This window comes from Amycolatopsis sp. NPDC004368, assembly GCF_053602515.1.
On sequence record NZ_JBSGDT010000018.1, the window covers coordinates 1 to 56396 of the forward strand.

Annotated in this window: 56 protein-coding genes and 1 pseudogene (1 of these 57 running past the window's edge); 24 read left to right on the forward strand and 33 right to left on the reverse strand. The window is 71.0% G+C overall.

Annotated features, from left to right (window positions below; translation table 11 throughout):
- Window positions 1-91 precede the first annotated feature (91 nt).
- Window positions 92-574: a hypothetical protein gene (locus ACWEOE_RS23955; RefSeq protein ID WP_452012661.1), complete on the reverse strand. Its 483-nt coding sequence runs from the start codon at window positions 572-574 to the stop codon at window positions 92-94.
- A 338-nt stretch (window positions 575-912) separates the two neighbouring features.
- Between ACWEOE_RS23955 and ACWEOE_RS23960 the strand changes: the two genes are divergently transcribed.
- The 6 genes from ACWEOE_RS23960 to ACWEOE_RS23985 all read left to right on the forward strand — a co-directional run bounded on the left by ACWEOE_RS23960 (window position 913) and on the right by ACWEOE_RS23985 (window position 5957).
- Window positions 913-1839 carry a diacylglycerol/lipid kinase family protein gene (locus tag ACWEOE_RS23960; RefSeq protein ID WP_452012662.1) on the forward strand — a complete coding sequence of 309 codons (927 nt, stop codon included), beginning with the start codon at window positions 913-915 and terminating at the stop codon, window positions 1837-1839.
- A gap of 274 nt (window positions 1840-2113) precedes the next feature.
- A complete protein-coding gene (locus ACWEOE_RS23965) occupies window positions 2114-2368 on the forward strand; it encodes a WhiB family transcriptional regulator (protein WP_220247091.1) in 255 nt (84 codons plus the stop codon).
- A 497-nt stretch (window positions 2369-2865) separates the two neighbouring features.
- Complete coding sequence (locus ACWEOE_RS23970) at window positions 2866-3249, forward strand: PadR family transcriptional regulator (RefSeq protein ID WP_452012664.1); 384 nt, start codon at window positions 2866-2868, stop codon at window positions 3247-3249.
- A 361-nt stretch (window positions 3250-3610) separates the two neighbouring features.
- Window positions 3611-4570, forward strand: coding sequence for a permease prefix domain 1-containing protein (locus ACWEOE_RS23975; RefSeq protein WP_452012665.1), 960 nt, complete (start codon window positions 3611-3613; stop codon window positions 4568-4570).
- Entirely contained in the window at window positions 4567-5229 is a 663-nt protein-coding gene (locus ACWEOE_RS23980) for a VC0807 family protein (RefSeq protein ID WP_452012667.1), read from the forward strand. Before ACWEOE_RS23975 ends, ACWEOE_RS23980 begins: the two co-directional genes overlap by 4 nt.
- Entirely contained in the window at window positions 5226-5957 is a 732-nt protein-coding gene (locus ACWEOE_RS23985; protein WP_452012668.1) for an SDR family NAD(P)-dependent oxidoreductase, read from the forward strand. The genes ACWEOE_RS23980 and ACWEOE_RS23985 overlap by 4 nt, the downstream gene beginning before the upstream one ends.
- On the opposite strand, the gene ACWEOE_RS23990 is transcribed toward ACWEOE_RS23985, so the two are convergent.
- Window positions 5944-6624, reverse strand: coding sequence for a MerR family transcriptional regulator (locus tag ACWEOE_RS23990; RefSeq protein WP_452012842.1), 681 nt, complete (start codon window positions 6622-6624; stop codon window positions 5944-5946). The two genes, ACWEOE_RS23985 and ACWEOE_RS23990, sit on opposite strands and share 14 nt — an antisense overlap.
- 116 nt (window positions 6625-6740) lie before the next feature.
- On the opposite strand from ACWEOE_RS23990, the gene ACWEOE_RS23995 reads away from it, so the two are divergent.
- Both ACWEOE_RS23995 and ACWEOE_RS24000 read left to right on the forward strand, forming a co-directional pair.
- The gene (locus tag ACWEOE_RS23995) at window positions 6741-7949 is read left to right on the forward strand and encodes an erythromycin esterase family protein (protein ID WP_452012670.1); all 1209 of its coding nucleotides are present in this window, start codon (window positions 6741-6743) and stop codon (window positions 7947-7949) included.
- A 126-nt stretch (window positions 7950-8075) separates the two neighbouring features.
- A pseudogene (locus tag ACWEOE_RS24000) lies at window positions 8076-8803 on the forward strand (leucine zipper domain-containing protein).
- Here ACWEOE_RS24000 and ACWEOE_RS24005 read toward each other — a convergent pair.
- Complete coding sequence (locus tag ACWEOE_RS24005) at window positions 8800-10320, reverse strand: sensor histidine kinase (RefSeq protein WP_452012671.1); 1521 nt, start codon at window positions 10318-10320, stop codon at window positions 8800-8802. The pseudogene ACWEOE_RS24000 and the gene ACWEOE_RS24005 overlap by 4 nt on opposite strands.
- Window positions 10321-10503: 183 nt before the next feature.
- Here ACWEOE_RS24005 and ACWEOE_RS24010 point away from each other — a divergent pair, with 183 nt between their 5' ends.
- On the forward strand, window positions 10504-10578 hold the full coding sequence (locus ACWEOE_RS24010; RefSeq protein WP_098515123.1) for a 50S ribosomal protein bL37: 75 nt from the start codon (window positions 10504-10506) through the stop codon (window positions 10576-10578).
- A 72-nt stretch (window positions 10579-10650) separates the two neighbouring features.
- Here the strand turns inward: ACWEOE_RS24010 and rsrA are convergent, their stop codons facing one another.
- Both rsrA and ACWEOE_RS24020 read right to left on the reverse strand, forming a co-directional pair.
- Complete coding sequence (rsrA, locus tag ACWEOE_RS24015) at window positions 10651-10980, reverse strand: mycothiol system anti-sigma-R factor (RefSeq protein ID WP_452012672.1); 330 nt, start codon at window positions 10978-10980, stop codon at window positions 10651-10653.
- Window positions 10977-11615: a sigma-70 family RNA polymerase sigma factor gene (locus tag ACWEOE_RS24020; protein ID WP_452012843.1), complete on the reverse strand. Its 639-nt coding sequence runs from the start codon at window positions 11613-11615 to the stop codon at window positions 10977-10979. The genes rsrA and ACWEOE_RS24020 overlap by 4 nt, the downstream gene beginning before the upstream one ends.
- Window positions 11616-11804: 189 nt before the next feature.
- Here ACWEOE_RS24020 and ybaK point away from each other — a divergent pair, with 189 nt between their 5' ends.
- Entirely contained in the window at window positions 11805-12281 is a 477-nt protein-coding gene (ybaK, locus tag ACWEOE_RS24025) for a Cys-tRNA(Pro) deacylase (RefSeq protein ID WP_452012673.1), read from the forward strand.
- A 12-nt stretch (window positions 12282-12293) separates the two neighbouring features.
- Here the strand turns inward: ybaK and ACWEOE_RS24030 are convergent, their stop codons facing one another.
- Genes ACWEOE_RS24030 through ACWEOE_RS24040 form a run of 3 tightly spaced genes read right to left on the reverse strand, consistent with a single transcriptional unit; the run spans window position 12294 to window position 14437 of the window.
- Window positions 12294-13061 carry a DinB family protein gene (locus ACWEOE_RS24030; RefSeq protein WP_452012674.1) on the reverse strand — a complete coding sequence of 256 codons (768 nt, stop codon included), beginning with the start codon at window positions 13059-13061 and terminating at the stop codon, window positions 12294-12296.
- Window positions 13062-13082: 21 nt separating this feature from the next.
- Window positions 13083-13691, reverse strand: a complete 609-nt coding sequence (locus ACWEOE_RS24035; RefSeq protein ID WP_452012675.1) for an alpha/beta hydrolase family protein — start codon at window positions 13689-13691, stop codon at window positions 13083-13085.
- The gene (locus ACWEOE_RS24040; protein ID WP_452012677.1) at window positions 13691-14437 is read right to left on the reverse strand and encodes an SOS response-associated peptidase; all 747 of its coding nucleotides are present in this window, start codon (window positions 14435-14437) and stop codon (window positions 13691-13693) included. The genes ACWEOE_RS24035 and ACWEOE_RS24040 overlap by 1 nt, the downstream gene beginning before the upstream one ends.
- Before the next feature lie 112 nt (window positions 14438-14549).
- On the opposite strand from ACWEOE_RS24040, the gene rsgA reads away from it, so the two are divergent.
- The 4 genes from rsgA (at window position 14550) to ACWEOE_RS24060 (ending at window position 18832) form a co-directional block, all read left to right on the forward strand.
- Window positions 14550-15560 carry a ribosome small subunit-dependent GTPase A gene (rsgA, locus tag ACWEOE_RS24045; protein WP_452012679.1) on the forward strand — a complete coding sequence of 337 codons (1011 nt, stop codon included), beginning with the start codon at window positions 14550-14552 and terminating at the stop codon, window positions 15558-15560.
- Window positions 15561-15752: 192 nt separating this feature from the next.
- Window positions 15753-16949, forward strand: a complete 1197-nt coding sequence (locus ACWEOE_RS24050; protein WP_452012681.1) for a cytochrome P450 family protein — start codon at window positions 15753-15755, stop codon at window positions 16947-16949.
- 91 nt (window positions 16950-17040) lie between these two features.
- Entirely contained in the window at window positions 17041-17931 is an 891-nt protein-coding gene (locus tag ACWEOE_RS24055) for a hypothetical protein (protein ID WP_452012683.1), read from the forward strand.
- A gap of 148 nt (window positions 17932-18079) precedes the next feature.
- The gene (locus tag ACWEOE_RS24060; protein WP_452012684.1) at window positions 18080-18832 is read left to right on the forward strand and encodes a hypothetical protein; all 753 of its coding nucleotides are present in this window, start codon (window positions 18080-18082) and stop codon (window positions 18830-18832) included.
- 22 nt (window positions 18833-18854) lie between these two features.
- On the opposite strand, the gene ACWEOE_RS24065 is transcribed toward ACWEOE_RS24060, so the two are convergent.
- Window positions 18855-20372 (reverse strand): FAD-dependent monooxygenase, encoded by a 1518-nt coding sequence (locus tag ACWEOE_RS24065; protein ID WP_452012685.1) that lies wholly within the window; start codon window positions 20370-20372, stop codon window positions 18855-18857.
- A gap of 52 nt (window positions 20373-20424) precedes the next feature.
- Here ACWEOE_RS24065 and ACWEOE_RS24070 point away from each other — a divergent pair, with 52 nt between their 5' ends.
- A complete protein-coding gene (locus ACWEOE_RS24070) occupies window positions 20425-21138 on the forward strand; it encodes a TetR/AcrR family transcriptional regulator (protein ID WP_452012686.1) in 714 nt (237 codons plus the stop codon).
- Between the two features lie 37 nt (window positions 21139-21175).
- Here ACWEOE_RS24070 and ACWEOE_RS24075 read toward each other — a convergent pair whose 3' ends face one another.
- Both ACWEOE_RS24075 and ACWEOE_RS24080 read right to left on the reverse strand, forming a co-directional pair.
- On the reverse strand, window positions 21176-21667 hold the full coding sequence (locus ACWEOE_RS24075) for a DUF6912 family protein (RefSeq protein ID WP_452012687.1): 492 nt from the start codon (window positions 21665-21667) through the stop codon (window positions 21176-21178).
- Complete coding sequence (locus tag ACWEOE_RS24080; RefSeq protein WP_452012689.1) at window positions 21664-23070, reverse strand: WS/DGAT/MGAT family O-acyltransferase; 1407 nt, start codon at window positions 23068-23070, stop codon at window positions 21664-21666. Before ACWEOE_RS24080 ends, ACWEOE_RS24075 begins: the two co-directional genes overlap by 4 nt.
- A 34-nt stretch (window positions 23071-23104) precedes the next feature.
- On the opposite strand from ACWEOE_RS24080, the gene ACWEOE_RS24085 reads away from it, so the two are divergent.
- A complete protein-coding gene (locus ACWEOE_RS24085; RefSeq protein ID WP_452012690.1) occupies window positions 23105-23869 on the forward strand; it encodes a TrmH family RNA methyltransferase in 765 nt (254 codons plus the stop codon).
- Here ACWEOE_RS24085 and ACWEOE_RS24090 read toward each other — a convergent pair.
- On the reverse strand, window positions 23858-24241 hold the full coding sequence (locus ACWEOE_RS24090; RefSeq protein ID WP_452012691.1) for an HAD-IA family hydrolase: 384 nt from the start codon (window positions 24239-24241) through the stop codon (window positions 23858-23860). The genes ACWEOE_RS24085 and ACWEOE_RS24090 overlap by 12 nt on opposite strands.
- Window positions 24242-24393: 152 nt before the next feature.
- Here ACWEOE_RS24090 and ACWEOE_RS24095 point away from each other — a divergent pair, with 152 nt between their 5' ends.
- Complete coding sequence (locus tag ACWEOE_RS24095; protein WP_452012693.1) at window positions 24394-24900, forward strand: Rv3235 family protein; 507 nt, start codon at window positions 24394-24396, stop codon at window positions 24898-24900.
- A gap of 42 nt (window positions 24901-24942) precedes the next feature.
- Here ACWEOE_RS24095 and ACWEOE_RS24100 read toward each other — a convergent pair whose 3' ends face one another.
- The 8 genes from ACWEOE_RS24100 to ACWEOE_RS24135 form a co-directional block, all read right to left on the reverse strand.
- On the reverse strand, window positions 24943-26151 hold the full coding sequence (locus ACWEOE_RS24100) for a cytochrome P450 (protein WP_452012695.1): 1209 nt from the start codon (window positions 26149-26151) through the stop codon (window positions 24943-24945).
- Between the two features lie 109 nt (window positions 26152-26260).
- Window positions 26261-29167: a preprotein translocase subunit SecA gene (gene secA, locus ACWEOE_RS24105; protein ID WP_452012696.1), complete on the reverse strand. Its 2907-nt coding sequence runs from the start codon at window positions 29165-29167 to the stop codon at window positions 26261-26263.
- 237 nt (window positions 29168-29404) lie between these two features.
- Complete coding sequence (gene hpf, locus ACWEOE_RS24110; RefSeq protein ID WP_452012698.1) at window positions 29405-30112, reverse strand: ribosome hibernation-promoting factor, HPF/YfiA family; 708 nt, start codon at window positions 30110-30112, stop codon at window positions 29405-29407.
- Window positions 30113-30651: 539 nt separating this feature from the next.
- Window positions 30652-31215 (reverse strand): ComF family protein, encoded by a 564-nt coding sequence (locus tag ACWEOE_RS24115; protein WP_452012699.1) that lies wholly within the window; start codon window positions 31213-31215, stop codon window positions 30652-30654.
- Between the two features lie 172 nt (window positions 31216-31387).
- Window positions 31388-33136, reverse strand: a complete 1749-nt coding sequence (locus tag ACWEOE_RS24120) for an LpqB family beta-propeller domain-containing protein (RefSeq protein WP_452012700.1) — start codon at window positions 33134-33136, stop codon at window positions 31388-31390.
- The gene (gene mtrB / locus ACWEOE_RS24125) at window positions 33133-34875 is read right to left on the reverse strand and encodes an MtrAB system histidine kinase MtrB (protein WP_452012702.1); all 1743 of its coding nucleotides are present in this window, start codon (window positions 34873-34875) and stop codon (window positions 33133-33135) included. Before mtrB ends, ACWEOE_RS24120 begins: the two co-directional genes overlap by 4 nt.
- A 61-nt stretch (window positions 34876-34936) precedes the next feature.
- Window positions 34937-35614, reverse strand: a complete 678-nt coding sequence (mtrA, locus tag ACWEOE_RS24130; RefSeq protein ID WP_204093576.1) for an MtrAB system response regulator MtrA — start codon at window positions 35612-35614, stop codon at window positions 34937-34939.
- A gap of 145 nt (window positions 35615-35759) precedes the next feature.
- Complete coding sequence (locus ACWEOE_RS24135) at window positions 35760-36101, reverse strand: bifunctional 3-phenylpropionate/cinnamic acid dioxygenase ferredoxin subunit (protein ID WP_452012704.1); 342 nt, start codon at window positions 36099-36101, stop codon at window positions 35760-35762.
- Window positions 36102-36268: 167 nt separating this feature from the next.
- Between ACWEOE_RS24135 and ACWEOE_RS24140 the strand changes: the two genes are divergently transcribed.
- Window positions 36269-37063 (forward strand): IclR family transcriptional regulator, encoded by a 795-nt coding sequence (locus ACWEOE_RS24140; protein ID WP_452012706.1) that lies wholly within the window; start codon window positions 36269-36271, stop codon window positions 37061-37063.
- A 77-nt stretch (window positions 37064-37140) separates the two neighbouring features.
- A complete protein-coding gene (solA, locus tag ACWEOE_RS24145; RefSeq protein ID WP_452012708.1) occupies window positions 37141-38271 on the forward strand; it encodes an N-methyl-L-tryptophan oxidase in 1131 nt (376 codons plus the stop codon).
- Window positions 38272-38275: 4 nt separating this feature from the next.
- On the opposite strand, the gene ACWEOE_RS24150 is transcribed toward solA, so the two are convergent.
- Window positions 38276-38926 (reverse strand): dTMP kinase, encoded by a 651-nt coding sequence (locus ACWEOE_RS24150; RefSeq protein WP_452012709.1) that lies wholly within the window; start codon window positions 38924-38926, stop codon window positions 38276-38278.
- Window positions 38927-38961: 35 nt separating this feature from the next.
- Here ACWEOE_RS24150 and ACWEOE_RS24155 point away from each other — a divergent pair, with 35 nt between their 5' ends.
- A complete protein-coding gene (locus tag ACWEOE_RS24155) occupies window positions 38962-39618 on the forward strand; it encodes a TetR/AcrR family transcriptional regulator (protein WP_452012710.1) in 657 nt (218 codons plus the stop codon).
- Here ACWEOE_RS24155 and ACWEOE_RS24160 read toward each other — a convergent pair.
- Window positions 39585-39998: an LPXTG cell wall anchor domain-containing protein gene (locus tag ACWEOE_RS24160; RefSeq protein ID WP_452012711.1), complete on the reverse strand. Its 414-nt coding sequence runs from the start codon at window positions 39996-39998 to the stop codon at window positions 39585-39587. The genes ACWEOE_RS24155 and ACWEOE_RS24160 overlap by 34 nt on opposite strands.
- A 194-nt stretch (window positions 39999-40192) precedes the next feature.
- Here ACWEOE_RS24160 and ACWEOE_RS24165 point away from each other — a divergent pair, with 194 nt between their 5' ends.
- Both ACWEOE_RS24165 and ACWEOE_RS24170 read left to right on the forward strand, forming a co-directional pair.
- Complete coding sequence (locus tag ACWEOE_RS24165; protein WP_452012712.1) at window positions 40193-41185, forward strand: hypothetical protein; 993 nt, start codon at window positions 40193-40195, stop codon at window positions 41183-41185.
- Between the two features lie 94 nt (window positions 41186-41279).
- Window positions 41280-41576: a hypothetical protein gene (locus ACWEOE_RS24170; protein WP_452012714.1), complete on the forward strand. Its 297-nt coding sequence runs from the start codon at window positions 41280-41282 to the stop codon at window positions 41574-41576.
- 47 nt (window positions 41577-41623) lie between these two features.
- On the opposite strand, the gene ACWEOE_RS24175 is transcribed toward ACWEOE_RS24170, so the two are convergent.
- Together ACWEOE_RS24175 and ahcY are read right to left on the reverse strand one after the other, a co-directional pair.
- Entirely contained in the window at window positions 41624-42514 is an 891-nt protein-coding gene (locus ACWEOE_RS24175) for an acetoacetate decarboxylase family protein (RefSeq protein ID WP_452012715.1), read from the reverse strand.
- A 262-nt stretch (window positions 42515-42776) separates the two neighbouring features.
- The gene (gene ahcY, locus ACWEOE_RS24180; RefSeq protein WP_452012716.1) at window positions 42777-44249 is read right to left on the reverse strand and encodes an adenosylhomocysteinase; all 1473 of its coding nucleotides are present in this window, start codon (window positions 44247-44249) and stop codon (window positions 42777-42779) included.
- 86 nt (window positions 44250-44335) lie between these two features.
- Here ahcY and ACWEOE_RS24185 point away from each other — a divergent pair, with 86 nt between their 5' ends.
- On the forward strand, window positions 44336-46621 hold the full coding sequence (locus tag ACWEOE_RS24185; protein ID WP_452012717.1) for a hypothetical protein: 2286 nt from the start codon (window positions 44336-44338) through the stop codon (window positions 46619-46621).
- Window positions 46622-46718: 97 nt separating this feature from the next.
- Here the strand turns inward: ACWEOE_RS24185 and ACWEOE_RS24190 are convergent, their stop codons facing one another.
- The 8 genes from ACWEOE_RS24190 to ACWEOE_RS24225 all read right to left on the reverse strand — a co-directional run bounded on the left by ACWEOE_RS24190 (window position 46719) and on the right by ACWEOE_RS24225 (window position 54996).
- Window positions 46719-47426 (reverse strand): LPXTG cell wall anchor domain-containing protein, encoded by a 708-nt coding sequence (locus tag ACWEOE_RS24190; protein WP_452012719.1) that lies wholly within the window; start codon window positions 47424-47426, stop codon window positions 46719-46721.
- 333 nt (window positions 47427-47759) lie between these two features.
- Entirely contained in the window at window positions 47760-49313 is a 1554-nt protein-coding gene (locus tag ACWEOE_RS24195; protein ID WP_452012721.1) for an amino acid permease, read from the reverse strand.
- Window positions 49314-49391: 78 nt separating this feature from the next.
- Complete coding sequence (locus ACWEOE_RS24200; protein ID WP_452012723.1) at window positions 49392-50306, reverse strand: cation diffusion facilitator family transporter; 915 nt, start codon at window positions 50304-50306, stop codon at window positions 49392-49394.
- A 156-nt stretch (window positions 50307-50462) separates the two neighbouring features.
- Window positions 50463-51695, reverse strand: a complete 1233-nt coding sequence (gene manA / locus ACWEOE_RS24205) for a mannose-6-phosphate isomerase, class I (RefSeq protein WP_452012845.1) — start codon at window positions 51693-51695, stop codon at window positions 50463-50465.
- 107 nt (window positions 51696-51802) lie between these two features.
- Window positions 51803-52897, reverse strand: coding sequence for a hypothetical protein (locus tag ACWEOE_RS24210; RefSeq protein ID WP_452012725.1), 1095 nt, complete (start codon window positions 52895-52897; stop codon window positions 51803-51805).
- Window positions 52881-53126: a Trm112 family protein gene (locus ACWEOE_RS24215; protein WP_452012726.1), complete on the reverse strand. Its 246-nt coding sequence runs from the start codon at window positions 53124-53126 to the stop codon at window positions 52881-52883. The genes ACWEOE_RS24210 and ACWEOE_RS24215 overlap by 17 nt, the downstream gene beginning before the upstream one ends.
- Before the next feature lie 86 nt (window positions 53127-53212).
- Window positions 53213-54568 carry a phosphomannomutase/phosphoglucomutase gene (locus ACWEOE_RS24220; protein WP_452012728.1) on the reverse strand — a complete coding sequence of 452 codons (1356 nt, stop codon included), beginning with the start codon at window positions 54566-54568 and terminating at the stop codon, window positions 53213-53215.
- Between the two features lie 74 nt (window positions 54569-54642).
- Window positions 54643-54996 (reverse strand): DUF3499 domain-containing protein, encoded by a 354-nt coding sequence (locus ACWEOE_RS24225; RefSeq protein WP_204093559.1) that lies wholly within the window; start codon window positions 54994-54996, stop codon window positions 54643-54645.
- A gap of 115 nt (window positions 54997-55111) precedes the next feature.
- On the opposite strand from ACWEOE_RS24225, the gene ACWEOE_RS24230 reads away from it, so the two are divergent.
- Complete coding sequence (locus tag ACWEOE_RS24230; RefSeq protein ID WP_452012730.1) at window positions 55112-55540, forward strand: metallopeptidase family protein; 429 nt, start codon at window positions 55112-55114, stop codon at window positions 55538-55540.
- 24 nt (window positions 55541-55564) lie between these two features.
- Here the strand turns inward: ACWEOE_RS24230 and ACWEOE_RS24235 are convergent, their stop codons facing one another.
- Window positions 55565-56396 carry the end of a glycosyltransferase gene (locus tag ACWEOE_RS24235; RefSeq protein ID WP_452012731.1) on the reverse strand. 2519 nt of this gene lie beyond the right edge of the window, so the window shows 832 of its 3351 coding nt (coding positions 2520-3351); the start codon falls outside the window, past its right edge; it ends in the stop codon at window positions 55565-55567.

Sequence of the window (56396 nt, forward strand, 5' to 3'; positions counted from 1 at the left end):
GCGCTCCTCGTCACTCAACACCAACGGCGGCAGTTTCGGATTCGGCATCACAACACCCTAACCACTGGCCCCGAAATTATGACTCAGGACACTAGTCCTTTTCGTTCTGCTCACGCTCGGCCCGGCGCCCGGCGAGACCACCGCGTTCGGCGGCTTCTTCTTCCGTCTCGCCTTCGCGCAGGCCGAGCGCCCACGCGCGCGCCGGGCGGCGGAACAGCAGCACGAGCGCGGCCAGGCCGCACACGCCGATCGGCACGCCCCACGCGGGCTGGCCGGAGGGGCCGAGCACGTACCAGCCCACGCCCATCAGCATCAGCGCGACGACGACCCCGGGCGAGCGCGCCCACTGCCGGCCGAGCACGAGCCCGGCGGAGGCGGCCAGGAACGCGAGCGCGAGCACGGCGTAGGTGCCGAACTCGGCCCAGATGTTGTTGCCCGGCTGCGAGGGTTCCCCCAGGCCGCGCACGAGGATCACGACACCCAGAACCAGGAGCCCGAGCCCGGGCAGCGCGGTGAGGATCCCGGCGAGGCGGACCTCGAACGGGGTGGGCGGCTGGTCCTCGGGGAGCGACACGGGTGCGGCCTTCCAAGCTGCTTTGCGGGAGCACAGGGACCCGACCTGCACGGGTCACGGTGGGTGAGCTATTTCGATCGTATGCCACCCGGTCGGCCGTTTTCGCGGGGCGCCGGGCACGTGAAAATCGGGGTTGTCGTCGATGAGCGGGCGGTCGGCCCGGGTGCACTTGTCACGACGAGCGGATGTTCGCCGTACGCAAGGGAGGACCGCCCGCCACAGGGTCACCGGACGCAGTACTGGCGCACCCCCTCGGGGCCGTTGTCCGTGTTGAGCTTCGCGTCACCATGTGCCGTCGAAGGTTCTCCGCCCGGACGAACGTCACCTACGGTGGGGATGTGCGCGCCATCCTCGTCGTGAACCCGCAGGCCACCTCGACCACCGCCGGTGGCCGGGATGTGCTGGCGCACGCGCTGGCCAGCCAGGTGAAGCTCGACATCGTCGAGACGGACTACCGCGGCCACGCGATGGCCGTGGCGCGCTCGGCGGCCCGCGACGGCTTCGACCTGGTGGTGGCGCACGGCGGCGACGGCACGGTCAACGAGGTCGTCAACGGTCTGCTCGCCGATTCCACCGGCGACCCGGGTGATCTCGGCTGCCTGCCGATGCTGGGTGTGGTGCCCGGCGGCTCGGCCAACGTCTTCGCACGCGCCCTCGGCCTGCCCGTGGACCCTGTGGAGGCCACACACCAGCTCCTGAACGCGCTGGAGAACGACCGCCGGCGGCGCATCGGCCTCGGGCTCGCCGACGGGCACTGGTTCACCTTCAACGCCGGGCTCGGCTGGGACGCCGACGTGGTGGGCCGCGTCGCGAAGCGGCGGGGCAAGGAAACCAGTGCGTCGTTGTACATGCGGGCCGCGGTGCGGTCGTACTTCCGGCCGCCGCTGGGCCGGCCGGCCCTGACGGTGCGGATCCCGGGCGAGGAGCCCACCGAGGTGGTGACCGCGTTCGTGTCGAACACCGATCCGTGGACGTACCTGGGTGAACGCGCGGTGCACCTCAACTCGGGTTGCTCGTTCGAGACGGGATTGGGCCTGTTCGCGTTGAACGGTCTGCGGTTGCCCACCGTGTTCACTCATGTACGCCAAGCTTTGCTCACGAAGAGCAACCAGAAAGGGCGCCACCTGGTGCGCCACGACGATGTGCCCATGATTCGCATCGACGCAGCTGAGCCGGTGAACTTCCAGGTCGACGGCGACCTCGTCGGGCAGCGGACGCGAGTGGAGTTCCACAGCGTTGCGAACGCACTCACAGTAATCGTGTGACGGTTCGACCACTGATCGCCTGCGGCAAAGTGCATCTTGCCGCTCGTCGACCCAGAACCTCCGCTCACCGCATCGCGCTTCCGCCAGACGGTCCGTTTCAGACAGAAACCGCAGGTCAGAGGCGTAGCTCGGCCGGGTGAGCTGACTCACCGATCTTCGGGAAACCCTTGTCGAACGCGGTGCTTCGTGAAAGCATTCACAAGCACCCAAAAACACGACCGCCATGACGACTGTGGCGCGGCTCTCCCGCGCCACTGTGAAGGAGCTCACGAACATGGACTGGCGCCACGACGCGTCCTGCCGAGACGAGGACCCCGAGCTGTTCTTCCCGGTGGGAACCAGCGGTCCGGCTCTGCTGCAGGTCTCCGAGGCGAAGGCCGTGTGCCACCGCTGCACCGTCGCTTCCGACTGCCTGGCCTGGGCTCTGGCCAGCGGCCAGGACGCCGGCGTGTGGGGCGGCATGAGCGAGGACGAGCGACGCGCGCTCAAGCGCCGCCGTACGCAGATCGGCACGCGCACCATCGCCTGAGCCATCGGCTCAGAAGCACCACACACCCGAACTGGAATTCAGTTGCAGGGGACTCTTGCGTCCCCTCCGCCTGCGACTTGGGGCGACACCCATCCGGTTCGAGCGTAACAATCGAGGTGAAATCACCCGCACCCGGGTAGGCCACACCTCACCAGGACTGAACAAGTCCTCCCGCGGAACGTCATGAGGGCCGGTACCGATTCGTTCGGTACCGGCCCTTCGGCGTGTCCGGGGTTCTTTCGTTCGCGCCTCCCACGGCGGTCCGTTGTGGACTCGCACCCGCGACGGATTCCCCTGGGGCAGAAGATCTTTCGCGTTCTGCGCGCCTTGTTCGCGCTCGCGTTCGGCTCGTTCCCGGTGAGCGGCATCCCGCCGGTTGAACGTCTCCCGAACGCCACCTGAACACCGGTCCCCGGGCGCCCTCTCTCACGCAGCCTGACACGTCACACAGCTTCGTCGGTTGACGATACTGTGTCTCACACAATATCGTGGTCAACGTGAAAGACACCGACTTGCTGGACGCGCATCGGCAGGAGCTGTGGCGGGGGACGGTGGTGCTGGCGAGTCTGCTGGCGCTGCAGAAGCCCGGGTACGGCTACGGGCTGCTCGATGCCCTGGAGCGTGCGGGGGTGCCTGCGCCGGCCAACACGCTGTACCCGCTGTTGCGCCGCTTGGAGGGGCAGGGCCTGCTGACCAGCGAGTGGGACACGTCAGGCACCCGGCCGCGCAAGTTCTACCGAACCAGCCTCGACGGGGTCCGCCTCGCTCGGGAGCTGCAGAAGGAGTGGCAAGCCATCGGCACCGCTCTCGGGCGGCTGGACAGCGAAAACGACCCCGCCGCAGCGGAGACCGACGCCGCGGAAGCGGACAGCACCGACTAGGTCACCGCCGCAGCAGACACAGCACCACAGACACGACCACCGCAGGCGGAACCGACACAGTCGGCGCCGCCACCACGACCCGGACAGACCCGGCCGGAGCAATCACCGGCGCAGCCGACACCACGGATGCAACCCGTGACCGGCAAGAGAAACGACCGTCAACACAGCAAGCGCCGCCACCAGTGGGTCAGACAGACACCACCGGAGAAGCGACACGCGCGACGCAGCCGCCGCGGTCACTCGCGGCCCACACCGACTCGGCGAAGCGACCACCGCACCGGCAGGCACAGCCGGACCGCGGCTCACCAGCTCCGAACGGGTCCACCGAACCGCAAACCACCAACCGAACTGGGGAACAGCCATGACAACAACACTCACCGACCGGTACGTCGCCGCCACCGTGCGGCACGTGGCGGCCAAGCACCGGCAGGAGATCGACCGCGAGCTGCGCGCCGCGATCGCCGACGAGGTCGAGGCGCGGGTGGAGCTGGGCGAGAGCCCGGCGAAGGCCGAGTACGCCGCGCTGGTCGAGCTCGGGGATCCGGCACGGCTGGCGACGCGGTACGCCGACAAGGCGACCGTGTTGATCGGCCCGGCCACCTACCCGTCCTTCGCCAAGGCGCTGCGGTTGCTGAGCGCGACCGTGCTGCCGATCGCCTACCTCGTGAACGGGATCGGGCACTGGGTGCGCGGGGAAAACGTGGCGGCGGCGATCTTTTCGCCGCTGGGCGCCACGATCACCGTCGCCGTGTACCTGTTCGCGGGCGTGACCGTCCTTTATGTACTCGTCGATCGGTTCGGCGGTGACCACGAGACAGGCGAGCCCGACGAGGCCTGGAAACCCGACCAGCTCCCCTTCTCCGACGCCACCGCCACCACCACGTGGAACGAGGTCGGCAGCGGGATCGTGCTGGGGATCCTGCTCGTGGTGGCGCTGTTCGTGCAGCGCTCGGCCACGCTGGTGACCACGGCGTCGGGCGCGCGGGTTCCGGTCATCGACCCCGCGCTGTGGAGCTTCTGGGTGCCGTTTTTCCTGGTGGTGCTGGTGCTTTCGCTCGCGCTGGCCGTGGCGAACCTGAGGCTCGGCCGCTGGACGCTCGCGACGGCCGTCGCCGGCAGTGTGCTCATCGTGGCGGCGACGGGGCCGCTCGCGTACCTGTTCCTGGACGCGCGGTTCCTCAACCCGGCGCTCGGCGGCGCCTTCGCGGCGGCCGGCAGCTGGATCGGCTGGCTCGCGCTGGTCGTGCTGGCCGCGATCACCGTCGGGGTGCTCGCGAAGACCTGGAGCCACCGTGACCGTCAGCGGATGGTGACCCTGTGACGAGCACGCTGGAAAAGCCCGCCGCTCCCCCGGAACTGCGCCGGCAGCTGATCTTCAACCTCGCCGTCAACCTCGTGGTCCCGGTCGTGCTCTTTTACGGCCTGCGTGCGCTGGGCGTCGACCAGTGGCTGGCGCTGCTGGCGGGCGTCGTGCCGCCGGGGGTGCGCGCGGTGCAAACCCTCGTCACCAAGCGGCGGGTGGACACGCTCGCGGTGTTCACCCTGAGCATCCTGGTGCTGACCGTCGGGGCGTCGTTCCTGTCGGGCAGCCCGCGGTTCCTGCTGGCCAAGGACGGCTGGCTGACCGCGGCGGCCGGGATGTGGATCCTGGTGACGCTGCCGCGCAAACCGTTCCTCTACCAGGTGCTGCGCTCGTTCCTCGGCGAAGCGGCACGCAACCGCATCGAACGCAACTGGGTCGGTTCCCCCACCTACCGGCACGTGCTGCGTGTGACCACCGCGATGTGGGGCGTGGTGCTCATCCTCGACGCCGGCGTGCGAGTGGTACTGGCCTACACCCTGCCCGTGGATCGGGTGCCGTTGATCAGCGGACTGCAGTACGTGGCCGTGTACCTCGCGCTCGAGGTCGCGTCCCGCGTCTACGCCCGCCGCAAGAGTGTCATCGCCGCGGTGGCGGCCGAAGTCGGGGAGGAAGCATGACCGTCGTCCTGGTCACCGGAGGAGCGAGCGGGATCGGCGCCGCGGTGGTGCGGCACTTCGCCGCCGGAGGCGCGAAAGTGGTGGTGGCCGACGTCGACGAAGCGGGCCAGGAGGTGGCCGCCGAGGTCGGGGGCCGGTTCGTGCGCACCGACGTGACGCGGCCCGAGGACAACGAAGCCGCCGTGTCCACCGCCGTGGCCGAGTACGGCGGGCTCGACGTGGTCCACCTCAACGCCGGCACGGGCGGCGCGGGCGGACTCGATGACCTCGACCTCGAGCGTTACCGCCGCACTCTGGCGGTGAACGTCGACGGCACGGTGTTCGGCCTGCGCGCCGCCGTTCCCGCGCTGCGGGCGAGTGGCGGGGGCGCGATCGTGGTCACCTCCAGCCTCGCGGGCATTTCGCCGGCCACGTTCGACCCGGTGTACTCGGCGAGCAAGCACGCGATCATCGGCCTGGTGCGTTCACTGGCTCCGGCCTGCGCCGATTCGGGAATCACGCTCAACGCCGTGTGCCCGGGCTTCGTCGAGACGCGCATGATCGGCGGGCTCAAGGACACGCTCGTCGCGAACGGCCTGGCCGTGGCCTCGCCCGAGGAAATCGCCGCCGCCGTCGCGACGATCGCCGCCGGCGAGGGCACGGGTGAGGCCTGGATGCTGCAGGCCGGGCTCGCGCCCCAGCGCGTCGAGTTCCCAGCGGTCGAGCTGAGCCAGATCACGCGAGGGTGAGGTAGGCGTCGAGCTGGGCGGCGCCGGCGAGCAGGGCGCGGCTGCGCGCGGTGAGCCGGCGCTGCCAGGCGTCGAGGAACGCGCTCAGCGCCTCGGCCCCGCCCGCCTCGCGCAGGGACTCGAGGAACTGCGCGACCTGGGCGAGCCGGTAGCCGCCCCGCCGCAGCTGCCGTGCGATCTCGGCGTCGCGGACGCAGTCCGGACCGTATTCGCGATAGCCCGTCACGCGGTCGCGGCGGGGACGCAGGATGCCCTCGGTTTCCCAGGCTCGCAAGGTCGCCGGGTGCACGTCGAGCCGCCGCGCGAGCTCGCCGACGGTCAGCGGCCGGCCGGTGAACGAAGGTCCGGCGGACAGGGTGCTCAGCGCCGTCGCGACCTCGGCGCGGGTGCCGCGTTCGGCGAGCAGGGCGACGTGCGCGGCGTCGAGGAGCCGGTACGCCGCTTCGGTGTCACCGCGGTGGATCGAGCGCATGATCTCCGTGGCCGGCTGGTGCCCGTGGCCGGTGCGCAACGCGAGGAACGCCCGCAGGGCCTGCGCGTGCCGGGGCGTGTAGCGGCGGTAGCCGGCGGCGCTGCGCTCGGTGGGTGGGAGCACGCCGTCGTCGTCGTAGTTTCGGACGGCCTGGGCCGACAACCCGTGCTCGCGCGCCAGGTCGATGGGTCGCAGGGTGAACCTCCGTTTGAGGGTTTGGCGCTTGTCCCGCAGGTGAATCGCGGCGAAGTCTCACTCGATTCTTCAACGATACGGTCGAGGACAGGGTTTCGGGAGAAAAGGGGTCACCCATGTCCACCACCACTTCACTGCGCGGGATCGGCCGCGAGCTCGGCGACGCGGCCGCCCTGGGCCGCGCCGTCGACGAGCTGCCGATCGCGCCGGCACTGCTGGCCCTCGGCGAGCCGACTCACGGGATCGCGGCGTTTCCCTTGCTGCGCAACGAACTTCTCGCCGTACTGGTCGAGCGCGGCTACCGGTCGATCGCGTTGGAGACCGACGTGTTCGCCGCGTCGATCGTCGACGACTACGTGCGCGGCGGCACCGGCGACCTCGACGAGGTGCTGAAAACCGGCTTCAGCCACTGGTTCGGCAACGTGCCCGGCAACCGTGAGCTGGTGCAGTGGCTGCGCGGGCACAACGCCGGCCGTGCGCCGCAGGACCAGGTGCGGTTCCACGGCTTCGACGCCCCGACGGAGACCACCTCCGCACCGAGCCCGCGGCGCGCGCTGACCGCCGTGCTCGGCTACCTGCCCGAAGCGTCGCGGCCCGCGATCCCCGACCTCGACGCGTTGCTCGGCTCTGAGGACGACTGGACCAACGAGGCCGCTCTGTACGACGCGGCCGCCTCCGTCGGCGGCTCCGAGCGCGCCCGCGCGCTGCGGATCGTCGCGGACGACCTGGCCAGCGCCCTGTACCGGGCGGCACCCGTGCTGCAACCCGCCGACCCGGCCGGCTATCGCCTCGCCGCCGCGTGTGCACGCACGGCCGTCGGCCTGCTGCGCTACCACGCGGCCATGGCGTTCGCCGCGCCCGATCGCATCGGGACCCTGCTCAGCCTGCGCGCGGAGATGATGGCCGGGAACCTGCTCGCGATGGTCGAGCAGGAGCGCCACCGCGGGCCGAGCCTGGTGTTCGCGCACAACGTGCACCTGCAGCGGGTGCCGTCGGTGATGCGGATGGGTCCCGAGGAGGCGGCGTGGGGCAGCGCGGGGGCGCTCGTCGCGTTGACGCTGGGTGAGCGGTACGTCTTCGTGGCCACGGACGCCAATCCGCACAGCCGGCCGGGCACCCTTCAGGGCGAACTGGCCGCCGCGACCACCCGCCGGGCCCTGTTCCCGGCGGCGCGGCTCCAGGCCGCTCTGCCCGCGTCGACCGGCACGGGCGAGCCGATCCTGCCCGGTCACCTGCCGTTGACGCCGGCTCAGCTGGCCGGCGCCGACGCGGTGATCTTCGTGGCCGACACCGACGGGAAACGCGTGGAGTACTGGCGGCTCTAGATGTGATGTCCATGGAAGGTGTCCCAAGCTGAGGTGACCTGGTGACGGCCTGTCGTACAGACAGGTGAAGGCCTCCGGATGTGAAGTGGAGCTGTCTAGGAACCACGTCACCCGCCGGAGGCCTTCGTGTCCCACCCTAACGCCACCTTGACCCCACGCACCCGACTGCGACTCGCTCGCCTGATCGTTGACCAAGGCTGGACCTGCACCGCAGCCGCGAAGATGTTCATGGTCACCGCCAAAACCGCCGCGAAATGGGCTCGCCGCTACCAGCTCGAAGGTGTCGCCGGGATGGCTGATCGCAGCTCACGCCCGCAGCACAGCCCGACCCGCACCCCCGAACACCTGGTACGGGCGGTCATGCGGCTGCGGTGGCGCAAGCGACTGGGCCCGGTCCAGATCGCCGGCCGTCTCGGTCTGCCCGCCTCGACCGTGCACGCGGTCCTGGTCAGGTGCCGGATCAACCGGCTCACCCGGATCGACCGGGTCACCGGAGAACCGCTGCGCCGCTACGAACACGATCATCCCGGCTCGATGATCCATGTCGATGTCACCAAGTTCGGCAACATCCCCGACGGCGGCGGACACCGATACCCCGGCCGGCAGCAGGGGGCCCGCAACAAACGAGCTACTCCCGGCTTGCCGCGCAACACCTACCGCAACCCACGCACCGGGACCGCGTTCGTGCACACCGTCATCGACGACCACTCACGCGTCGCCTACGGTCGGAGACCCTGCGCCGGGCAGCGTTACCGGGCTGGCTGCACTTCTACAATCATCACCGACCCCACAGCTCAACCGGCGGCAAGCCGCCTGTCACCCGACTGACCAACCTCCCCGGACATCACACCTAGAGCCGGCGCGAGAGGGGAATCCGCAGCGCGGCCTCGGTCCCCGGCACGCGCGCGCCCGTGGAGTCCGTGCGCACCTTGCGCAGCGACAACGACCCGCGCAGCTCCGATTCGACCAGCGTGCGCACGATCTGCAGGCCGAGGCCGTCGCTGCGTTCCAGCGAGAAGCCCGAGGGCAGGCCGCGGCCGTTGTCTCGGATGAGCACGTCGAGCCAGCGCGCCGAGCGCTCGACGATGATCTCGACCTTGCCCGGGCGGCCCTGTGGGAAGGCGTGCTCGATGGCGTTCTGCACGAGCTCCGTGAGCACCATGACCAGCGGCGTCGCGATCTCGGCGATGACGATGCCGAACGAGCCCTTGCGCGTCAGCCCCACCTGCGACTCCGCGGTGGCGACCTCGCCGACCATCGGCAGCACGTTGTCGAGGAGCTTGTCGAGGTCCACGCGCTCGTCGACGGAGATCGAGAGGGCCTCGTGGACCATCGCGATCGACGAGACGCGCCGCACGGACTCGCCGAGCGCGAGGCGGGCCTCCTCGCTCGTCGTGCGACGCGACTGGAGCCGCAGGAGCGCGGCGACCGTCTGCAGGTTGTTCTTCACGCGGTGGTGGATCTCGCGGATCGTCGCGTCCTTCGACAGCAGCGCGCGGTCGCGGCGCTTGACCTCGGTGACGTCGCGGACCAGCACGAGCGCGCCCGCCGCCTGGCCCGAGGGCCGCAGCGGCAGCGCGCGGAACAGCACCACGGCACCCCGCCGGGAGTCGGCCTCGGTGCGGGTGGAGGGCTTGCCGTCGAGGGCCTCGATGATGCGGTGGGAGACCTCGGTGGCGTCGAACGGGTCGCGGATCAGCGAGCGCGTCAACGGCGCCAATCTCTGTCCGACCAGGTCGGACTCGTGACCCATGCGGTGGTAGGCCGAGAGCCCGTTGGGGCTCGCGAACACGACGGTGCCGCTCGGGTCGAGGCGGATGAGCCCGTCGCCGACGCGGGGGCTGGTGTGCGTGTCGGTCTGGTTGCCGCCCGGTGGCGGGAACGTGCCGTCGACGATCATCTGGCACAGGTCGCCGGCGCTGCCGAGGTACGCGATCTCCAGCGGGCTCGGCACGCGCGGCGCGGCCAGGTTCGTCTCGCGGCTCAGCACGGCGATCACCTCGCCGCCGAAGCTCACCGGCACGGCTTCGCGCCGCATCGGCAGGTCGCGGTACCAATGCGGGTCTTCCTCGCGGCCGATCTTCACCTCGCGCACGGCCTTGGCCAGCTCGGGGTGCTCGGCGACCGTGAACCGCGTGCCCACCACGTCCTCGGGGTGCGCGGTGGGCGCAGTGGTGGGGCGCGCGTGCGCGACGCACACGAAATCCCCGCCCTCGGGCTGCAGGTCCTTCGCGACGGGGACCCACAGCAGGAAATCGGCGAACGACAGGTCGGCCAGCAGCTGCCACTCCGCGACGACGGTCTGCAGGTGGTCGGCCGCCTCACCGGGGAGGCCGGTGTTCTCGGCGAGCAGGTCGGAAAGCGTGGACACGAGCTACTCGGCGACCACGAGCGTGTGGGTCATCCGCCCATCAAACCAGAGCGGACGGCGATGAGCACGGGCGCCGCAGGTGAGCCGGGGCACGCATGACACACTGGAGCGGTTGACCCGAGCCCGGCTGGTGCTCCCGCACCCCCGCACGGGCCATCCAGCGCGAACCACGAGGAGTGAAGCATGTCGAAGCGCGCCCGCAAGCGTCGCGACCGCAAGAAGAACGGCGCGAACCACGGCAAGAAGCCCAACGCCTGATTCCGGCGTCCGGACGCGACACGGCCCCCGCACCAGCAGGTACGGGGGCCGTCGTCGTGTTCAGAGCGTGGGTTACTCGCCGGAGCGCTGCTCGACGGTGATCTCGGTGCGCTCGACCGTCACACCGCCGCGGGTGGCCACGGTCTGGCGGATCGAGGCGCGCAGCCGCGTCTTCAGGTCCGCCGGAGCCAGGTCGCCACCGCACTTGCGGTGCAGGAGCTCCTTGATCTGCTCGTCGATTCCGTACTCCTCGAGGCACGGCGGGCAGTCCTCGATGTGGCGGCGCAGCTCGGCGTCGCGCAGCGGGCTGCACTCCTTGTCGAGGAGCAGGTAGATCTCCGACAGTGCCTCTTCGCAGCGGACCTTGTCCTTGTCCTTCTCCGACGCGTCACCCGTGCTCATCGCTTCGCCACCTCCTCGCGGTCACCGCGGATGAAGCCGCGCTCGCGCGCGACATCGGCCAGCAGGTCGCGCAGCTGGGCGCGGCCACGGTGCAGACGGGACATCACGGTGCCGATGGGCGTGTCCATGATCTCGGCGATCTCCTTGTACGCGAAGCCCTCGACGTCCGCCAGGTAGACGGCAAGCCGGAACTCTTCGGGCAGCTTCTGCAGCGCCTGCTTCACGTCGGCGTCGGGGAGGTTGTCCATCGCCTCGACCTCGGCCGAGCGCAGCCCGCTGGAGGTGTGGCTCTCCGCCTTGGCGATCTGCCAGTCGGTGATCTCCTCGGTGGGCTGCTGCACGGGCTGCCGCTGACGCTTGCGGTAGCCGTTGATGTAGGTGTTGGTGAGGATGCGGTACATCCACGCCTTGAGGTTCGTGCCGGCCTTGAAGGACGCGAACGCCGCGTACGCCTTGAGGTAGGTCTCCTGGACCAGGTCCTCGGCGTCGGACGGGTTCCGCGTCATCCGCATCGCAGCCGAATACAGCTGGTCGAGCAGGGGCATCGCGTCGCGTTCGAAGCGCTCCGCCAGCTCCAGCTCGTCGGCCGCCGTCTCCGGCGCGTTCTTCGGCGCGGTGTTCGGGGTGCTCGGCAAACCGTTACCTTCCCGTTCGGCGTCGATGCGCTTCTGCGCATACGGCAACGCCGAGTTTACGCGGGGGCTCGGGAGGCCCTGCTCGGTGCTGCGCCTACGAGGGCGGGCAGTGGTCAGCGTCATGGTCACGTTGGTTTCAACAGAACGTGGCGGGCGTCCATTCCCGCGTCCTTCGTAGACTCCGATCCCATGGCGGGCAAGGGAACTCCGGCGACGGCGCTGCTGACGAAACACAAGGTGGCGCACACACTGCACGCTTACGACCACGACCCGCGGGCCGATTCGTACGGCCTGGAGGCGGTCGAAGCCCTCGGCCTGGAGGCCGCGCGCGTGTTCAAGACGCTGGTGGCCGAGGTGGACGGGAAGCTCACGGTGGGCGTGGTGCCGGTCACAGGGTCTTTGGATCTGAAAGCACTGGCGGCGGCGGTGGGTGGGAAGAAGGCCCGGATGGCCGATCCGGCGGCGGCGCAGCGGGCCACGGGGTACGTGCTCGGGGGGATCTCGCCGCTGGGGCACCGCAGCCGGCTGCCGGTGGTGATCGACGCGTCGGCTTCGGCGTTCGCGACGGTGTACTGCTCGGCCGGGCGGCGGGGGCTCGAGGTGGAGGTCGCGCCGGGGGACCTGGTGCGGTTGACCGGGGGTGTGGTGGCCTCCATCGGTGCGTGAGGTCGAGTCGAGCTATCGCGGTTTCGACACATCCGACTCAAGCTGCGTGAGATCGCGCACCGCGTAGCGGTGGTGCTCGGCTTCTTCCTTCAGCACGACCTTCAGACAGCGGCGCACGACGTACTCCTGGTCGGGATACGGATCCGCCGGCTTGCGGCCGCATCGCCGGTCGAGTTCGCCCTCGGTGAGCGCGGCGACGACCCGCCGCATCGTGGCCATGCGGGCGAGCCGCGGCGCGAGCACTTGGTCGAGGGTCGGGGTGGCCTCCAGGGTGAGGCCGAGCTTCGCCGCGGCGTCAGCCGGCATCCCCCCGGCGGGGAGGCCCAACGGGTGATAGGGCGCTTCCTCCTCGAGCACGGCGTTGCCGAGCCAGGCGTCGCAGGCGAACAGGAGATGCCGTTGTGTCTCCACGAACGACCACTCGCCATCGACCCGCTCGTGCAGCTTCGCCTCGGGCAACAGCCGCGCGCGGTCGAACGTCGCGCTCCACATGGTCTCGACAGCAGCCCAAGCGGCCTGACAGTCCACCGGGGACACTGCGTTCCGCGCCAGCGCCCGTGCGGGATGCCGGCGGTCGAGTTCGGCCTCGACGTACCCCGTCACGTCGACGTCGTTGACGACCACGCGCTCGAAGCCACCACCGAGGTAGACGTCGCCGCCGTAGCAGTCGACGATCTTCAGCCCGGTCACCTCGCAGTCGCGGATCTCGAGGCCGGCGACATCACACAGGTGGATACGACCACCGCGGAACTGGTCGCTGTGGGTGTATTCGGAAGCCATCGGATCAGTCTCACCCACCCGTCACAGGTGCGGCCGCAGAACCCGTCCCAACCACTCCGCCGCGGCTCGGGACACCGCGTCCAGGTCCGCCGACAGGGTGTGGTCCCCCGGGACCAGCACCACCTCGTGGTGTGGACCCGCCGCCGGACGGCCGAACGGGTCCCGCTCTCCCTGCACCACCAGCGTCGGCACGTCCACGGCGTCCAGCTCCGGCTGCCGCGTCTTCTCCGGCTTGCCCGGCGGGTGCTCGGGGAACGCCAGGCACAAGACCGCCACCGCCTGACCGGCCGAAGCCGTCCGGCACGCCACCCGGGCCCCCGAGGAGCGGCCGCCGAAGACCAACGGCAGGTCGTCGAAGTGCGCCGACAGCTCGTCCGCCACCGCGAGCCAGGCCGTGTCCAGCTGCTTGGCCGGGGCGGGGGCCCGGCGGCCGGCCACGCGGTACGGCTGTTCGATCAGCGCGACGTGCACCCCGGCGGCCTTCGCGGCGCGGGCGACCGCCACGAGGTCCTTCGCGCCGATGCCGCCGCCGGCGCCGTGGCCCAGGAGGAGCACGGCGGCGCCGTCCTTGGCGCAGTGGAGCTCGGCGCGGGCGGGGCCGTGGGGGGTGTCGATCTCGAGCGTGGTCATCAGAACAACGCGTCCGGGTCCGCCGCCGGTGCGGTGCGGGTGAGCAGCTGAGGACCGTTGTTGCGGACGTTGTTGACGAGCGTCGAGATCGGCCGCAGCTCGAGCGTCTCGACGAAGTCCGGGGGCGTGGGCACGAGCAGACCGTCCACTGAGGACTGGTCGGGGTCGAGCCAGCCGTCCCAGTGTTCGCGCGGCACGATCAGGGGCATGCGGTCGTGGATGCCCCGAAGCTGCCCCTCGGCGTCGGTCGTGATGATGGAGAACGTGATCAGCGGGTCGTCCGAAGACCCGTCCTTCGGGCGCCAGCTCTCCCAGATCCCGCCGAACGCGATCGAGGAGCCCGAAGGATCCGTCATGTAGAACGGCTCCTTCTCCTTGCCGGTGCGGCGCCATTCGAACCAGCCGTCGGCCGGGACGAGGCAGCGGCGCGACTTCAGGGCGCGTTTGAAGGCCGGCTTTTCAGCCGCCGTCTCGGCGCGCGTGTTGATCATGCGCGAGCCGACGGACGGGTCCTTCGCCCAGAACGGCACCAGGCCCCACTTCATGATCCGCAGCGACCGCTCGGCGGGCTCGTCCTCGAGCACCTGCCCTTCGGCGTCGCGGGGGTGGCGCTGCACCACGGCGACGACGTTCTTGGTGGGCGCGACGTTGTAGTCCTCGCGCGCGGCGCCCTCGGTCAGGTCGACCGCGGCGAACTCGTCGATCAGCTTCGCGGGGTCCTTCGTCGCCGCGTAACGGCCGCACATGCCAGCCTCCTTGCGCGTCTCAAGACGCCATCGTTACACGCAGGCCCGGCCGGGCGCGACCGGCATGGGATCATTTCGACCAGGCAGGACGACCGGGAGGACGGTGGGCGGTTTGGCGCGAGGCGACTGGAGCAGGCTGGACGAATCCGACGTGCGGGTGCGTCCCGGCAAGGGCACCAGGCCCCGTACCAAGCGCCGGCCCGAGCACGCCGACGCCGTCACCGCGATGGTGATCGGCAAGGACCGCGGCCGCTGGACGTGCGCGGTGAACGCCGACCCCGAACGGGTGGTCACGGCCATGCGGGCGCGCGAGATGGGCCGCGTCTCGGTGGTCGTCGGGGACATGGTCGCGCTGGTCGGCGACGTTTCGGGCCAGCCGGACACACTCGCGCGCATCGTGCGCGTGGACGAGCGCACCAGCGTGCTGCGCCGCACCGCCGACGACACCGACCCGTACGAGCGCGTGGTCGTCGCCAACGCCGCGCAGCTGCTGATCGTCACCGCGCTGGCCGATCCCCCACCGCGAACCGGGTTCATCGACCGGTGTCTCGTCGCGTGTTACGCCGGGGGCCTCGAACCCGTGCTGTGCCTGACGAAAGCCGACCTGGCGAGCCCCGACGAGCTGCTGGCGAGCTACGCCGGCCTCGACGTGCCGGCGATCGTCACGCGCCACGACGAAAAGCCCGAGGGCCTGGCCGAACGCCTCGAAGGCCGCGTGACGGCGCTGGTCGGGCACTCCGGCGTCGGCAAGTCCACGCTGGTCAACCGGCTGGTGCCCGACGCGTCGCTGGCGACGGGCGTGGTGAGCGCCGTCGGCAAGGGTCGGCACACGTCCGTGGCGGCCGTCGCGCTGCCCCTGCCCCTGCCGGGCGGCGGCTGGGTGATCGACACGCCGGGGGTCCGGTCGTTCGGGCTGGCCCACGTGACCGCCGACGACATCGTGAACGCCTTCGAGGAGTTCGCCGAGGCCGCCGAGGAGTGCCCCACGAACTGCGGCCACCTCGGCGCGCCGGAGGACCCCGACTGCGCGCTCGACGACGTCGTCACCGAGGGCCGCGCGAGCGCCGAGCGGCTGGCGTCGCTGCGGCGGCTGCTCGTTTCCCGCGCGGGAGGCGCCGAGTGACTCTTGATCACGGGACAAACGGGCGCTGACGGCGGCCGGAGGTTGGCAACCGCGCGCGAAGCCGATGGGGTGGAAATCCCACCACCACAAGGAGACGCCGCCCGTGCCGACCGACCCCGAGGCCTACCCCCTCGACATCGAGTTCGTCCAGAACCCCACGAGATCGAAGCGAAGCTGCGGGTCGAGGCGCCGGTGCGCCTGGTCGAGTCCCCGCGCGGGACGCGGTCGTGGCTGGTCACGCGCTACGAGGACGTCAAAGAGGCGTTGACCAGTCCGTACGTCCAGAAGGACGAAGCCGCACAAGCCCGCCTGCGCGCCCGGCACCACGACTCGTCGTTCTCGATGCTGGCGCCCGCGTATCGGCTGCTCGACAGCCACATGCTCAACACCGACCCGCCCGACCACACGCGGCTGCGCAAGCTCGTCGCGAAGGTGTTCACGACGCGGGCGATCGCCCGCCTGCGGCCGCGCATCGAGGCCACGACCGCGCGGCTGCTCGACGAGCTCGCCGACCGGGACCGGGTGGACCTCGTCGAGCACTTCGCCGCGCCGCTGCCCATGTCGGTGATCTGCGACCTCCTCGGCGTGCCCGAAGCGGATCGCGGGACCTTCGCCGGGTGGGCACAGGTGATCGTGTCCGCGGTTGCCGACCAGAGGCTCGTCGACGCTTCCGAGCGGTTCATCGCGTTCCTGCGTGACCTCATCGCCGCCAAACGGACGGCTCCGGGTGAAGACCTGCTGTCCGACCTCATCACCGTGGCCGAAGACGGTGACCGGCTGTCGGAGGACGAACTGGTCGGCATGGCCTCGCTGCTGGTGATCGCCGGCCACGACACCACCGTCAACCTGATCGCCAACGGCACGCTCGCGTTGCTGCGAGCGCCTGAGCAGCTCGCCGCGTTGCGCGCCGACCCGACGCTCGTCCCGAACGCGGTCGAGGAGCTGCTGCGGTACGAGAGCCCGCTGCACCTCGCGACCCCGCGGTTCACGACGGCACCCATCACCCTCGGCGGCGTCGAGATCCCGGCGGACGAGTTCCTGTCGGTGTCACTGCTCTCCGCGAACCGCGACGGCGACCGGTTCGCCGACCCCGACGAGCTCGACGTGACCCGGCCGGCGGGCGGGCACGTCGCGTTCGGCCACGGCATCCACCACTGCCTCGGCGCGCCGCTCGCCCGGCTGGAGGGCGCGATCGCGCTCGGCGCCCTCATCGAGCGGTTCCCGGCGCTTCGGCTCGCCGACGGTGCCGACCCGGCGAAGTGGCGGTTCTCGACGCTGATGCGCGGACTGGAGGGAGCTGCCCGTCGCGACGCGGTGAAACCTGCTGGAACCGACGGCGGTCACCGCGCGTCTCATCAGTACTCCGCAGGCGGACGGCAGTTCGGGTGATCGACTACCCAAATCGTGACCAAAAGTGCGTAACTGTTGCCCCGTTCCAGCGATACTGCGGATGGAGTATTGACCTTCCTAGGGGGATTGCATGCGCAAAACCACTTTCGTCGTCGCCGCGGGTGCCGCGCTGGCACTCGTGCTGACGGGCTGTGGTTCCAAGGCCGAGAACGGGACCGCGTCGGCGACGGGCGGCGACAAAGCCTCCTCGGGGCTCGCCTCGCCGTTCGCGAACGTGCTGGAGCTGGCGAAGGCGTCCAAGCAGGGCACCTCGAAGTCGAAGTCGTCGAAGATGTCGATGACCATGTCGCTCGGCGGCAAGAACGTGACGGCCGACGGCGTCATGTCGTACGACCCGGGCAACCTGAAGATGTCGATGACGATGACCACCGACGGTCAGCAGAGCGAGGTCCGGCTCATCGACAAGACGATGTACATGAAGCTCCCCGCTTCCGAGGCGTCGCAGCTGGGCACCGACAAGCCCTGGGTGAAGATCTCGCCGGACTCCGACGACCCGCTGTCGAAGGCCCTCTCCGGCAGCATGTCGCAGGCTTCCGAGCAGAGTGACCCGACGAAGATCCTCGACCAGATCAGCGAGGCCGGCCGGATCGTCAGCTCCGACCAGACCACGCTGGACGGCCAGCAGGTGAACCACTACAAGGTCGAGATCGACCTCGCCAAGTCGATGGACAAGATGCTGGAAAGCGTCCCGGCCGAGTCCCAGGCCCAGGTCAAGCAGCTGCTCCAGGGCAAGGACATCAAGATGCCGGCCGAGCTCTGGCTGGACAAGGACCAGCTCCCGCTCCAGATCACGATGGACGAGAGCGAAATGATGAAGGCGATGGGCGCGCCGGCCTCGGCCGCGGGCTCCGGCAAGATCGTCGTCAAGTACACCGACTGGGGCACCCCGGTCGACGTCACCGCTCCGCCGGCCGACCAGGTCACGGACATGAGCGAGATCGCGAAGCACATGGGCGGCTGATCGTCCGCTGTCTCACCGAAGGGCGCCTCGACAACCGTCGGGGCGCCCTTTGCGCTACTACGGGTAGTTGCGCTTCCCCCGAACGGGTCCGGGCGGTCGGCTGTGCTTTTGTGGGGTCTCTTTCCGCCGGTCAGGACGGGGTTTCGGGATGCGCAGGACGGCTGTGGTGTGCGCCGCGCTGCTCGTGATCACGGGGTGCTCCGCGTCGCCGGCGCGCTTCACCGACGCCCGCGCGCTGGCCGACGCGGCCGTCGCGGCGACGACCGCGGGCCGGTCCGCCCGGTTCACCACCCACGTCACCGCGGGTGCCGTCGTGTCGCACGGCCAGGGCGAGGCCGCGTTCGGCACCGGCGGCACGGCGCTGCGGATGACCACCGACTACCTCGGTGAGCCGCTGGAGCTGCGGTTCGTGGCGCAGTCGCTGTACGCGAAGGTCCCCGCGAGTGCCCTCGACCAGGTGACGGGCCGCAAACCCTGGGTGAAGGTCTCGCCCGACGGTAGCGACCCGTTCTCCCAGGTCCTCGGCGGCAGCCTCGCCCAGCTCGCCGAGCAGAACGACCCCGCGCGCACGCTCGAAGAGGTGCGCACCGCGGGCACCCTCACCGCGAGCGACACCACCACCCTCGACAGCACCGACGCCACGCACTACCGCGTCGACGTCGACCTGTCCCGCCTCGGCGACGAGCTCCCCGCCGGCCTCCCCGCCGGCACCGGCACGAAAGTCCCTCTCGACCTGTGGCTCGACGGGGAGAACCGGCCGCTGCAGCTGGTGCTCGACCTGTCCCCCGTGCTGGCCGCCTCGGGTCCGGCCCGCATCACGGCGCGCTACTCCGACTGGGGCAAGCCGGTCACCGTGACGGCCCCGGCTGCGGACGAGGTGGGGACGTTCGCCGGAGGTTGAGCCGGCGAGCTTCGGTGTGCCGTCAGTGCGTCGGCGTCAAGGCCGGAGCGCCCGCCCAGAGCCGCAGGGCCTCGGCCAGGCCCGTGCGGTCAGGGGTGTCACCGGCCCAGGCGACCACGCCGTCCGGGCGGACCAGGAGGCCAACCGGCGACGCGTCGGACTGGTCCGGGACGGTCGTCACGCGCGTTCCCCACTCGGCGGCGAACCGGCCGAACGCCGTGTCGTGAGTGCGGTCCAGGAGGGCGAAACCGCCGGTGTGGGTGTGGTCGACGAGGCGGGAGCCGTCGGCCAGGAGGACATCCGGGGCGTAGCGGCCGACGCGCGGGTGGGCGCCGGGCAGCGGGAAGTGGTGGCTGACGCCGGAGATCTGCTTCACGGCGTGGGTGGCGCCGTCGGGGGTGGCCAGGAGGGCGGCGACGACCGAGCGCAGGGCGGCGGACTGGGGGTCGCCGCGGAGGACGCCGATCTGGGCCCGTGTCCAGTCGAGGACCCAGGCGCCGAGGGGACGGCGTTCGGCCTCGTAGGTGGCGAGGAGGCCGTCTGGGGCCCAACCGGCGACGACGGCGCCGAGTTTCCAGCCCAGGTTCGTCGCGTCGCCGACGCCGAGGTTGAGGCCCTGGCCGCCGAAGGGCGGGTGGACGTGGGCGGCGTCGCCGGCGAGCAGGACGCGGCCGGAGCGGTAGGTGGCGGCCTGGCGGGTGTTGTCGGTCCAGCGGGTGGCGGTGCCGCGCAGGGCGGTGAGCGTGACGTCGGTGCCCGAGACGCGGCGGAGGCTGGCCTGGACCTCCTCGAGCGTCACGGGCGCGAAGCGGTCGGCCGGGCCGCCGTTGAACTCGACGGTGGTGAGGCGACCTGGCTGCGGCCCGCAGCGGTAGGCGCCCTGAGCCGACCACGTCCAGCTGTCCGCGAGCTTTTCCGGGTCGGCGAGGTCGGCCACGGCCAGAAGCCCCGTGAGCTCGGGCGCGGTGCCGGGGAAGTCGATGCCGGCGAGGCGGCGGACGGTGCTGCGCCCGCCGTCGCAGCCCACGAGCCACGCCGTGCGCACCGGGCCCGCCGTGGTGCCGACCAGCACGTCTTCACCGGTGTCTTCGAGTGACGTGACCTCCACCCCGCGCCGCACCGGCACGCCGAGCCGCGCGACGTGCTCGGCCAGCAGCGCTTCGAGCTCACGCTGGGGCACCAGTTTGGCGCCGTCGACGGCCTCGTGGGCGGCGAGGTCGGGGTCGGTCCAGTCGACGAGGTCGGCGTCGAGGACCAGGCCCGCGAAGTGGCCGGTGAACCGCGTGCCCTGGTCGCCGGTCAGGCGGGCGAACGTGGCGACCAGGTCCCGTTGCACCTGTTCGGCCGCGGGCAGCAGGCCGCGGCGGTCGAGCGCCTCGGCCGTCGGGACGTTGATCGCGCCCGCCTTCACGGCCACGTCGGGTTCGGTCCGCCGCTCCAGCACTTGCACCTTCGCCCCGGTGAGGGCCAGTTCGGCGGCGAGCACGAGGCCCACCGGTCCGGCTCCGACCACGGTGACGTCTCCACGTTCGGCTGACACGAACAACGTTCTTACTTACGAACATCGTTCGTGTCAAGCTAAGGTGACCCCCGTGAACCCGCGAGAACGGCGCGCGGCGCGCCACCAGCCGCCGAACCGCGAGGCCGCCCCCACCCGCCGGCGGCGCGGGGCGCCGATCGTGGACCAGGTCATCGACACGGCCCTGGAGGTCGTCGCCGAGGAGGGCTACGAAGCCCTGACCATGCGGCGCCTCGCCACCGCGCTCGACACCGGACCCGCGTCGCTCTACAACCACGTGGTCAACAAGGCCGACCTCGGCGAGCTGCTGATCGGACGGCTGTGCGCGGAGCTCGTGCTGCCTTCGCCGTCGCCGGAGTCCTGGCGCGAGCAGATCCGCGACGTGTGCGAGCAGCTGCGCGACCAGTACCTGAAGTACCCGGGCATTTCGAGCGCCGCGTTCGCGATGGTGCCGACCGACCTCGAAACCGTGCGGGTCAACGAGGGCATGCTGGCGATCCTGCTCACCGGCGGTGTCGCGCCGCAGACCGCGGCGTGGGCCATCGACGCGCTGTTGCTGTACATCGCGGCCTACTGCTTGGAGCTCTCGGTCGTGCGGCAGCGCTCGACGCGCGAGGACACCGCGTGGGTGCTCGACCGTCCCGAACTACAGCGCCGGCTACGCGCGCTGCCGGCCGAGACGTTTCCGCACACCACGCGCCACGCCGGGGAACTCACGGCGGGTGAGGGGCACGACCGGTTCGATTTCACGGTGGGGTTGCTGATCAACGGGTTGGCGCACGGGTAGGCGCTCGCACCGCGCACCCCGTCCGGCGAGAACCGGCCTACATCAGCTCCAGCAGGAACGGCAGCTCCTGCGGCGCGTACCAAGCCAGCTCGTGGTCCTCCGCGTCGCCGAGGGTGAACTCGGCGTCCTCGTCACCCAGGTCGGCCGCGTCGATCACGGCGGCGGCGGCCGCGACGGCGTCGGCGGCCTCGGCGGAGTCCACGTGGATCGCGGCGATCTGGGCGAGGCGCACGGGGCCGTCGAGGCGGACGACGGCGGCGTCGAGGTCGGCGCGCAGCGTCACGTTGTCCACGTCGGCCGACACGACGGCGCGGCGGGGCTCGCCCTTTTCCTCGGCGTTGATCAGGCGCAGCGACGCACGGGCGGCGTCGAGCAGAGCCGCGTACTCGAGCTCTTCGTCGGAGCCGCTCACGTACGCCTCGCGAAGCCCGGCCGTCAGCGCGAACGCCGTGCCACTGCGGGCGCGGAACTCGCCGTTCGCGTCGAGCTCGCGAAGCATCGCGATCGTCGCCGGAATGTAGACCCTCACCAGTGCGCGCCCTTCAGTTCTTCCAACGCTTCCTCGATCATCCCGCCGAGCAGGCCGACGTCGAACGCGGCCTTGCGGTCGCCGTTGAGTCCGAAGTAGACACCACCGTGGTAGGACGTGACCCCGATCGCCAGCGCCTGCGTGCGCATCAGCGGCATCACGGGGAACATCTCGATCAGTTTCGCCTCACCCGCGTACACCGGTTCCTGCGGCCCCGGCGAATTCGTGATCATCAGGTTGAAAATGCGCCCCGACAGCGACCCGCCGGCCCGCGCGCCCAGCGAATGCAGCGTCGCGGGGGCGAAGCCGCTCACCTTCAGCAGCCCGCGCGCGGCCACGGACCGGCCGGAGTCGAGGTGGTCGGCCATCGCGTGACCCACGTGCTGCAGCCGCAGCACCGGGTTCGGCTCGCCCACCGGCAGGTCGACGAGGTAGGCCGCCACCTGGTTGCCGACGAGCGCGGGCGTGGAGTACTCGGCCGTCTCGGCGTCGCGCACGGCCATGGGCACCAGCGCACGCAAGGTGGCCGTCGGCCCGAGGTGCACACCACGCGAAAGCAGCCACTCGCGCAGTGCGCCGGTGATCGCGGTGAGGATGCCGTCGTTGACGGTCCCCCCGTGGGCCGCGCGGATCTTGCGGTAGTCCTCCAGCCGCGTGCGCACCACGGAGAACATGCGGCCGCCGGACACGCGCACGTTGAGCGGGCCCTGCGGCGCCGGGCTCACGACGGTGCGCAGCGTTGCCGCCACGTCACCGAGGGTCTCGGCGACCTTGCCGACGGAGGTGAGCGCGTCGTTCGCGGCGGAGCGCACGTTCTCCACCAGCTCACCGGGGCGCTGCACGGCCTCGCTCACGGCGTCGAACACCAGCTGCGCCCGGCTCGGCTCGCGCCGCGGCGTCCACGTGTCCTCAGCGGGTTCCGGTGGAGCCGGGACGTCGTCGAGGATGAGCTGGCCGAGGTCGATGGTGCCGATGCCGTCCACAACGGACTGGTGCGTCTTCGTCACCAGCGCCACGCGGTCGCCTTCGAGGCCCTCGACGAAGTAGGCCTCCCACAGCGGCCGCTCGGGCGCGAGCCGGCGCGACATCAGCCGCGCGACCAGGTCGAACAGCTGGTCGTCGGTGCCCGGCTGCGGCAGCGCGGAGCGGCGGACGTGGTAGTTGAGGTCGAAGTCGACGTCGTCCACCCACACCGGCCGCGCGAGATGACCCAGCACGTCGAGCACGCGCTGGCGGTAGCGCGGCAGGAACGGCAGGCGCGAGCCGACGAGGTCGAGCACGTGTGCGTAGTCGAGCCCGCCGCGGGGCCGCTCGAAGATCGCCACGCCGCCGACGTGCATCGGGGTCGCGTGGTCCTCGACGTACAGGAACGAGGCGTCGAGCGCGGACAGGCGGTCGGGCATGGGCCGATCCTTACACAGTGCGAGACTGACCGGCGTGGGTGATGAGGCGGACGTTTCTCCGAAAGACCGGTTCCTGACTGTCTACGGGCGCAAACCCGTGCTCGAAGCTCTCGGCGACCGCGGCCTGCAGGTCGACAAGGTCATCCTCGCCGACACCGCCCGCGGGCCCGCCGCCGCGGAGATCCAGAGCGCCGCCAAGGCCGCCGGGGTGCCCGTGCAGCGCGCGAGCGCCCACCGCGTGAAGGTGCTGGCCGGCAACGGCAAACAGGACCAAGGCGTGCTCGCCGACGTCGTGGCCCCGCGGATGCGCGCGCTCGCGGCCGCGCTGGACGAGCGCCGGCCGCCGTCGCGGGTGCTGCTGCTCGACGGCATCACCACGCCCGCCAACGTCGGCATGATCCTGCGCACGGCCACCGCCGCCGGGATCGAGGGCGTGATCGTGCCGCGGCGGGGCGTCGCGGCACTGGACCCCATGGTCGTGAAGGCTTCGGCCGGGGTGGCGTTCCGCGCGCCGGTCCTGCGTTGCGGCAGCGCCCGCGAGGCAGCCGAGCTGCTGACCGAAGCGGGGTACAGCCTGTACGCGCTGAGTGCGTCGGGCAAGTCCACTGTGTTCGACGTGCCCCTGCCGCAGCGCGCGGCGTTCGTGCTGGGCGGGGAAACCGACGGCGTCGGGGCGGCCGTCGCCGAGCTGGTGACCGAGTGGGTCTCGATCCCCATGCCCGGTGACGTCGAGTCGCTCAACGTGTCGGCGGCCGCGGCGGTGCTGTCGTTCGAGCTGGTGCGCCGCTCAGCCGAATAGCGTCGCGAGCTCTTCGAGCGTGCTCGTCATCGCGACGTGGTGGATCCCGACCATGCCCGCTTCGGCGGCCCCGCGGACGTTGCGCGCGGCGTCGTCCACGAACGCGCAGGTGGCGGCCGCGAGGCCCAGCCGGTCGGCCGCCACGAGGTAGATCTCGCGATCCGGCTTGGCGACGCCGACCTCACCCGAGAACACCAGCGTGTCGAAGTACTCGGCCAGGTCGTTCCGGACGCCGGGTGACGCGCCCGGCGCGTTGGAGACCAGCCCGGTGCGGGTGCCGCGGACGCGAGCGGTGCGCAGGTAGTCGTAGAGCAGGTGGGCGTCGGGGTCGGTGAGGACGCCGGCGTAGTCGACCAGCAAGCCTTTGAGCACGCGCCCACCCTAGCCATCGACGTTGTACCGCAATTTGCAGATGGCGAGCGGCGGTTCGGCGGTTTTCGCCGGATCAGGCAGTGGCGGTCCGGATTCGGTGGTTTGCCGAGCACTACCCCCAGCGGATCGTCCGCGTTTCAGGGGAGGAACACATGACGACCCACCACCTCCGGGGCATCGCCGGCGCCGAGCCCGCCGTCTGCACCCGTCCCACGCGCCGCGTGCCGGCGCCCGGCCGGCCACCGGAACGTGACCTGCCGCCGGCCGGGCACAACGTCGTGCAGCTCCTGGGCCCACCCGGCGAGCGGCAGCTGGCCGGACGGCTCAACGCGATCCTGGAGGTTCTCGGCGGGCGCCGCTCCGCCGCGCAGGTGCAGAACCTGGTCGACCCGGCGTTGTTCGCGCGGCTGCTGACCCACGGCCGCCTGCCGAGCACCCGCCACCGCATCGGAACGCTGCACCTCTGCCGGCCCACGGACCTGGCACTCGAGACCGCGGCGACCGTGCGGAGCGGGCCGCGGGTGCTGGCGTTGGCCGCGCGGTTCGAACGGACGCGGACGGGGTGGGTGTGCACGCGCTTCCACCTGCTCGCGCCTCGGACCGGCCCGGTGCGACCGGTCCAGCCGGTGCAACCCGTGCGGCGCCGGTCGGTGGCATGACGGGACGGGTGTCCTGACGAGTGGGTCAGGACACCCGCCGCCTCAGTTCACTGCCACCGGAAGCTCGGCCAGCCCCCGCATCGTCACCGTCGGGTTCCACGTCGGGGTGCCGGCGAGGTGCAGGGTCGGCGTGCGGAGGGCGAGTTCGCGCAGGGCGGTGCGGCCCTCCAGGCGCGCCAGGGGCGAGCCGAGGCAGAAGTGGATGCCCTGGCCGAAGGCGAGGTGGCGGGAGGGTTCCCGGGTGGGGTCGAAGGTGTCCGGGGCCGGGTGCGTCGCGGGATCGCGGTTGGCGGCGCCGATGAGGACGATGGCCTGGTCGCCGGGCACGACCTCGGTGTCGCCGACGCGGGTGGGCTTGAGGGCGACGCGGCTGGTGAGCTGCACCGGGGAATCGTGGCGGAGGACTTCTTCGACGGCGTTGGCCGCCCACTCGCCGTCGGTGCCGAGGGAGCGCAGGCCGGCGGGAGAACGGAGCAGGGCGAGCACGCCGTTGCCGATGAGGTTGGTGGTTGTCTCGTGGCCGGCGACCAGCAACAGCGTGAGGGTGACCAGGAGTTCGGCCTCGGTGAGCTTGTCGCCCTGGTCGGTCACGGCGACGAGGTCCGAGAGCAGGTCGTCGCCGGGGGTGTGGCGGCGTTCGGCGGCCAGGGCGCGGAAGTAGGCGTTGAACTCGCGCCCGGCGGCGCCCGCTTCCACGAGCACGGCGTCGGCGACGAGGAACGACGGGTCGAGGGCGCGGGCCAGCGCGTGGGACCACTCGGCGAAGCGCGAGCGGTCGGCCACCGGCACGCCGAGCATCTCGCTGATCACCTCCACGGGCAGCGGCGCGGCCAGCGCGGTCATCAGGTCGGCGGAACCCGCCTCGACCAGCTCGTCGATCAGGCGGGTGGTGATCGCCTCGACGCGGGGACGCAGGCGTTCGACCGTGCGCGGCGTGAAGGCCTTGGACACGAGCCGGCGCAGGCGTGTGTGGTCCGGCGGGTTCAACCCCAGGAACGAGACGACCGGGCGGCCCTCGGCGTCGACGAGGTCGTCCGGGTGCAGGGTCGCCGGGTCGAGCACCTCCGGCTCCGGGTGGCCGAACGCGGGATCACGCACGACGTCCATCGCTTGCGCCAAGCCGCTCACCACGAGGAATCCCGGCGCGAGCTCGGCGACGGGCGCTTCCTCACGCCAAGCGCGGTACAGCGGGTACGGATCCGCCTTGTGCTCGGGCGCGAACATCTTGGTGAACGTTTCCAGGTCGGCCACGGTCCTCCCCCTCGTCGGCACCACCACCCACGTTAGGCGCGAACCCCCGTTACGCGCACGAAGAAGGGCGGGTCGCCCGAAGCGACCCGCCCTTCTTCTGACCAAGAACTCAGCGACGCGGGCCCTTCTTGCCCTTCTTCGCCTGCTCACGCTCGGCCGCGCGACGCTCGCGCCGGGTGGTGCCCGAGCCCGCAGTCTCGTTCGCGGCACTGTCCGAGTGCGACTCGACTCCGCCACCCTCGGCCGGGCCCGACATCGTCAGTCCGGATTGGACACCGCCACCGGTTCCCTTGCCGCGCAAGGCCGACGGCACCGACTCGGTGTCGGTCGTCGGCGGCTGCGGCGGGGTCGGGCGCGCGTGACGGCCACCGTCGTTGCCGAACGAAGCGGCCGCGGCGGCGGTGGCCGACGTGACGCCCGCGGGCAGCGCCGAGGGGTCCGGCTGCGACACCGGTTCCGGCTCGCTGCGCTCGACCTGCAGGTTGAACAGGAAGCCGACGGCCTCCTCCTTCAGCGAGTCGAGCATCGCGCGGAACATGTCGAAGCCCTCGCGCTGGTACTCGATCAGCGGGTCGCGCTGAGCGAGCGCCCGCATGCCGATGCCCTCCTTGAGGTAGTCCATCTCGTAGAGGTGCTCACGCCACTTGCGGTCCAGCACGGTGAGCATGACCTGGCGCTCGAGGCGGCGCATCGCGCCTTCCTCGCCCACCAGCTCGTCGATCTCGGCCTCGCGCTTGGCGTACGCGGCGATCGCGTCGCTGACCAGCGCCTCGCGCAGGCCCATCGCGTCGAGGTCGCCGTCCTCCACCAGATCGTCCCAGTTCAGGCCGACCGGGTAGAGCGTCTTGAGCGCGGTCCACAGCTGCTCGTGGTCCCAGTCCTCGGCGTACCCGTCCGAGGTCGCGCCGTCGACGTAGGCGCCGACCACGTCGATGATCATGTGCTCGATCTGCTCGCGCAGGTCCTCGCCCTCGAGCACGCGGTGGCGCTCGGCGTAGATCACCTTGCGCTGCTCGTTCATGACCTCGTCGTACTTGAGGACGTTCTTGCGCGTCTCCATGTTGAGCTGCTCGACCTGCGTCTGCGCGCTCTTGATCGCCTTGGAGACCATCTTGTGCTCGATCGGCACGTCGTCGGGCAGGCGCATCGTGGTCATCACGCGCTCCACCATCACGGCGTTGAACCGGCGCATGAGGTCGTCGCCGAGCGACAGGTAGAAACGCGACTCACCCGGGTCACCCTGGCGGCCGGAGCGACCGCGCAGCTGGTTGTCGATGCGGCGCGACTCGTGGCGCTCGGTGCCCAGCACGTAGAGCCCGCCCGCTTCGCGGACCTGCTCGGCCTCCTCCTTGGCGCCCGCCTTGATCTCCTCGAGCACCTTCGGCCACGCGGCCTCGTACTCCTCGGAGTTCTCGACCGGGTCGAGACCCTTCTCGCGCAGCTCCTGGTCGGCGATGATGTCCGGGTTGCCGCCCAGCACGATGTCGGTACCACGGCCGGCCATGTTCGTGGCGACCGTGACCGCGCCCAGCTTGCCGGCGCGCGCGACGATCAGCGCCTCGCGGCCGTGGTACTTCGCGTTCAGCACCTCGTGGGGCACGCCCAGCTTCAGCAGCAGCTTCGAGAGGTGCTCGGACTTCTCGACGCTCGTGGTGCCGACCAGCACCGGCTGGCCCTTCTCGTGCCGCTCGGCGATGTCCTCGGCGACAGCCTCGAACTTGGCCTGCTCGGTCTTGTAGATCAGGTCGGCGCGGTCGGCGCGCACCATCGGCCGGTTCGTCGGGATCGGCACCACACCCAGCTTGTAGGTCTGGTGGAACTCGGCGGCCTCGGTCTCGGCGGTACCGGTCATGCCCGAGAGCTTGTTGTACAGCCGGAAGTAGTTCTGCAGCGTGATCGTGGCGAGCGTCTGGTTCTCGGCCTTGATCTCGACCTTCTCCTTGGCCTCGATCGCCTGGTGCATGCCCTCGTTGTAGCGGCGGCCCACCAGGATGCGGCCCGTGAACTCGTCGACGATCGTGACTTCGCCGTCGCGGACGATGTAGTCCTTGTCCTTGTTGTAGAGCTCCTTGGCCTTCAACGCGTTGTTGAGGTAGCCGACCAGCGGCGTGTTCGCGGCCTCGTAGAGGTTCTCGATGCCGAGCTGGTCCTCGACGAACCGCACGCCCTTCTCGGTGACCGCCACGGTGCGCTTGCGCACGTCGATCTCGTAGTGGTACTTCGAGTTGATCAGGTTGGCCTTCTCGACGCGCTCGCGCGAGCCCATCGTGGTGGTGTCGATGCCCTGCATCAGCGGCGCGAGGCGGGCGAACTCCATGTACCACCGCGACGACTGGTCCGCCGGGCCCGAGATGATCAGCGGCGTGCGCGCCTCGTCGATGAGGATCGAGTCGACCTCGTCCACGATCGCGAAGTTGTGCCCGCGCTGCACGCACTCGTCGAGCGACCACGTCATGTTGTCGCGCAGGTAGTCGAAGCCGAACTCGTTGTTCGTGCCGTAGGTGACGTCGGCCTCGTAGTGACGGCGGCGCTCCTGCGGGTCCTGCTCGGCGAGGATCACGCCGACCTCGAGCCCGAGGAAGCGGTGGATGCGGCCCATCCACTCGGCGTCGCGCTTGGCGAGGTAGTCGTTGGTGGTGACGACGTGCACGCCGTCACCCGACAGCGCGTTGAGGTAGGCCGGCAGCACGCAGGTGAGGGTTTTGCCCTCACCGGTCTTCATCTCGGCGACCTGGCCGAGGTGCAGCGCCGCGCCGCCCATGATCTGCACGTCGTAGTGCCGCTGACCGAGCACGCGCTTGGCGGCCTCGCGGGCGACCGCGTAGGCCTCGGGGAGCAGGTCGTCGAGCGTCTCGCCCTTCCCGTACCGCTCCTTGAACTCGCCGGTCTTCGCCTGCAGTTCGGCGTCCGACAGGTCCTTCACGTCGTCTTCGAGGGTGTTGACGTGATCGGCGATGTTGCGCAGCCGCTTCACCATCTTGCCCTCACCCGCGCGGAGCAGGCGGTTCAGCACCATCCGGTCGACCTCACTAGCTGGTTTGATCGCACCCGAGCCGGTCCCGGGTCTGTGGGCACGGCGCGCACGGGTAGCGCGGCGCCGCCGTCTCACCACATCGTAGGGAACACGGCGTGGTCCGCGCACGCACGTGCTCGCAGAAGGTCACGAGAGGCCCCTTCGCACCCTACTCCCGGCAGGCGGGTGGCCCGCACGCGCTCGCGTGCGGGCCACCGTGGCCGTGGTCGCTCGGGGGCGTCAGCCGAGCCGGATCACGCCGTAGTCGAAACCCTTCCTCCGGTAGACGACGCTCGGTCGTCCCGACTCGGAGTCGTTGAACAGGTAGAAGTCATGGCCGACCAGCTCCATCTCGTAGAGAGCCTGGTCCACGGTCATGGGGTCCGCGTCGTGCTTCTTCTCGCGGACGACTCGGCCGGGCTGGTAACCCAGGTCCTCGTCGTCTTCCCAGCGCTTCTGCCGGGGCAGGGTGATCCCATCCGAGCTGACGGCCGCGAAACCTTCGGTGATCGGTTCGGCCGTGTCCGCGGCGGGCGCCTCCAGCACCGCCGTGCTCGCTGTGGGACGGGCGACGGCGTCCGACGATCCGCCGGCCATCGCCATGGAGGTCGCCTCGGCGACCGATTCCGGGCGGCTGCGCCCGTAGTGAACGCGCCTCCGGTCGTGTGTCCGCCTGAGCCGGTTCTCCAGCTTGGTGACGGCGGAGTCGAGCGCTGCGTAGAAGTCGGCGGCGCACGCTTCGGCGCGCACGGCCGGACCGCGGCCCTTGCCGGTGATCTCGACGCGCTGGCAGCTCTTCGCCTGCCGGCGGTTCGGCTCGTGGAACAGCTCCACGTCGTACCGGATGACCTTCTTGTCGTAGCGCTCAAGTCGGGCCAGCTTTTCGCTGACGAGTGCCCGGTAGTGGTCGGGCACCTCCACGTTGCGGCCCTTAACGACGATGTCCATACACGACCTCCCTCGCTGAGATGACTGCGAGCTGTTGTGTTCAACACGGCGCCGGTAGTGCGGGGACGGAGCCCGGATCTGGCGGGCTGAGAAGAACTCGATGGCCGGTCACGACGTCTCGTGCCGGATGCTCGAGCGCGGACTCAGCGCGCCTCCGGCGCCAGGGACATGGGCTGCGCACCTCCCTGCCTGCGGGGATTGCTGATAGCGGAGCACGTTAGCTTCCTCACGCCTCTCGCAACAGCCCCCGGCTCGGGGGATGTCACGATTCGGGAACCCATTACGGCGCGCAGCGAAACCCCCGTGCGCAGCCCGAAATCCCGCCACTCAAAGCCGTACGCGAGACCTGCGATTTCACGCTTACGGCGCAACCGAGCGGGAGCCCGGAAGCCGAGAGTCACGACCCGCCGCGCCACAGCCGCCACCCCGGTGGAGTGTTCGGCCGGCCGCGTGATTTCGAGCCAGACCCTCATGTCCCGTCAACGGGCGGCCGCATCGTGACGTTCCCCCTTGACGTCACTCGTGTAGGTGACGTTCGCTCACCCTGCGGCGAGCAACGCAACGACCCCCGACACGGTGACCCCGGCTTCGGCGAGCGCCCGTACGCACGCGCCCGCTGTGGCACCCGTGGTGATCACGTCGTCGACCACCACCACCCGGCTGCCCGGCGGCGGCCTGCCCGCGGGCACGAACCGCAACCGCCCGGCCAGGTTGGCCACGCGCTCGGCCCGGGTCAGGCCCACGGCGTCGCGAGCACCCTGCACGGCGAGCGCGGGCGCGACGAACACTTCGGTACCCGTGTGGGCGAGGCGGCGTGCGGTCGCTTCGGCGAGACGCTGCACGTGCGGGCCGCCGCGAAGGCGGGAAGCCGAGCGACGGCTGGGTGCCGGGACGAGGCACCACGGTCCGGCGCGCGAACCACCCGCGGGCACGGGAAATCCACCCGGCAACGCGACCAGCGCCTCCGCCAGCACCCGCCCGAGTGCCGGCGCCAGGTCACGCCGGCCGCGCTCCTTGTAGGCGATCAGCACGCGCTTGGCGACGCCCTGGTAGCGCGCCAGGGCGTAGGCGGGCACGAGCCCGCTCAGGGGCGCGCGGACCACCTCCGTGAGTGACCCCCACACCCGCGAACACTCCGCGCAGCACGGGACTCCCCGGGCGCGGCAGCCGGCACACCGGGCGGGGACGAGCAGGTCGAGAACCATGACCCGCAGTGTGCACCCGGGCACCGACAGTTTCGGTGCCGCGCGGAACCGGCGGGGCCGGAAACCGGTGTCAGCCCGGGTAGAACGGCGCCGCGTGCAGCATCGTGTGCGACTGGGGCCGCCAGACCTCGCCGAGTTCGGTGGCGTTCCACAGCCCGCCCGGGTCGGCCACCACGATGGGCCGGTTGGGGGCCGCGGTGACGGCGGTGACCGGGGCGGTGAGGTTCGAGCTGTTGAACGCGTCCAGGCGGCGCCCGTCGACCGAAACGCGTTGCACCGGCTGGGAAGAAGACGACGTGGCGACCACCAGCGTGTCCGCGGTCGACCCCCAGTCGAGATCCACGACGTTCGAGAGATCACCCGGCTGGAGGACTCGCGGCTCGCGCAGCGTGACCGTGTCGCCGTTGCGCACGACCGCCGCGACCACGAGCTGCCCGTTCACGATCGCCGCCACGCGGGCGCCGTCGCGGGACAGGCGCAGGCCGCTGATGTCGGTGCCGAGGGCGAGCAGGTCGTTGGCGTTCACGCTCTGCCGCAGCCAGTGGCCCGTCGGGTCGAGCACCATGCGCGCGACGATCGAATGGTCCACCACCGTCCACACCTCGCCCGACGGACCGGCGCCGGTCGGCGCGGGCCGCCACGTGGGCCGGCTCAGCGAGCCGCCGCTGAGGTCCACGAGCGGCAGGTCGCGGCCCAGGTCGCCGACCCGCAGCTGCACGCGGTCGCCGTTCTGCTCGACGACGGCGAGCCGCTTGCCGTCGATCGACTGCGCGGCGCTGACCACGTCGTACCCGCCGTTGCCCGCCGGGCCCGCCACCGGCGAACCGTCACCGAGGGACCGGATGCGCCCGTCGACCGTCATCAGGCCCAGCAGGTCGGGGCTCGGCGAGGAGGCTGCGCTGTAGTTCGGCACATCGCTGCTGCGCCAGTACTCGTGGTCGGCCACGAGCGGCTGGCCGTCGGCGAGCAGCCGGATGCGCGAGGACGTGACGGTCTCCATCGACAGCACGATCTGCGCCGCGATCAGCCGTCTCGTCTCGGGGCTCGCGCCACTGAGCCCGGAGAGCTGCACCAGCAGCGAACCGTCGTCGTTGTTCTTGACGTTCGTGTCGAGCGCGACCTGGTCGCCCAGCAGGTTCTTCACGGCGCCGCCGAGCCCGGCCGACGGGCCCTGCAGCACCAGGTCCATCACGCGCCCCGGCAGGCCCGACTGCGGTTTCGCGGGCACGTACCGCAGATCGGGCACGAAGGTGCCGGAGTCCGCGGAGTAGAAGCTCACGGCGACGCGGTTGTAGTTCGCTTCGAAGTCGTCGTCGGTCACCATCAGCGTGGGTGGCGGGTTCGAGATGCGCCACTGGCCGTTGGCCTGCTTGCGGACCTGCACCGTCAGCTCGGCCGGGCCCGAGGCGGGGATGAACGCGGAGTCGGCGCTGAGCGTGCCGAGGGTGGAGCCGCGCAACCCCACGTCGCGCACGTTCGGGTCCGGCGGAGCCGCCGAGGAAGACGGTGGCGGGGTGTCGTAGACCGTGCTGAACGTGTTGTCGATGATCGTGATCGCGCGGCCGGGCTTCCAGGCGCTGCGCTGCCGGTCGTCGAGGTACGCCCGCGCCGCCGCGTTGTTGGACCACGGATCGCCGTTGTTGCGGATGAAGTCGCGCACCAGCGACAGCGCGTCGATGTCCTGCCTCGGCTCGGGAGCGTCGTTGGCCTGCGGCGAAGGCGCGTCGACGGACACGACCAGCGGCTGCGACTCCAGCGGCACGTTGGCACAGCCCGCGAGCAGCAGCACACACGCCAGCGCGAGGAACACACGCCTCACTTGCCGACCTCCTCGCGGTCGGCATCGCGCTGGGGGTCACGATCGGCGTCGCGGTCGGCCAGGATCGCGCCGGGCGCCGGCTGCACCTCGAGCACCGACGACGGCATCAGCGTGATCTCCGGCGCCGCGTCGGGCGGTGGCAGGCGCAGCGGGCTCTCCTCGATCGGCACGTGCTGGTGGCGCGGCAGCACGAGCCGGAAGCAGGCGCCCTGGCCCAGCTCGCCCCACGCGTCGAGGACACCGCCGTGCAGCCGCGCGTCCTCCTGGCTGATCGCCAGGCCGAGGCCGGTGCCGCCGGTGCGCCGGTTGCGTGAGGGGTCGGCGCGCCAGAACCGGTTGAACACCAGCTCAGCCTCGCCCGCGCGCAGGCCCACGCCGTTGTCGCGCACGGTGATGGCCACCGCGCTCTCGTTCACCGCGACGGTGAGCTGCACGGGTTTGCCCTCGCTGTGGTCGACGGCGTTGCCCAGCAGGTTGCGCAGGATCCGCTCCACGCGCCGGGCGTCGACCTCGGCGGAGGCGTCTTCTTCGGGCAGGACCAGCTCGACGGAGCTGCCCGCGGTGCCCGCGATCACGCGCACCTGCTCGACCGCGCGCGTCGCGATGGGCCGCACGTCGATGTACTCGGCGGAAAGCTCCTCCACCCCCGCATCGAGGCGGCTGATCTCCAGCAGGTCGCCGAGCAGCGCTTCGAAGCGGTCGAGCTCGTCGACCAGCAGTTCCGTGGACCGGGCGAGGCCGGCGGGGAACTGCTCGCGCGAGGCGTGCAGCACGTCAGCGGCCATGCGGACCGTGGTGAGCGGGGTGCGCAGCTCGTGGGAGACGTCCGAGGTGAACCGGCGCTGCAGCCCGCCGAACTCCTCGAGCTGGCGGATCTGGCGCTGGATGCTCGCGGCCATGCCGTTGTACGACACGGCGAGCTTCGCCAGGTCGTCCTCGCCGACCACGGCGAGGCGCTGCTCCAGGTCCCCGCCCGCGAACTGCTCGGCCGCCGCGGCCGCCGACCGGACGGGCCGCACCACCTGCCGCACGACCAGGTTCGTGATGCCGGCCAGCAACAGCAGCAGCACGAGCCCACCCACGAGCAGCGTGTTCTGCACGGTCGACACGGTGTTCTGCTCGCTGGTCAGCGGGAACAGCAAGTACAGCTGCAGCGGGCTCGCCACCGAGCTCAGCGGCGTGCCCACGATGAGGTAGGTGGTGTTCCCGTTGTTCTCGGCGACCGTGTGCTCGACGCGCGCGAGGTTGCCGCCCTCGACGAACTGGCGCAGCCGCACCGGCACCGAGTTGAACGGGCCCACGAACACCGGGTCGGCGTCGGACTGCGCGCGCCCGACGCTCGCGAGCACCGGCTCGAACGTGCCCGCCGTGGACCCCGCGGGCGACGCCGACGTGGTGGAGATCTTTTTCAGCGCGTTCTCGAGCCGCGTGTGCAGCGCGTCGGTGGACTCGCCGCCGACGCCGACCAGTTCACGGGCCGCGGTGTCAGCCAGCGCCTGCGTCTGCTCGACGGCCGCCTTGCGCTTGGTGTCGAGCAGGCGCTCGGTGATCTGGTTCTGCAGGACCATGCCCAGCACGAAGACCACGGCGGCCGACAGCGCGAGCGTCGAGATCGTGACCCGGAACTGCAGCGAGTGGCGCCACAGCTCGTTGAACGCCACCACCCGGCGGCGCGCGAAGACCACGACGCGCCGCACGAGGCGCACCGTGGCTCGGGCGATGGCGGTCGGCCGTCCCACCTTCGGGTGACTCTTGGTCCCGGCGGGTGGGCCGGCTGCCGCGGAAGTCGTCATCGGCTCATCACGGCGGGCCGGCCTTGTACCCGACGCCGCGCACCGTCAACACCACCTCGGGGTGCTCCGGGTCCTTCTCGACCTTCGAGCGCAGGCGCTGGACGTGCACGTTGACCAGCCGCGTGTCCGCCGCGTGGCGGTAACCCCACACCTGCTCCAGCAGCACCTCGCGCGTGAAGACCTGGCGCGGTTTGCGGGCCAGCGCCACGAGGAGGTCGAACTCGAGCGGTGTGAGCGGGATGGCCTTGCCCTCGCGGGTGACCTCGTGCCCCGGCACGTCGATCGCCAGGTCTCCGATGGTGAGCGACTCGGCGGGCTCGGCCTCGGTGCGGCGCAGGCGGGCGCGCACGCGGGCGACGAGCTCCTTCGGCTTGAACGGCTTGACCACGTAGTCGTCGGCGCCGGACTCGAGGCCCAGCACTATGTCGACGGTGTCGCTCTTGGCGGTCAGCATCACGATCGGCACGCCGGACTCGCCGCGGATCGCCTTGCAGACGTCGATGCCGTTCATGCCCGGCAGCATCAGGTCCAGCAGGACCAGGTCCGGTTTCAGCTCGCGCAGCGCGGGCAGGGCGCGCGAACCGTCCGCGACCACCGCGGTGTCGAACCCCTCACCACGCAGCACGATGGTGAGCATCTCCGCCAGCGCTGGGTCGTCGTCGACCACCAAGACACGTGCCTTCATGAGCACATGTTCGCACTACTTGCGCCGCCGTCGAGCACGACCCGCGCGTTTGACCTCCAGAAAGATCAAGATCGCGGCATCGGGTTGCTCCATCCGGGCGCGTGTGAGCAGGCCGTGGACGACCCGTGGCCTCGGCCGGGAAGAGCTAGGCGGTGTGCCGGGTGCTGTCCTCGCCGACGGCCGCGGGCACCGGTGCGTCGACGAACACGACGCCCTCGGTCACCACCACGGGGTAGGTGCGCACGGGGTTCCTCGCCGGCAGGCACGTGGGCGCGCCGGTGCGCAGGTCGAACTGGGCCGCGTGCAGCGGGCACTCCACGAAGCAGCCTTCGAGCCAGCCGTCGGCGAGCGAGGCGTCCTGGTGGGTGCAGGTGTCGTCGATCGCGTAGAAGCCGGTGGCGGTGTGGAAGACCGCGATCGGGGTCGGGCCGTCAAGGCGCAGCGACTCACCCTCGGGCAGGTCGGTGATGGCGCAGGCACGGATCATCGGGTTGCCTCCGGGAAACGGGTCACGGGAACCGGAACCGGTTCGTGAATGTTGCGCATTGCGCGTCGATGTGCACTTTGCGCAACAGTGCGACCCAGGCGGGTTCGCCGTCAAGGGATTCGCCCGCTCAGCCGAACAGTTCGCCGCCCAGCCGTTAGTGTTGCGCCATGCGGAACCAGGACTCGGGCAACGCAACGGGAACTCAAGTTCAGTCGGTCGACCGCGCGATTTCCGTGCTGGAACTGCTCGCGCGCAACGGGGAGTCGGGGATCACGGAGATCGCCGGTGAGCTCGGGGTGCACAAGTCGACGGCGTCCCGGCTGCTGAGTGTCCTGGAACAGCACGGGCTCGTCGAGCAGCTCGGCGAGCGCGGCAAGTACGCCATCGGGTTCGGCGTCGTGCGCCTCGCCGGCGCGGCCACCGGCCGCATGGACCTCGCGAAACTCGGCCGCCAGACCTGCCAGGCCCTGGCCGAGGAGCTCGGCGAGACGGTGAACATCGCGATCGCCGACGACGGCGTGGCCATCAACATCAGCCAGGCCCGCGGCTCGGCTGCCATCACCACGCAGAACTGGACCGGGCAGCGCACGCCGCTGCACGCGACCTCCAGCGGCAAGGTGCTGCTGGCCGCCATGTCCGAGGCCAAGCGCAAGCGCGTGTTCGGCCACGGCCTCGAGCGGTACACACCCCGCACGACCGTGGACCCCGAGGAGCTCGAGTCGGAGGTCGAGCGCGTGGCCGAGGACGGGTACGCGGCCTGCTTCGAGGAGCTCGAACTCGGCATGCACGCCGTCGCCGTGCCGATCCGCGGCCCGGGCGGCGAGGTCGTGGCGGCGATGAGCGCTTCAGGGCCTTCGTACCGGCTGTCGAAGCAGCGGATCAAGCAGATCGTGCGACCGATGACCGAGGCAGCCAAGGAACTTTCGGCCCAGCTCGGTTACTACGCCGACCGATCCTCCTAGGACTGTCCACAGTAGACAAGTATGCCGTCGGAACGTAAGTCCGTGGCCGAGGAACCGAAACGGACGAGGAGCGCTGGTTGACCCACTACGACGTGATCGTGATCGGCCTGGGCGGGATGGGCAGCGCGGCGGCGTACCGGCTCGCGCGGCGCGGGCAGCGGGTGCTCGGGATCGACCAGTTCGCGCCCGTGCACAACCTCGGCTCCAGCCACGGCGGTTCGCGCATCACCCGCCAGGCCTACCTCGAAGGCCCCGACTACGTGCCGTTGCTGCTGCGTGCGCACGAGCTGTGGGGCGAGCTCGAACGCGACACCGGCCGGCACCTGTTCACGCGCTGCGGCGGCCTGATGGCCGGTCCGCCGGATTCGCGCACGATCACCGGCAGCGTGCTCTCGGCCGAGAAGTTCGACATCCCCCACGAGCTGCTCGACGCCGCCGAGCTGCGCCGCCGCTTCCCCACCACCACCCCGCGCGACGACGAGGTCGCGCTCTACGAGCCGGGTGCCGGGTTCGTGTCACCCGAGGGCAGCGTGGCGGCGCACCTGCAGCTGGCCGCGCGCCACGGCGCCGAACTGCACCACGAGGAGCAGGTGTTCACGTGGAGCAGCTCGGAATCCGGCGTGCGCGTGGGCACGGCGGCGAGCTACTACACGGCGTCGAAGCTGGTGCTGTGCCCCGGCGCGTGGGCCCCCGGGCTGCTGGCCGACCTCGGCGTGGACTTCGAGGTGCAACGGCAGGTGCAGTACTGGTTCGACCCGGTCGACGCGGCGGCGTTCGCCCCCGAGCGGCACCCGGTGTACCTGTGGGAAACCGAGCGGGGCGAGCAGTTCTACGGCTTTCCCGCGCATTCGCCGCAGGGGGTGAAGGTGGCTTCGCACCTCGCCGGCACGCCCACCACGGCCGACACGATCGACCGCCGGGTGCACGACGACGAGGTGCGCGCCATCACCGAGCTCGTCGGCTCGCGGCTGCCGGGGCTCGGCACGTTCCACCGCGCGGCGACCTGCCTGTACACGAACACCCCCGACGAAGATTTCGTCATCGCCGCGCACCCGCGCCATCCGCGGGTGGTCGTGGCGTGCGGATTTTCGGGGCACGGCTTCAAATTCGTGCCCGTGGTCGGCGAGATCGTGGCGGACCTGGTCGTCGACGGGGCGACGACGCACCCCATCGCCTTGTTCGACCCGGCCCGGTTCGCCGCAGCCTGAAGTCTCAAGCCAGCAGCGACTTCGCCAAGGTCGGCAAGTCGACACCGGCCACGCCGTCGAGCACGTGCCAGGGCGCGAGCCAGCCGGCCGCGGCCAGTTCGTCGTACACGGCGGCGCACCGCTGTTGCAGCTCGTCGTCGGACTCGAACGCGTCGCGCGCGCGGGTGGTGTCCGCTTCGGCGCGGCGCACGGCCCGCTCGGCGGCCACCTTGGGCGCGACCCGCAGCAGCAGGTGCGCGTCGGGCTTCGGCAGGGCGAAGCGCTCGACTTCGAGGTCCCACACCCAGCGCACGACGTCGCCGTCGGCGTGCTCGCGCAGGCGCGCGGCGGCGTACGCGGCGTTGGACGCGACGTAGCGGTCGAGCAGCACCACGTCGTTGTCGGCCAGCAGCGCGCGGATCTCGCCGGCCGCGCCGCTGCGGTCCAGCGCGTAGAGCAGGGCCATGCCGTAGACGGAGTCGGCGAGGTCGCCGTGGCCGCGGTGCAGGGCCTCGCGCACGAGGTCGGCGTGGACGCTGCGGCCGTAGCGCGGGAACGCCAGGCTGCCGACCCGCGCTCCCCCGCGCGCCAGCTCAGCGGTGAGCCCGTCGGCGAGGGTGCGCTTGCCGGCACCGTCCAGACCTTCGATCACGACCAGTCGCCCCACGTCGCTCACCCTAGGACAGCGGGCGCGGCTCGTACTCTGTGGCCATGAGTCCTGATGCGACGCCGAAGCGCCGCGACCCCGTGGCCACGCGGGCGGCGATCCTGAACGCCGCCCGCAAGGCGTTCACCGAGCGCGGCTACGACGGCGCCGGCGTGCGCGAGATCGCCGGCGCGGCCGACGTCGACGCGCGGCTGATCGGCAAGTACTTCGGCTCGAAGGAAGGGCTCTTCGCCGAGGTCGTGGAGGTCGCGTTCGAGAAGTCGATGATGATGACCCCCGAGACCAACGCCGAGGCGGCGAAGGCGCTGATGACCGGCGACGACCGGCACGCGTCCGACGGCATGCTGCTCACCCTGCGCTCGGTCGCCAACCCGCGCGCGGCGGCGATCATGCGCGAGAGCCTCGAACGCAACTACCAGACCCGCCTGGCCGACGCGTTGCCCGGCGAAGACGCCACCGGCCGGGCGGCGGTGCTGATCGCCATCTGCGCCGGGATGCTGCTCAACCGCATGCTGCTGGGTTCCACCGTGCTCACCGGGCCGGACGCCGAAGGCCTGACCCCGTACCTGCACGCGGCACTCGACGCCGTCGCGAAGTCACCCGGGCAAGGGGTGGTCGACCGGCGGCCCGGCGGGAGGGACGGCACCGCCGGGCACGCCGGTACGGCTCAGGCGGCCGCGCGCCGCGACCGCAGCAGGTAACCCCCGCCGCCGGCGAGCAGCAGACCCGCGAGGATGGCCAACGGGAGCCAGCCCGAGTCGTGGTCCTCGGGCGGCGGGGTGTCGCCGCGCGGGAGGACGTCGGCGACGAGGCGGTACGCGGGGGCCTCGCCGGTGGCGGCCCGCGGGACGAAGTGGGCGTTGCCGACGCCGGAGGGCTGCGCCGCGCTCGCGCCCGGTGCCGACATCAGCAACGCCATGCCGACGAGCACCACGAGCGCCAGCACCCGCCCGGTGGTGCGGACCCGCTCGAGGTGGCCGCGGCCGCGGTGCGCCGCCGCACGGGCGGCGCGACGTTCCTGTTCCACTCCCACCCCCACGACGTGACCCTCGGTCGTCACAACGGTGAACAGCGCGGTCACGTGGAGCAAGATGCTCTTCCGGTGACCGAGGCGTTCCGGGTTGGTTCTGGAACACGGAATGGGCACCCTTGCGTGGCCAACCACCCCGAACGGGGGTCGGAGCGGCTACGGTGCGCTGCTAACGTGAACGTTCCGCGGTGTTCACGGCCGGCGCACGTGGTGATCTCCACACTGGTCTGGTGAAGGGACAAGCGGTGTCTCTCGACGGGGAAGGCGCACTGATCATCGAACCTGTTCGCCGTGGCTCGGGCGATCTGCCCGCGGAGCTGGCCGACGCGCTGCGCACCGGCGAGTTCCACCACGCCCTGCGCACGGCCATCGCGCACCGGGGCCTGTCGCTGGCGCGCTTGCGCGCCCACCTGGCGCTGCGTGGCGTCCAGATCGGACAGTCGACGCTCAGCTACTGGCAGCGGGGGCTGCGCCAGCCCGAGGTGCCCAAGGCGTTGCCGGCCGTGCGCGCGCTGGAGTCGGTGCTGCAGCTGCCGGCCGACTCGCTGGTGGTGCTGATCGGCCCGCGCACCGCCCGCCCGCGCGGGCACCAGGCCGCGGTGTCGTTCCACGACCTGCGCTCGGGCGACATGGGCTCGATCGTCGACCAGCTGCTCACCGACCTGGGTGTGCTGCCCTCGTCGAACCACTCCAACGCCGATCTCGAGCTGCTGTCGGTGCACGACCGCATCACTGTCGACGAGCGCCGCCGCCAAGTCGGCATCCGCACCCGACTGGTCACCCGCGCTCGCCGGCACGGCCCCGACCGCTACGTGACCGTGTACAACGGCGATCCCGGCTGCAAGATCGAGGACGTCGAGGTGATCACCGCCGAGGGCTGCCGCGTCGGGCGCATCCGCCGCCACGCGGGCGCCGAGACCATGGCGACCGAGCTGCTCTTCGACCGCAAGCTCGGCGAAGGCGACATCCACGTCTTCTGCTTCGAGGTCCGCGACGACTCGAGCGCGCTGTTCCCCGGCTACTACCGCATGCTGCGCGACCAGGCCGCGAGCTACCTGCTCCAGCTGCAGTTCGCACCGTCCGCGATGCCCGCCCGCTGCACCCGCCAGGTCCGCGCCCGCGACGACGCCCTGCCCGTGGAGGCCGAAGAGCTGCCGCTGGACACGGGCGGCGTCACGAGCGGGTACTTCCGCGACGCGGGCCCCGGCCTCGCCGGGATCGCCGTGGAGTGGAACTGAGCCCGGTGAAGAACCAGGCCCCTGACCTGCGTTGACGTGTCCTGGGACCACGCGCACGATGAGGATTTCGGGGCAGTCTCACCAGGAGCCGGCAATGAGTTTCGTACAAGTCATCGAGTTCAAGACCTCCCGCCCGGACGAGCTGAACGAGCTCATGGACGAGTGGAAAACCGCGACGCAGGGCAGCCGCACGGCCACCCACGCGGTGGTGATGAGCGACCGCGACAACCCCGGGACCTACATGGAGTTCGTCGAGTTCCCCTCGTACGAGGAGGCCATGCGGAACTCGCAACTGCCGGAGACCTCGAAGATCGCCGAGCGCATGAGCAAGCTGTGCGACGGTCCGCCCGTGTTCCACAACCTCGAAGTGATGCGGGACGAACGGCTCTGAGCGGCCGGGCGTCGCGAGAGCACCCGGCTGCCGTCGTCAGAGGATGATCAGATCCGTGACGGTGTAGGACAACGAGCCGCGGAAACCCGCCCCCGTGCGCTGCGGGCGAGGTCGGCCAGCTCCTCGGCCTGCGCCGGGAAGAACGACAGGTCACCGGTGCCCGTCCACGTGCCCGCCACCTGCGGGGTGTCCGAAACGGACTGTGTCAGCTCGTGCACCGCGGGGTTGCGGTACTGGCCGGCCGACAGGCGCGGGAAGTAGCGCAGGTTCACGATCGGGCGGCCGAGCGCCGGGATCGTGGGCGCGGTCTTCTCCAGCGTCACCTGGGCCGAGGCCAGCTGGCGGCCGTTGGACGAGAGCGTGGCGCCGAACCGGCCGCCCGGGCCGACGACCGGGCCGGCCTGGCTCGGCACGCCGAACGCGCGCGTCTGGTGGATCGCGCCGATCTTCTTCGGGAAGCCCTGGATCCAGCCGCGGGCCAGCGCTTCGTCGTTGTCCACGTAGATGTACGGGCACCAGGCGACCGGCGAGCCGTTGTGCACGGCGTCCATCAGGATCAGGAACTCGCTGTACTGGCTGCGCACCGGGTCGAGGTATTCGTTGTCACTGGCGGAAAACTGCCAGTCGATGAACAGCGCGTAACCGTGGCCGGAGCTGGCCGGGTCCGGGTCCAGACCGGTCGGCAGCGACGCGGCGGCCGCGCCGGGCGTGGTCCAGAACTCGACGCCGACGATGTCGCCCACGTAGTGCCACGGCGGCGTCGGCGCGAGGTTCGCGACACCGCGGGCGCTGAGCGGATAGCTGTAGCCCTTGAGGCGTTCGTTCACCGGCGTGGTCGTGGCGCTGTCGGCGAACGCCGGTGTGCTCATCGCACCGGCCGCCACCGCGGCCAGCCCTCCGGCGATGACCCCTCTTCGGCCCACTTCTCCTGCGGACAAGGCAGATCCCCTTTGCTTCGGCAATCCCCGGCCGTGCGACACGGCCGCTTCACCTCGGGAAACTCCCGCACGAGGGCCGCGGTTCAGGGAAACCGCCGGCCGATGCCGAGAAGGCACCTCCGAAGCGGATCTTCGGGCAGACCGGGTCCCGCGGACTTGTCACCACGCACAGCCGTGTGTGCACCGCGGGCCCGCCCACGCCCGGGAAACCGAAGCGGCGCCCCGGAAACACCCGGGGCGCCGCTGGGGCGGAACCAGTCGCTCAGTAGCGGTAGTGGTCCGACTTGAACGGGCCTTCCACGTCCACGTCGATGTACTCGGCCTGCTCCTTGGTGAGCTTGGTCAGCTCGCCACCGAGGGCCTGGAGGTGGATGCGCGCCACCTTCTCGTCGAGCTTCTTCGGCAGGCGGAACACCTCCTTGTCGTACTCCTCGTGCTTGGTGAACAGCTCGATCTGCGCGATGACCTGGTTCGAGAAGCTGTTGGACATCACGAACGACGGGTGTCCGGTCGCGTTGCCGAGGTTGAGCAGGCGGCCTTCCGACAGCACGATGATCGTGTTCCCGTTGGGGAACACCCACTCGTCGACCTGCGGCTTGATGTTGATCCGGTGGATGCCCGGGTAGCGCGCGAGACCGGCCATGTCGAGCTCGTTGTCGAAGTGACCGATGTTGCCGACGATCGCCTGGTGCTTCATCTTCGCCATGTGCTCGACCATCACCACGTTCTTGTTGCCGGTGGTGGTGATCACGATGTCGGCCTCGGGCAGCACGTTCTCGAGCGTCTTGACCTGGTAGCCGTCCATCGCCGCCTGCAGCGCGCAGATCGGGTCGATCTCGGTCACGATCACGCGCGCGCCCTGGCCGCGCAGCGACTCCGCCGCGCCCTTGCCGACGTCGCCGTAACCGCAGACCACGGCCACCTTGCCGCCGATGAGCACGTCGGTGCCGCGGTTGATGCCGTCGATGAGCGAGTGGCGGATGCCGTAGCGGTTGTCGAACTTCGACTTGGTCACCGCGTCGTTCACGTTGATCGCCGGGAAGAGCAGCTCACCCGCGGCGGCGAGCTGGTAGAGCCGCAGCACGCCGGTGGTGGTCTCCTCGGTCACGCCGCGGATGCCCTCGCCGATGGTGGTCCACTTGGACTTGTCGGCGGCGAGAGACGCGCGCACCAGCTCCAGGAAGACCTTCCACTCATCGGAGTCGTTCTCGTCGGCGGACGGCACGACACCGGCCTTCTCGTACTCGGTGCCCTTGTGCACGAGCATGGTGGCGTCACCGCCGTCGTCGAGGATCATGTTCGGGCCCTCGCCGTCCCAGGTGAGCATGCGCTCGGTGCACCACCAGTACTCCTCCAGCGACTCGCCCTTCCAGGCGAACACCGGCACGCCCTTCGGCTCCTCGGGGGTGCCGTGCGGGCCGACGACCACGGCGGCGGCCGCGTGGTCCTGCGTGGAGAAGATGTTGCACGAGGCCCAGCGCACCTCCGCGCCCAGCGCCACCAGCGTCTCGATGAGCACGGCGGTCTGCACGGTCATGTGCAGCGAACCGGACACCCGCGCCCCGCGCAGCGGGTAGACCTCGGCGTACTCGCGGCGCAGCGCCATCAGGCCCGGCATCTCGTGCTCGGCGAGGCGGATCTCCTTGCGGCCGAACTCGGCGGCCTCGAGGTCGGCGACGGCGAACTCGATGCCGCCCCGGGTGTCGTGCCGCTCGGCAACGCTTTCGGGGGTCATAGTGCGGTTCCTCCAAGGATTGATGGCATCTGAACAGTACCGTTGTCGGCTTGACGTCCCCCCGACCGGCTTAGGAGACCCTTACCGTGCCCGCCCCACTGCCCGGCCCCGACACCCGCATCGTCGAGCTGAGGGTGGCCGGACTGGCGGGCACGAGCGGCGAAACGCTCCTGGACGCCGTGTCCACCGTCGACGTCGCCGGCGACGGGACAGGCAGGGTGGTGCGCCCGGCGGACCGGCTGCGGCGCCCGGCCCCCGGGCCGGTCGTGCCCGCACTGGGCCGGTCCATCCCGCGCACGCTCGAAGGATACCTGTGGAGCCGCATGACCTCGGGCGGCGCCGCCAAGGCCACGTGGGCGCTGCTGTTCCCGTTCTCGCTGGCCAACGTCGCGTTCTGGATGCTGCCGCCGGTGCACCGCGCGCGGTGGCTCGGCGGGCTGTGCCGCGGGCTGCTGCGCGTGGCCGCCGTGCTGCTGACGATGCTGCTGATCGGGCAGATCGCCGTGACCGCGCTCGACTTGTTCGCCACGCAGTGCCTCGCACCGGGCAGCGGCTGCCTGCCGTGGGTGCCGTCGGAGCTGCGCTCGTCACCCGTCCGGCTGACGATCGGCGTGGCCATCCTGTTCGCGGTGGTGTTCGTGCTGCACCGCGTCTCGTCGTCGAACTGGCGGGTGCAGGCCCCCGAGTCCCGCGCCCGGCGCGGCTCACCCCTGCAGCTGCTCGCCGATCCCGAAGCGCCCGGCATGTCGGCGACGCACACGGTGGCCGCGCTGGCCTGCGTCGCGTTGCTGCTGCTCGGCGGGCCGCTGCACGTGCCCGACGACGTACCCCGGCTGATCGGCTGGATCTGCGTGCTGGGGTTGGTGGTCGCGGTGATCGTCGGCGCGGCCATCGGCAGTGACCCCGGACGGGTTGCACGCCGCACGCTGATGACCTTCGCGGCGGCGCTGGTGGTCTTCGCCGCCGTGCTCGCCGCGCCACTGCCCGCGCGCGGCAGCCTGCGCGGCACCGACGGCACCGTCGAAGGGCTCGGCGCGGCGCTGCTGGCCATCACGATCCTGTTCGCCGCCGCGCTCGTGCCGATGGCGCTGCTGGCGCGGCGCTCGTGGAAAACGCGGCCGAAGCGGCTGCGCCCTTGGCTCGGTGGCTGGGCCGCGGCTCCGGTCGTGGCGCTCGCGGGCCTGCTCGGCGGCGGCTTCGGCGCCGGGCTGGGCATCGCCGTGCGCCGGCTGCTCGGCACGAAGGGGCTGCGGCTGCCCGAGACCTACGAGCTGATCACCGTGCTGTGGGGCGCCGGGCTCGCGTTGATCGCGGTGCTCGCCGTGGCGGGGTACGCGATCGCGGTGCCGCTGCGCCGGCGTCGTCGTGGCATCCCGCCGCTGGTCGAGCTGGTGCAGCTCGACGCGAAGCAGGAGGAGGCCGCCGCTCGTGCGTGGGCGAGGTCGGCGTGGGAACGCCGGCACCTGCACCAGCTGGTGATGATCGTGGCCATCGGGCTCGCCGTGGCCGGGCTCGCGCTGCTCGTGGTGCGCTTCGGTTTCGGGTTGCGGCCCGCGTGGTTCACGCCGGTGTCGGCCGTCGGCGTGTTCGCGCTCGGCGCGTTCGCGGCCGGCCTGCTGCGCGTGGTCTACACGGCGGCGCGCTCGCCCGAGCGCAACAGGCACTTGGGCGCACTGGCCGACCTCGTGTCGTTCTGGCCGCGAGCCGCGCACCCGACCGTGCCGCCGTGTTACGCGCTCAAGGTCGTGCCCGAGCTGACCGAACGCGTGAAGCAGCACCTCGCCGAACCGGGCACGCGGGTGGTGCTGTCGGGGCAGAACCTCGGCAGCCTGCTCGCCGTGCTCGCGGCCGCGCGCCTGTCGACCGAGCTCACCGCCGACGAACGCGACCGGGTCGGCCTGCTCACCGCCGGGTCGCCGTTGCAGTGGGGCTACCAGCGCGCGTTCCCCGCGGTACTGCCGCAGGATTCGCTCGCGGCGCTGTTCGGCGACCTCGACGGCCGCTGGCGCGCACTGTGCCGGGGCACGGACATCTTCGGCGGCGGCGTCACGACCTGGCGCCACAACGTGTCCGGCCGCCACCTGATCGGCGACGGCTACCGGCCCGAAGGCGGCTCGGGCCCGCTGGAGGCCACCCCCGAGGAGTCCGGCGTGCTCGTGCTCGGCGGCGACCACTGGCTGCCCGACCCGCTGCGCGCACCCGACGGCCGCCGCCGCTGGGCCCCCGGCGTGCTCGAGCACAACGACTACCTCGCCGACGCCGAGTGGGACCAGGCACTTGCGATGGCCGCGGGCCTCGGGCGGCCGGGCGGACGCTCGCGGCTGCTGGGCGAGCAGGGCTCACTCTTCGGCGACCTGCCGCGACCACGCTGAAAATCCTTACCCCGTAACGAAAAGGCCGGAGGGGAGCCGCACCCGTGGGCAAACGGGCACGGCCCCCCTCCGGTACCAAGGGAACCCGAAAAGCGGATCAGTTGGCGCTGCCGCGGCGGAACTTCAGCAGCGCGAGCAGGCCACCACCGAGAACGAGCAGCGCGGCGGCGATGTAGATCAGCCACGCGTTGTCGAAGCCGGTGTTGGCGAGCTGGCCGCCGGTGCCACCGGTCTCGTTGCCGGCCGGGACGGCGACAGCGGCGGTGGTGCTGGTCGGCGCCTCGGTCGGCGTGGCGGCCTGCGACGTGGTCGGCACCGACGAGGTCTCGGTCGGCTGCGTGGTCGGCGTCTCCGACGGCTTGGTCGGCTGCGTCGTCTCCGGCGCGGTCTTCGTGCCGCAGGCGAACCACTTGTCGATCTTCGGCTGGCTGCCGTTGTAGTTGTGCGGCGCGATCAGGTCGTTCCAGGGCAGGTCCTTGTCCAGGTTCTTCTTGCCCGGGACGTAGACCGCGTAGCCGTCGTCGCCGCCGGCGACGACAACCGCCTCGACCTTGACGCCTTCCTTGGTGGCGGTGATGTTCAGCGACTTGCTCTTGTCGCCGCCGGTGAACGTGAAGTCACCCTGGTCGAGCTTCTTGCCGCTGACGCCCTTGATGGAGGAGCAGTCGGGGTTGTGACCCTGGATCGGGTTCGCGCGACCGTCGTCGGAGGTGCAGGCGAGGGCGGACGTCGCCGTGCCCAGCAGAGCGAGACCGGCCACCGCGGCGACCGTGAAACCCGCACGCAGTCTGGTGATGGTGGGCATTCAGAAAACTCCTGTACCGAACGGGGGATATCAGAGAAGATCTGCGCACTCCCAGTGAGGGCCAAAACCACTTACCGTATGAATCACACACGAGTGATTAACCCGTCAGAGGGAAGCCGAGGCGGACGGTATCGCATACGGCTCGCGTGATCACCCTGCGTTCGAGAGGTGATCCAAACCGAGATACGGAGGTTACCTCTTCGTGATCATTCTGATTTAGATGACAAGTCGGCAACCTCACGCAACCTTCCCGGGTCCCGGTGAATGCCCAGGTCAGGAACGCAAAACGGCGCGCCACCCCACGTGGGGCGAGGGGCCGTGACGAGCAGTGGTTCAGTCCTCTGAAGGCGCTGAGGATCCGCCGGTGGGCCCGGAGGGCACCACGGGTTCCTCTCCTGACGCGATCCGTTTGCCGAGCAGCGAGTGCCGCCGGCTGTAGACGAAGTAGAGGACGACCCCGACGGCCATCCAGGCCAGGAACCGCAGCCAGGTCAGCACCGTCAGGTTCAGCATCAGCCACAGGCACGCGAGGATCGCCAGGATCGGGATCAGCGGCACCCCCGGCACGCGGAACGCGCGCGGCAGGTCCGGCCGCGTGCGGCGCAGCACCAGCACACCGGCCGACACCAGGATGAACGCGAAGAGCGTGCCGACGTTCACCATCTCCTCGAGCTTGTCGGCCGGGAAGAACGTCGCGGCGACGGCCACGAGTCCGCCCACGAGCAGCGTCGCGCGCTTCGGGGTGCCGTGGACACCGGTCTTGGCCAGACCACGCGGGATGAGGTGGTCCCGCGACATCGCGAAGATGATCCGCACCTGCCCGAGCATCAGGACCATGACCACGGTCGTGAGACCCGCCAGCGCGCCGACGGAGATGAGGTTCGCGGCCCAGTCCACGCCGTTGGCGGAGAACGCCGTGGCGAGCGTCTTGTGGCCGCCGTCGCCGGCCGAGGTGGCCAGGTCGGTGTAGGGCACCATGCCGACGACCACGAGCGACACGGCCACGTACAGCACCGTCACGATGGCCAGCGAGCCGAAGATGCCGCGGGGCACGGATTTCTGCGGGTTGCGCGTCTCCTCTGCGGTGGTCGCCACGATGTCGAACCCGATGAACGCGAAGAACACCAGCGACGCACCGGCCAGCAGGCCGAACACACCGAACGAGCTGCTGCCGCCACCCGCGATCACCGAGAACAGCGACTGCTCCACACCACTGTCGCCGGGCCCGCCGGGCTTGCCTTCGGGGATGAACGGCGTGTAGTTCGCGCCCTTGACGTAGAAGACGCCGAGGATGATCACGAACAGCACCACCGCGACCTTGATGCCGGTGATCACCATGGAGAACCGGGAAGACAGCTTGGTGCCCACGGCCAGCAGCGTCGTGAGCACGGCCACGACCACGAGCGCACCCCAGTCGATGGTGACCCAGCCGAGGTCGAACGTCGTCGTCGCGCCCTTGCCGAACAGGTAACCCAGCACGGTCTCGAGGTAGACCGACCAGCCCTTCGACACCGCCGCCGCGCCCACGGCCAGCTCCAGGATCAGGTCCCAGCCGATGATCCACGCCATGAACTCGCCGAAAGTGGCGTAGGAGAACGTGTACGCACTGCCCGCGACCGGCACGGTCGAGGCGAACTCGGCGTAGCACAGGGCGGCCAGCGCGCACGCGATCGCGGCGAACACGAACGCGAGCGACACCGACGGGCCCGAAAAGTCACCCGCCGTGCGCGCGGTGAGCGTGAAGATGCCGGCACCGATGACCACCGCGACGCCGAACACCGTGAGGTCCCAGGCGCTCAGGTTCCTCCGGAGCTTGGTGTCGGGCTCGTCGGTGTCCGCGATGGACTGCTCGATCGACTTCGTGCGCCACAAACCATGCCCGGGCACCGCGACCTCCTGGAGCTGCCGGCAATCTGGGTAAATCACCCTAACGCGGCATTCCGGAGGTGGCGCGGTGAGAGTTGATCACCGCGCGTCGCGGTCGAGGTCCGGTTCGAGGTAGATGAGTGACGCGACCGGGATCTTCGCGCGCACGCGGGCTTCGGCGTCGTCGATGGCCGTGGCGATCTCGGCGGTGTCGAGCCCGGGCACCAGCGCGAGTTTCGCGGCCACGAGCAGCTCGTCGGGGCCGAGGTACTGGGTGCGGATGTGGATCACGCGCTCGACCTTGCCGGCGGCCAGTTCGTCGACGATCGTCGTGAGGTCGGAGGCGGTCGCGCCCTCGCCGATGAGCAGGCTCTTCATCTCGACGATGAGGATCACGGCGATCACGCCGAGCAGCGCGCCGATGAACACGGTGCCGATGCCGTCGAACACCGGGTCGCCGGTGATCACCGACAGGCCCACGCCGAGCAGCGCGAACACGAGACCGACGAGCGCGCCCGTGTCCTCCAGCAGCACGACCGGGAGCTCGGGTTCCTTGGCCTGGCGGATGAAGCCCCACCAGCTGACCGAGCCCTTGATCTTCCGCGACTCGCCGATGGCGGTGTGGAAGCTGTAGCCCTCCAGGCAGATCGCGACCAACAGGATGATCACGGCCACGATCGGCGACTCGAGCGGCTCGGGCTCCAGGATCTTGTGGATGCCCTCGTACAGCGCGAAAGCCGAGCCGAGCGTGAACAGCATCAGCGCGACGATGAACGAGTAGAAGTAGCGCTCCCGGCCGAACCCGAAGGGGTGCTCCTTCGTGGCCCGCCGGCGCGACGACTTCTGCCCGAGCAGCAGCAGGCCCTGGTTCGACGTGTCGGCCAGGGAGTGCACCGACTCCGCCAGCATCGACGACGAGCCCGTGACCAGGAACCCGACGAACTTCGCCACCGCGATCCCGGCGTTGGCCGCGAGCGCGGCGATGATCGCCTTGGTACCGCCACCAGTCGACACGCGTGCTCCCCTGCTCCCGTGGATTCCCGAAATGCCCGATCGGGAGCCTAGAGGACCCGGTGGTCCGCAGCCGCCTCGGCCACGTGAACGTTTGCCGCGTTCACCACGAAGACGTCTTGAGGGAACCCGGGTTCCCTCAAGACGTCCGGGCGGACCTCAGTCCTCGCAGGTGCCCGCGGTGGCGCGGAACAGCTGCGCCGGCTCGCCCCCGAGCGGGCGGACCGACACGGCCGGGTCGGCCGCGGGCAGCCACACCGACTGCCCGCGCAGCAGCTCGACCTGTTCGCCGTCCTGGGCCGTCACGAGCAGGTCGCCTTCGGTGCACAGCAGGATCTGCGGGCCGGTGCAGTCGACCACGAGCTCCGTGGCGTCGCCGGCCTCCCAGCGCATGCGGGAGAGCTCGAACTCCGGCGCGTCCGTGTGGTAGACGGCCAGGCGCTGACCCGCGCAGTCGCCTTGGTGCACCGGCATCTCGCCGCACGCGAAGTCGACCACGCGCAGCAGCTCGGGCACGTCCACGTGCTTGGGTGTGAGCCCGCAGCGCAGGATGTTGTCGGAGTTGGCCAGGATCTCCACCGCGGTGCCGGAGAGATACAGGTGCAGGTTGCCGGCCGGGAGGTAGATCGCCTCGCCCGCCCGCAGCGTCAGGCGGTTGAGCAGCAGCGCCGCCAGCACGCCGGCGTCGCGCGGGTGCGCTTCGCCCAGCCCCAGGATCGTCCGGCACTCGATCCCGAACTCGCCGTGGTCGGCGACGTGGCGCACGCACGCGTCGAGCACCTCGGGCAGCAGCTCGTCGAGCAGCGACTGCGGCAACGTGATCCACGTGGTGAACAGGGCCCGCAGCCCCGCCGGGTCCGGCTGCGCTTCGAGCAGGCCGGTGTACTTCGCGAGGCCCGGTGTCTCGATGGCCTTGAGCAGCTTCACCGTGCGCTGCGGGTCACGGAACCCGGCCAGCGCGTGGAACTCGGTGAGCGCGCAGACGAGCTCGGGCTTCGCCGTCGGGTCCGGGTAGTTGCGGTTGGGCGCGTCGCGCGGGATGCCGAGGCGCTCCTCACGTTCGTGTCCCTCGGCGGCCTGCGCGGCCGAGGGGTGCGCCTGCATCGACAGCGGCTCCTCGGCCGCCAGGATCTTCAGCAGGAACGGCAGGCGGCCGCCCCAGCGCTTGGCACAGCGTTCGCCGAGCTGGCCGATCGGATCGGCGTCCACGAGCTCCAGCAGGCTCCGTTCGGTGCCGTCCGGGGCGAGCACGCGTGACGGGTCGCCCGGGTGGGCACCCATCCACAGCTCCGCCTCGGGGTGCGGCGCCGGCACCGGACGGCCCTGCAGCTGCGGGATCGCGGTGCGCGATCCCCAGGCGTAGGGCCGTACGGCGTTGCGCAACAGCTCCACTGTCACCTCAACTCCCAATCCTTCCCATCGGCCGGAGCCGATGTCGTGCGGGCGGTGCCGTCCCCACGGCGACCGTCCGCACTTGCTCCCCCTGATCCCGTGAGCCGTCAGACGGTGGCCGGCTCGTACCTCCCGGCGCCACCGATGCTGCCCGCCGCGAGCCCGAGGTACACCGCGGCGAGCTCGAACCGGAGCGCGAGCACCGCGGCCCGGACGATCTCGTCCGCTTCGAACTCCTCGGCGGGCGCGATCACGTCCGCGTCCGGCAGGAACTCCTCGGCCTGGAAGCGGGCCGCCTCGGCGGCGGGCCCGGTCCGCACCGAGAGCAACAGCACTCTCGTGGCGGTTCCACCGGGTGAGTCGTCCGGATCGGCGAAGATGTCACGCTCTTGGCCACCCGATTGCGCAACCCGTCGAAGAGCGGGCCGCGCGAGCGCCTGCCGGAAGTCTTCCGAATCGCACACCAAGCCAGCGTGCGCTGCGAAAGCGTGCGCCGCGTGCTCCGCGACGGCCACCGCCACGGGGTCGAGCCCCCACAGCAGCGGGATGCGGTCCGCGACCCGCAGCGCAAGCGCTTTCGCCGGGTTCGCGAACGACTCGCGGGCGAGGTAGTCCTTCTCGGCCTCGAGGTCGAGCTGGTCGGCCAGAGTCTGCACGTCGGCCACCAGCAACCCGAGCGCGTTGGCCGTGAGCAGCCCGGCGGCCAGGCCACGCGGGAAAGCGAGCTCCGGCGGCACCGGAACGCGCGGCGCGAGCAGCAGGCCCTTGCCGGCGACCGAGGCGGCGACCGGGCCCTCGGCCGGCGCGGACAGCACCACCGTCGCGCCGAACCGGGCCGCGCGCTCCAGCGAAGCGGCCAGCTCGCGGTCACCCGGGTCGTCGGTGTGCGCGAAGACCACGTCGAGCGCGCCGATCCACGACGGCACGATCTCGGCCACGACCACCGGCACCGGGCACGCCGGCGCGAGCAGCGCCGCCAGCAGGCGCGTGAGCGTGCGGCTGACGCCGGGCCGGTCGATGAGCACGAGCGAACGCGGGCGCCCCAGGTCGAGCCGGTCGCTCAGCTCCAGCTCGGCCGCGGCCTCGGCGGTGGCCCGCACCTGCGCCCCGGCCATGGCGGCGGCACGCAGCAGCCCCGCGCTGTCGGCCTCGGCCAGGCGCGCGGGATCGTCGAGCAGCGAATCGTCAAGCACTGTCGGCATGGCTGTCATCCGGCTCACCGGGGGTGCTGGGGGCGCCGTCGCGGCCGAGGACCGCTTCGTCGAGCAGCAGCACGGGGATCCCGTCGCGGACCGGGTACACCCGGCCGCACTCGGTGCAGGTCAGCGCTTCGGCATCCGCGTCGTCGGGCGTGCCGGGACGCAGCGGGGCGTGATCCGGCGACGGGCACGCGAGGATCTCGAGCAGCTCGGCGTCGAGCGTGATGGCCATGGTTCCTCCATACCACGCGTAGGTGGGTCGCAACGGCACCTTCCGGACACAGTTCGCTCCGGTCGGTCACGGACAGCTTGGCTCGCTCAGCCCCGGACGATGACCAGTACGTCGTCGGTGAGGGCCTCGACCGCGGCGCGGTCGGCGGCTTCGACGTTGAGCCGGAGCAGCGGCTCGGTGTTCGACGGGCGCAAGTTGAACCACGCGCCGCCCGGCAGCTGCACGGTCAGGCCGTCGAGCTCGTCGATCGCGACGCCCGGCTTGTCCGCGTACGCGTCCTTCACCGCTAGCATGCGCGCGACCTGGTCGGACACGGTCGAGTTGATCTCGCCCGAGGCCGCGTAGCGCGAGAAGTCCTGGGTGAGGGCGGACAGGGGGCCGTCCTGCTCGCCCAGCGCCGCCAGCACGTGCAGCGCGGCCAGCATGCCGGTGTCGGCGCGCCAGAAGTCGCGGAAGTAGTAGTGCGCGGAGTGCTCGCCGCCGAAGATCGCGCCGGTCCGCGCCATCTCCGCCTTGATGAACGAGTGGCCCACACGCGTGCGCACCGGCTTGCCGCCGTGCTCGGCGACGATTTCCGGGACGCCCTTCGACGTGATCAGGTTGTGGATCACCGTGCCGCCCGGCTCCTTGGCCAGCTCGCGCACGGCCACCAGCGCCGTGATCGCGCTCGGCGAGACGGGCTCGCCGCGCTCGTCGACCACGAAGCAGCGGTCGGCGTCGCCGTCGAAGGCCACGCCGGCGTCGGCGCCGACCTCGCGGACCTTGGCCTGCAGGTCGACGATGTTGGCCGGGTCGAGCGGGTTGGCCTCGTGGTTCGGGAAGGTGCCGTCGAGCTCGAAGTACATCGGCACGATCTCGATGGGCAGCCCGGCGAAGACCGTCGGGACGGTGTGGCCGCCCATGCCGTTGCCGGCGTCGACCACGATCTTCAGCTGCCGCGAGTGCGTGAGGTCGACGAGGTTGCGCAGGTAGGCCGCGTAGTCGCCGAGCACGTCGCGCTCGCTCACCGAGCCGGCCTTGCCCTCGAACTCGGGCACGCCCTGCTCCACGGTGTCGCGGATCTCCGAGAGCCCGGTGTCCTGCCCGACGGGGCTCGCGCCCGCGCGGCACATCTTGATGCCGTTGTACTTCGCAGGGTTGTGGCTGGCGGTGAACATCGCGCCCGGCATGTTCAGCGAGCCCGACGCGAAGTACAGCTCGTCGGTGCTGCACAGGCCGACGGACACCACGTCCAGGCCCTGGCTGGTCACGCCTTCGGCGAACGCGGCCGAGAGCGCGGGCGACGAGTCGCGCATGTCGTGGCCGATCACCACCGAGGGCGACTCGGCCTTGATGAGCAGTGCGAACGCGGCGCCGAAGTCGCGAACCAGTGACGCGTCGAGCTGCTCGCCGACCACGCCGCGAATGTCGTAGGCCTTCACGATGCCCGATAGATCTGGCACGCCTTCTCCCCGCCGTCCGTTCTCGTCGCGGCGCCGGTCGCGCCGCCCGGAAAGCCTACCGGCGGGAGCGGTGCTCAGGCGCGCCCGGGGAGCACGCGGAGGTGGCCGCGCCTGCCGGACGGGCCTTCCGGCTCGGGCGGCGGCGCCGGCCGGTCCGAGCGGCCCGCCTCGCGGACGGCCTCGGCCAGCGCGGTCAGCTCGTCGGCCGACTGCTCCGGAGTGGCGAACGTGCCCTCGTGGCGCACGACTTCCCAGCCCTTCGGCACGGTCAACCGCAGCGCGTGGGCCTCGCACAGGTCGTACGAATGCGGCTCAGAGGCGGTGGCGAGGGGACCGACGACGGCGGTGGAATCGCTGTACGCATACGTGAGCGTGGCGACAGCGGGCTCTGGACAACCCGTCCGCGAACATTTCCGTACGCTCCGCACGATCCAGAACGATAGCGTGTCGCCGCAAGGGGGCCCCGGCGACACGCGCGTGACGTGCGCGACCGCATAGACTTGCGCGGTGGCGACGGCTCGTGATTACCGACAACGGCAGCGGATGCGCAGGGACCGGCACGGCCGAGGCCTGCGAGGAGCGCTCTACCCCGCGTCCCTGCCCGCCGCCGCGAGCCGGGCGGAGAAGTTCGACGCGCTCGTGCTCGACGCGCTCGAACCCATCGAAGCGCGCTGGCGCCACGAGCTGACCAAGCTCGACGTGGCGGTCGACGAGGTTCCCGAAGTCCGGCCCGACGGCCGCGCCCCCGCCGACGGCGTGCTGCACGACGGCTCCGTGCCGCTCTCACGCCTGGTCCCGGCCGGCGTCGACCGCGCGGGGCTGCCCACGCGGGCGCGGATCGTGCTCTACCGGCGGCCGCTCGAAGCACGCGCCAAAGACCCGGGTGAGCTGGCGGAACTCGTGCACGACGTGCTCGTGGAACAGGTCGCGGGTTACCTCGGCGTCGAACCGGACGTGATCGAAGGCGAGTGAGGCCGCGCCCGCACGCCCGATCCGTCAAGATCGCGGGAGCCGCCGGCGGGAGGGCACGGCGGTGAGCGCCGTGAACAGCACCGCGGCGAGCTGGGCCAGCAGCAGGAGGCTGCGCTCGGTGCCCGGGAACGCGAGCGAGACCTCCGACGTCTGCGGCGGGATCGACACCGCGACCTGGTGACCCCACGCGGGCACGATCGGCACGGGCTTGCCGTTCACACTGGCCTGCCAGCCGGCTTCCTGCTCGGCGGCGAGCACGAGCAGCCGGCCGGTGGGGCCGTCGGAGGCGCGCAGCCGGACGTCGGGCAGCCGGGCGTCGACGGGCGAGACGCCGGCCGACGCGCCGGGCGCGCCACCACCCGTCACAGCCGCCTTGGCCAGCTCCGGGGAGATCAGCGTGACCTCGCCGGCCGGGGGCAGGAGCCGGACCACGGGCCGGCCGTCGGACATCGGGGCGGCGGCGGTGATCAGGTCGCGGGCCGGCGCGACGAGGGCCTGGGGGTCGCTGCCCGCCGGCAGGGCCACGTACTCGACGCCGGAGATCGCGGCGGCCGCGACGGCCGACTTCACGGCGTTCGCGTCGCCGGTGAGCAGGTCGCGGCTCCAGCCGGCGAGCCGGTCCGGGGTGCCGGCGGTCGGGGCGAGCTGGTCGTCACCGAAGAGCGGGAGGCGGCCGCCGGTCTGGCGGGTGAGCGGGCCGAGGTCGAGCACGGCGCGCCCGCTGTGGGCGAGTTCCGCGGCAACCTCGGGCGCGAGCGCCGCGCGCGGCCGGGCGGTGAGCGGGCCGTCGTGACCGGCGCCGGCCGCGCCGACCCCCAGCGCGACCAGCACCACCACCCCGGCGGCGCCGGCGACC

Bases quoted from the DNA above. Each gene is read 5' to 3' on its own strand.
- mtrA (WP_204093576.1), bottom strand. From the start codon at position 35,614: ATGAAGGCACGTGTCTTGGTGGTCGACGACGACCCAGCGCTGGCGGAG.
- ACWEOE_RS24155 (WP_452012710.1), top strand. From the start codon at position 38,962: ATGAGTCCTGATGCGACGCCGAAGCGCCGCGACCCCGTGGCCACGCGG.
- ACWEOE_RS24080 (WP_452012689.1), bottom strand. From the start codon at position 23,070: ATGCCCGACCGCCTGTCCGCGCTCGACGCCTCGTTCCTGTACGTCGAG.
- ACWEOE_RS24230 (WP_452012730.1), top strand. From the start codon at position 55,112: ATGCGCAGGGACCGGCACGGCCGAGGCCTGCGAGGAGCGCTCTACCCC.
- ACWEOE_RS24215 (WP_452012726.1), bottom strand. From the start codon at position 53,126: ATGGCCATCACGCTCGACGCCGAGCTGCTCGAGATCCTCGCGTGCCCG.
- ACWEOE_RS23975 (WP_452012665.1), top strand. From the start codon at position 3,611: ATGACAACAACACTCACCGACCGGTACGTCGCCGCCACCGTGCGGCAC.
- hpf (WP_452012698.1), bottom strand. From the start codon at position 30,112: ATGGACATCGTCGTTAAGGGCCGCAACGTGGAGGTGCCCGACCACTAC.
- ACWEOE_RS23985 (WP_452012668.1), top strand. From the start codon at position 5,226: ATGACCGTCGTCCTGGTCACCGGAGGAGCGAGCGGGATCGGCGCCGCG.
- ACWEOE_RS24135 (WP_452012704.1), bottom strand. From the start codon at position 36,101: ATGATCCGTGCCTGCGCCATCACCGACCTGCCCGAGGGTGAGTCGCTG.
- ACWEOE_RS23965 (WP_220247091.1), top strand. From the start codon at position 2,114: ATGGACTGGCGCCACGACGCGTCCTGCCGAGACGAGGACCCCGAGCTG.
- ACWEOE_RS24060 (WP_452012684.1), top strand. From the start codon at position 18,080: ATGCGCAGGACGGCTGTGGTGTGCGCCGCGCTGCTCGTGATCACGGGG.
- secA (WP_452012696.1), bottom strand. From the start codon at position 29,167: ATGGTGCTGAACCGCCTGCTCCGCGCGGGTGAGGGCAAGATGGTGAAG.
- ACWEOE_RS24140 (WP_452012706.1), top strand. From the start codon at position 36,269: ATGCGGAACCAGGACTCGGGCAACGCAACGGGAACTCAAGTTCAGTCG.
- ACWEOE_RS24095 (WP_452012693.1), top strand. From the start codon at position 24,394: ATGACGACCCACCACCTCCGGGGCATCGCCGGCGCCGAGCCCGCCGTC.
- ACWEOE_RS24190 (WP_452012719.1), bottom strand. From the start codon at position 47,426: ATGCCCACCATCACCAGACTGCGTGCGGGTTTCACGGTCGCCGCGGTG.
- ACWEOE_RS24030 (WP_452012674.1), bottom strand. From the start codon at position 13,061: ATGGCTTCCGAATACACCCACAGCGACCAGTTCCGCGGTGGTCGTATC.
- ACWEOE_RS24035 (WP_452012675.1), bottom strand. From the start codon at position 13,691: ATGACCACGCTCGAGATCGACACCCCCCACGGCCCCGCCCGCGCCGAG.
- ACWEOE_RS24055 (WP_452012683.1), top strand. From the start codon at position 17,041: ATGCGCAAAACCACTTTCGTCGTCGCCGCGGGTGCCGCGCTGGCACTC.
- ACWEOE_RS24040 (WP_452012677.1), bottom strand. From the start codon at position 14,437: ATGTGCGGCCGTTACGCGGCGACGAAGGACCCCGCGAAGCTGATCGAC.
- ACWEOE_RS23995 (WP_452012670.1), top strand. From the start codon at position 6,741: ATGTCCACCACCACTTCACTGCGCGGGATCGGCCGCGAGCTCGGCGAC.
- ahcY (WP_452012716.1), bottom strand. From the start codon at position 44,249: ATGACCCCCGAAAGCGTTGCCGAGCGGCACGACACCCGGGGCGGCATC.
- rsrA (WP_452012672.1), bottom strand. From the start codon at position 10,980: ATGAGCACGGGTGACGCGTCGGAGAAGGACAAGGACAAGGTCCGCTGC.
- ACWEOE_RS24210 (WP_452012725.1), bottom strand. From the start codon at position 52,897: ATGCCGACAGTGCTTGACGATTCGCTGCTCGACGATCCCGCGCGCCTG.
- ACWEOE_RS24170 (WP_452012714.1), top strand. From the start codon at position 41,280: ATGAGTTTCGTACAAGTCATCGAGTTCAAGACCTCCCGCCCGGACGAG.
- ybaK (WP_452012673.1), top strand. From the start codon at position 11,805: ATGGCGGGCAAGGGAACTCCGGCGACGGCGCTGCTGACGAAACACAAG.